Here is a 57089-nt window from a genome sequence, read left to right as displayed (position 1 = left end):
CACCGAGCCCGAGGCCCGATGCCGGTGCAGCCCAGTTAGCGTTTAGATACCTTCGAGCATAGCGTCTGCCGGTGCTTCGGAGCGTTGCTTGGCGGTCAGCTGGAAGTACAGGTAGCCGGCGGCCATGAAACCGAGGAACACACAGCCGATCAGCGTGTTGAACCAGGCCATCGCCACTAGGCACACCACCGCCAGGAACAGCGCGATGGCCGGCACCACCGGGTAGCCCGGTGCGCGGAAGGTGCGCTCCAGGTTCGGCTCGGTTTTGCGCAGTTTGAACAGGCTGAGCATGCTGATGATGTACATCACGATGGCGCCGAACACCGACATGGTGATCATCGCAGCCGTCAGGGTCATGCCTTGCAGATTGACCAGTCCGTCGCTGTAGATCGCCGCGATGCCGATAACGCCGCCGGCCAGGATCGCCCGGTGCGGGGTCTGGAAGCGCGAGAGTTTGGCCAGGCCTTTCGGCAGATAACCGGCCCGGGCCAGGGCGAAGAACTGCCGCGAGTAGCCGAGGATGATCCCGTGGAAGCTCGCCACCAGCCCGAACAGGCCGATCCACACCAGCATGTGCATCCAGGTCGAGTTGTTACCAACCACCGCTTTCATCGCCTGCGGCAGCGGGTCGTTGATGTTCGACAGTTGACGCCAGTCGCCGACGCCGCCGGCCATCACCATTACGCCGATAGCGAGAAACACCAAAGTCAGGATGCCGCTGACGTAGGCCCGTGGAATCGTGCGTTTCGGATCCTTGGCTTCCTCGGCCGCCATGGCCGCGCCTTCGATGGCGAGGAAGAACCAGATTGCGAAGGGAATCGCCGCGAAAATGCCCGGAATCGAGCCCATCGTGAATTCATTGGCACCCGACCAGCCATTGAGCACGAAGTTGCTGAAGCTGAAGCCCGGCGCGACCACGCCCATGAACACCAGCAATTCGGCGACGGCCAGCACGGTGACTACCAGCTCAAAGGTCGCGGCGATGCTGACGCCAAGGATGTTCAGGGTCATGAACACGAAATACGCGCCGACCGCCGCGAGTTTCGGGTCAAGTCCCGGATATTGCACATTCAGATAGGCGCCGATGGCCATGGCAATGGCCGGCGGGGCGAACACGAATTCGATCAGGGTGGCGATGCCGGCGATCAATCCGCCTTTCTCGCCGAACGCCCGACGGCTGTAGGCAAACGGCCCGCCCGCGTGGGGGATCGCGGTGGTCAGTTCGGTGAAACTGAAGATGAAGCAGGTGTACATGGTCGCGACCATCAGGGCCGTGACCAGGAAACCCAAGGTTCCTGCGGTGCCCCAGCCATAACTCCAGCCGAAGTATTCGCCGGAAATCACCAGGCCGACGGCAATGCCCCAGAGGTGCAGGGTGCCGAGTGTGGGTTTGAGCTGTGTGGTGGAAGTCATAAGTCCTCTCTGTCTTTTTTATTGTTCGATCTGTTGGACTTTCGGGTGCAGCGGTTGAGTGGGTGGATGCTGTTCACGCAGCGGCAGTGTTCTCGCAAATCCTGAATGACGGGTACGCAAGGCCCGTGCCAGAGCGGCCAGGCCAGGGATTGTCATCGGGATGAAAAGGGCGACACCGATAGTTCGGTGTCGCCCGGTTTTTTAGAAGAAGCCCAGTGGGTTGATGTCGTAGCTCACCAGCAGGTTTTTGGTCTGTTGGTAGTGGTCGAGCATCATCTTGTGGGTTTCACGACCGACGCCGGATTTCTTGTACCCGCCGAACGCGGCGTGCGCCGGGTACAGGTGGTAGCAGTTGGTCCATACACGGCCGGCCTTGATGGCGCGGCCCATGCGATAGGCGCGGTTGATGTCGCGGGTCCAGAGGCCGGCGCCGAGGCCGAACTCGGTGTCGTTGGCGATGGCCAGGGCTTCGGCTTCGTCCTTGAAGGTGGTGATGCTCACCACCGGGCCGAAGATTTCTTCCTGGAACACACGCATCTTGTTGGTGCCCTTGAGCAGCGTCGGCTGGATGTAATACCCGGTCGCCAGGCTGCCCTCGAGTTTTTCCACCTTGCCGCCGGTCAGCAGCTCAGCGCCTTCGCCCTTGGCGATTTCCAGGTACGACAGGATCTTGTCGAATTGCTGCTCGGACGCCTGGGCGCCGACCATGGTGTCGGTATCGAGTGGGTCGCCACGTTTGATCTGGCTGACTTTCTTCATCACCGCTTCCATGAACTGCGGATAGATCGACTCCTGAACCAGTGCGCGGGACGGGCAGGTGCAGACTTCGCCCTGGTTGAAGAACGCCAGCACCAGGCCTTCGGCGGCCTTTTCAATGAAGCTTGGCTCGGCCTGCATGATGTCTTCGAAGAAGATGTTCGGCGACTTGCCGCCCAGTTCCACGGTGGACGGAATGATGTTTTCGGCAGCGCATTTCATGATGTGCGAGCCGACCGGGGTCGAGCCGGTGAAGGCGATCTTGGCGATGCGTTTGCTGGTGGCCAGGGCTTCGCCGGCTTCTTTGCCGAACCCTTGCACCACGTTGAGCACGCCCGGTGGCAGCAGGTCGCCGATCAGTTCCAGCAGCACGCTGATGCCCAGCGGCGTTTGCTCGGCAGGCTTGAGCACCACGCAGTTGCCAGCGGCCAGGGCCGGGGCGAGTTTCCACGCGGCCATCAGGATCGGGAAGTTCCACGGGATGATCTGGCCGACCACGCCCAGCGGTTCATGGATGTGATAGGCGACGGTGTTGCCGTCGATCTCGGCGGCGCTGCCTTCCTGGGCGCGCAGGCACCCGGCGAAATAACGGAAGTGGTCGGCAGCCAGCGGGATGTCGGCGTTGAGGGTTTCGCGGATGGCTTTGCCGTTGTCCCAGGTTTCGGTGATCGCCAGGGTTTCGAGGTTCTGTTCGATGCGGTCGGCGATTTTCAGCAGGACCAGCGAGCGCGCCTGAGCGGAAGTGGAACCCCAGGCATCGGCAGCAGCGTGGGCGGCGTCCAGGGCCTTTTCGATGTCTTCGGCCGTGGAGCGCGGGAATTCGGCAATCGGTTGGCCATTCACTGGCGAGGTGTTGGTGAAGTACTGACCTTTGACAGGCGCGACGAACTCGCCGCCGATGTAGTTACCGTACTTGCTTTTGAACGAGACTTTGGCGCCTTCAGTACCGGGGTGAGCGTAACGCATGATGTTCTCCTTGGCTGTTGTACTTATCAGAGAGACGCGCATGAGCGCTTGCTATAAGCGTAGAGCAAAGGTCGGGCCACTGCCGTGCAGGTCAGGCAAATCAAGGCCTTGCGTGATTTCCGTCGGACAAGTGGCAAGCGTCTGTGACGGTATCGGTACAGCCCGGGTGACAGTTTGTACCGCTTCTGGCACAACCCGTGACCGGGCGGTCTTGCCAGCATTGCAAAGACCGGTTGGCTGGAGGATGCTGGGCACCACTTCACGCATGGGCCGATGAGCCTCGGGGAGAATAATAAGAAATGCACGACAACCATTTGAGTCGCCATGCCCAACAGGTTCTCACCGTCACCCAGGGCAAGCCGCACCTGCATGGCCCCGGTGCCGATCCGTCGATCGCCCGCTCGTGGCTGCGTTGTCTTGAGGACTATCACCTCGACCCGGCCCTGACCATGGCGCCGACCGTACTCGAACACGGTCGGGTTCTCGAAAGCCGCGAACGGCTGCAACAGGTGTTGCAGATCGCCGGCAATGAAATGAGCAGCCTGCATCAACAACTCTCCGGCGCCGGCCACGCGGTTTTGCTGACCGACGCGCGCGGGGTGATCCTCAACTGCGTCACCGCACCCGCCGAACGCAAGATTTTTGAACGCGCCGGCCTTTGGCTGGGCTCCGACTGGAGCGAGGCCTGCGAAGGCACCAACGGCATCGGCACCTGCCTGGTGGAACGTCAGGCCCTGACGATTCATCAAGACGAACACTTTCGCGGCCGCCACACCGGCCTGACCTGCTCGGCGAGCCCGGTGTTCGACCCGCACGGTGAATTGCTGGCGGTGCTCGATGTTTCCTCGGCGCGGCATGACGTCTCGCGCCAGAGTCAGTTCCACACTATGGCGCTGGTCAATCTGTCGGCGAAGATGATCGAGAGCTGCTATTTCCTGCGCTGTTTCGATAACCAATGGCTGTTGCGATTCCATCTTCAGGCCGAGTCCGTCGGCCTGTTCAGCGAAGGGCTGCTGGCGTTTGACGGGGAAGGGCGGATCAGTGCGGTCAATCAGAGCGCCTTGAATCTGCTCGGGCACATCCGTGGCGGCTTGCTGGGCAAACCGGTTGAGGCGTTTTTCGATTGTTCGCTGGATGAGTTGCTCGGGCGCGCCAGTGCCAATGCCAGCGCCAGTTGGCCGTTGCGCACCCGCGATGGGCGGCACCTGTTTGCGGTGCTGCGCGGCGAAACCCGTCGGCCGCTGCCAGCAGTACCGGCTCCGGCGCCTGTGGAAGCGCCGCGTCTTGCCGGGATTTGCCTGGGGGATGCGGCGTTGCAGGCGGATTTCCGTAAGTCATTGCGAGTGTTCGAGCGTGACGTGCCGCTGCTGATCAACGGCGAAACCGGCTCCGGCAAGGAAGCATTCGCCAAGGCTGTGCACAACGCCAGTCAGCGCGCCGGCAAAGCGTTCGTTGCTCTCAACTGCGCGGCAATTCCCGAAAGCCTGATCGAGAGCGAGCTGTTCGGTTATCGCGGCGGCAGTTTCACCGGTGCGCGCAAGGACGGCATGCGCGGCAAGTTGCAGCAGGCCGATGGCGGCACGCTGTTCCTCGATGAAATCGGCGACATGCCGCTGGCCTTGCAGACCCGCTTGTTGCGGGTGCTGGAAGACCGGCAAGTGGTGCCGATCGGCGGCGAGCCGGAAGCGGTCAACGTGCGGATCATCAGTGCCACCCACCGCAATTTGCTGGAACGGGTTGGCGACGGCAGTTTCCGTGAAGACCTTTATTACAGGCTCAACGGGCTGGAAGTGGCGTTGCCGCCGTTGCGCGAGCGCAGTGACAAGTCGCAGCTGCTGGATTTCCTGCTGGCCGAAGAGGCGGGCGGAGAAGCGATTATGATCGACGAAGCGGCGCGCCAGGCATTACTCGGGTTCAACTGGCCGGGCAACGTGCGGCAGATGCGCAATGTGCTGCGCACGTTGGCGGCGTTGTGCGATGAAGGGCGGATCGGGCTGGAGGATTTGCCGGCGATGTTTCGGCAGGTGCAGCCGCTGTTGGTAAAAACCGATGAAGCGTCATCCGGGCAGCTGCTTGAAGATACCGAGCGGCTGGCGTTGCTCAATGCGCTGGAGCACACGCGCTGGCATATGACCCACACGGCGCAGCAACTGGGTGTCAGTCGCAATACGCTCTATAGAAAGCTGCGCAAGCACGGGATTGCCCGAACCGCCTGAATACTCCTGCCGATCGTTCCCACGCTCTGCGTGGGAACGCCTCCCCGGACGCTCCGCGTCCGCTTTTGGGCGCAGAACGTCCTGTGCTGCATTCCCACGCAGAGCGTGGGAACGATCATGTCGTGTGATCAGCTAAAGAGTGCGATTTCCCCCTCCCTGCGCTAACCTGCGGCCATGTTTTACGAGGTCGACTATGCACATTCATATTCTGGGTATCTGCGGGACTTTCATGGGCTCGATGGCGGTTCTGGCCAAAGAGCTGGGCCATCACGTGACTGGCTCCGATGCCAACGTCTATCCGCCGATGAGCACCCAGCTCGAAGCCCAGGGCATTCAGTTGACCCAGGGTTACGACCCGGCGCAGCTTGATCCGGCACCGGATCTGGTGGTGATCGGCAACGCCATGTCCCGCGGCAATCCGGCAGTGGAATATGTGCTGAACAAAGGCCTGCCGTACGTGTCCGGCCCGCAATGGCTGGCCGACCATGTGCTGCAAGGTCGCTGGGTGCTGGCGGTTGCCGGTACGCACGGCAAGACCACCACCAGCAGCATGCTCGCCTGGGTGCTGGAACATGCCGGCATGAGCCCGGGTTTCCTGATCGGCGGCGTACCGCAGAATTTCTCGGTGTCGGCGCGTCTGGGCGGCACGCCGTTCTTCGTGATTGAGGCCGACGAATACGACAGTGCGTTCTTCGACAAGCGTTCGAAGTTCGTCCACTACCGTCCGCGTACCGCGATCCTCAATAACCTTGAGTTCGATCACGCCGACATCTTCCCCGATCTTCCAGCCATCGAGCGCCAGTTCCACCACTTGGTGCGGACCATTCCGAGCGAAGGCCTGGTGATTCACCCGACCACCGAGCCGGCCTTGCAGCGCGTGATCGAGATGGGCTGCTGGACCCCGGTGCAAACCACCGGTGCCGGCGGTCAGTGGCAGGTCAAGTTGCTGAAAGACGACGGCTCGGCGTTCGAAGTGATGTTCGAAGGCGTGTCCCAAGGCGTGGTCGAGTGGGAACTGACCGGTCAGCACAACGTTGCCAACGCCTTGGCGACTTTGGCCGCCGCGCGTCACGTCGGTGTTGTACCGTCGATGGGCATCGCCGGGTTGAGCGCGTTCAAGAGCGTGAAACGTCGGATGGAGAAAGTCGCTGAAGTGCGCGGCATCACCATTTACGACGATTTCGCCCACCACCCGACCGCGATTGCCACCACCCTCGACGGCCTGCGCAAGCGCATCGGCGATGCGCCGCTGATCGCGATCATCGAGCCGCGCTCCAACTCGATGAAGCTAGGCGCCCACCGTGACGGTCTGCCGGACAGCGTGGTCGATGCCGATCAGGTGATCTGGTACGCCCCGGCCAACCTCGGTTGGGATCTGGCAGGCACCGCCGCGTTGTGCACCGTGCCATCGATCGTCAGCGATTCGCTGGAAGGCATCATCGAACGCGTGAAGAGCCAGGCTCAGCCCGGCACCCACGTGGTGATCATGAGCAACGGCGGCTTCGGCGGCCTGCACGGCAAACTCGCCGAGGCGCTGAAATGAACACGCGTCTGGCGAGCAATGGCCCGGAACGCATCACGCTGGCGATGACTGGCGCGTCCGGCGCCCAGTACGGCTTGCGCCTGCTGGATTGTCTGGTGCGCGAGGATCGCGAGGTGCACTTTCTGATCTCCAAGGCCGCGCAACTGGTGATGGCCACCGAGACGGACGTGTCGCTGCCGGCCAAGCCGCAAATGATGCAGGCGTTCCTCACCGAATACACCGGCGCGTCCGCCGGGCAAATCCGCGTGTACGGCAAGGAAGACTGGATGTCGCCGGTGGCCTCGGGCTCCGGTGCTCCGGCCGCGATGGTGGTGGTGCCGTGCTCGACCGGCACCTTGTCGGCCATTGCCACCGGCGCCTGCAACAACCTGATCGAACGGGCGGCGGACGTAACCTTGAAGGAACGTCGCCAGTTGATTCTGGTGCCGCGCGAAGCGCCGTATTCGAGCATTCACCTGGAGCACATGCTCAAGTTGTCGAACATGGGCGTGACCATCCTGCCGGCCTCGCCAGGCTTTTATCACCAGCCGCAGACCATCGATGACCTGATCGATTTCGTGGTGGCGCGGATTCTCAATCTGTTGGGCATTCCCCAGGACATGCTGCCGCGCTGGGGCGAACACCATCTGAGCAGCGATGAATAAGCTGCTGGCGATCCTGCTGGCGCTGCAACTGACCGGCTGCGCCACGGCGCGCACGCTGGATGCCGCCAAGCCCGGCGCGCCGGTGGTGTATTCCGGCACCCGGCTGGATCTGTATGCGATGAATGGCGGGTGTTGCGCGATGGACCGATTCGGCGCCGAGGCGCCGAGTTACCCCGGTGTGGATCTGCCGGCCAGCGCATTGCTCGATACGCTGCTGTTGCCATTGTCGTTGCTGACGGTGATCGGTGTAGGGTTTCAGGCGACGGGCGGGTTATGAAAATCAATGGCACGACCCCGCAGGGGCGTGCCATTGAAGCTCCCTACAACGTGATCGTTTCGGGCGGAAAGACGATGTCGTCGGAGAATATGTCCTGTCCTGCCGGCAATTCGATAACGCGTTTGCCGGCATTCGCCACTTCATCGATCAACCCGTCATATTCGTCCCGGTTCAATTCTCCTGCCCGTGTGCGGGCTTCGATGACGTCTGCAGGGTTCTGATCTGATCCCGTGGCGTGTGTCAGCGCCTGCAAATGGATATCTTCCACTGTCGCCGCGCGGGTCATGCCTGAGTTGACCAGCCAGACGCGCCTCGACGTGAAACCGATCGACGACATCGACACATGCCCCTCCATTTTCATGCTCGGGAACCACGTTTTGCCGTCCGCGGGGCTTCGTTCGAGCCGCGTCGGGTTGTAGACGCGATTGTCCTGTCCCGCAACGACTTCCACATTGCGGGTATCGAGCAGGTAGCAAAACCGGATGCGTTGAGCGGGGGGCGTCGAAGTGCCGCTGGTTGTCTGGTGCGCCTCTATGCCTGTCACTCCTCTGGTTTCATTCGCAAAGTCCATGGCGGTCTTCAGGCTGAACATTGCACTGACGGGCGTCTCGCTTGTGGCGCCCACGGCCGATACCACGCGTGGGACCATGGCCCCAGGCCGGGCTATTTCGAAAGGTGTCCGGTCATCCACTTTGAACACGGCGGGAATGTCGGTTCTGTACAGATAATTGTGCGTGTTGCGCTTGAAGCCGCTGAGCCGCAACAGCTCCTGAAAGAAGGGTTCGGTCAGACTCGCCTTCAGCAGGCTGGTGCCTTCTCCCTGATTTCTCAGCTGGATGATTTCAGCATCGATTTCCGGCAGAAACGGTTCGAAAAGTTTTTCGTTGGTTACCAGCCGGGTGCGTTCCTGATAGGTCTTGACCCATCCAGGCATTTCATCATTGATCAGGTTCTTGAACTGCCCTGTCGGCGACAGCTCTTTGCACAGTCGTATTAGTTGCTGGACTGAAAGATTGTAGGGCTGGAACCGGGCGAGGATTTGCTCTCGTGTTTTGAGCGGAGAATCAGGGTTGGTCCACAGCCGCAGGTAGTCGATCAGTTGTTCACGCTGGGAAGGGTATTCCCGTTGTTTGACCCAGGCAGGTGGTTTCTGATGGAGCGCAACCTCCCGACGAAAGCGCACGATGTCGGGTCCTTCGATCCTGTAAAGGTTCCAGATGTCGATGTCCCGCCAGAACGGGCGCAGAACATTCTCTTTGTAGATCGGATAATCGGTGGCTTTGACGACAATCAGGCTGGCGCCTTCACGAAACGCCAGTTGGGTGAGAGGTCCATGATTGTCATTCAGGCCAGGCTTGCGCTGCATTTCGACATAACCATGGAAATTCGACTTGTCGAGATCCCAGGTGTAGTGGCGCTGATCACCGTAGGCAAGCGTGGCGTCCGCTGTCCCGGACGTGTCGGGTGTTGATGGGCGTGGAGAGGGCGAGCCGGGTGTTGGCGGGCTTGGCAATGGCGTTTGTGGGCGAGATGGGCTGCGGTGCAAGGTGACGGACTGGAGGTGTTCTGCCCACTGGGCTGGCGTGCGGTTCTGATGGTTCAGCAGGCTGTTGAACAGGTCGCGATCCATGTCCATGCCAGACCAGCGGTATAGCTCGTCAAACAGGTAGGCGTTTTCCATCCGTTGTGTCCGAACGGTAGCCCATAGAGGTTTCTTGCCGGTACTGTGCGCTTCGCTGCGGAAACGGGTGATTTCTGCGCCCTGTATCCCGTAGAGATCCCAGATATCGCGGTCTGTCCAGGCTGTCAACAGTTCGGCTGGCTGATCGATTCGCGAGGCGGAAGGCTCGACACTGACAAACGAGCCGCTTTCGTCCATGAACGCATGATGCAGCGGCGGCCCGACCTCGTCGGTCCGGCGCATTTTTCGGTGCAGGACCACATAGCCATGGTGATTGTTGGCCTTCTCGTTCCATACGTAATGTTGGGTGTCGACGTAAATCGGTGCAGCGTTCGGTTGCGTCCGGGCCGGTCCCTGCAGGTGGGGCTGTGCTGGGTTATCGTCGGTATTGTCTGCCTGCCGGTGTACCGTGGACTCGAGGGGCTGACTGATAATCCGCGGCTCAGCGACCCGCCAGGTATTGCTTTCGGGGTCGAATTGCAGGACGGGGCCCGAGGGCTGCGCTTCCTGTGATCGCATGGCTCGGTAGGTGCCGAGGCCTTCGTCCCAGGCCACCATGACCGTCGTGGTCGTGGTGTATTGCACCTCGGCATAAATGCGCCCCCTGTGAACCCGCAACCCTTCGGTGTTGACGGCAGGCAATAGCGTTCGCAATTGCGTCGGCAACTCGTACTGACTGATCGATCCGCTCGCGTGTGGGTTGCTGGGTGATCCTCCTTCGGTGTCTCCAGCCGGGTGGGTCAGATCCTGAATCTGTATCGCGGGCAATGTGTCACTTGAAGAGTGGGGTGCAGGCGCCTCCGTGGGGCGGCTGACGCTGTCTGTTTCCGGGAATCGAATCGAACCCGGGAAATCATGACGCTGAGTCAACGACGTTTCCGGAGTCCTGTCGAGGGTGGGGGTATTTTTGCTGGTGCCTTTCGACGTTTTTGTTTGCGGGGCCATCAAGGAATCCTTTCATTGATTGCCTGACGTGCTGTGGTGTCATCCCGTGGCGGAATGGCCGTAGACGCAGGTGTGCTGGAGGGCACGTTATCCATGAAAGGGAAGGGGCACGTAGTAGATAGTTACTACACGCGGGTGGATTCGATTCACTTCATTTCGAATGTCGGCCAGTTCACGCAAGATCCTCGGGCTTCATTGGAAATGGTTACCCGGGATCCGCGTTGAACCGCTGTGGCGAGTGAGCTTACTTGCCGAGTTTTCTCAGTTCGTCCGACTCGACAATCCGCACACCATCCTGCTCCTCCAGCGCCAGGCGCCACATGGCGCGGGCCAGTTGGCAGGCTTCGATGCCGCGGTATTTGCCGGGAATCAATTTAGAGAATGGCGCGGCAAGCTGTTCGCCCAGACGGGGCTCGCTGCGTTCGCCGAGCAACAGCGATGGCCGGCAGATGGTCAGTTGCGGCCAGTCCTGCGCGCGCAATGCGTATTCCATTTCGCCTTTGACCCGGTTGTAGAACACCGAGGACCGGCGATCGGCCCCCAGGGCGCTGATCACGATCAGGTGCCGTGCGCCCATTTCCCGTGCGCGCTTGGCGAACGCCACCACCATGTCCAGATCCACGGCGCGAAACGCTTCTTCCGAGCCGGCCTGCTTGATGGTGGTGCCGAGGCAGCAATAGGCGATGTCGACCCGACCGGCCAGTTGCGGCAGGAAGGTCTGTGGATCGCCGACCGGGTTTTCCAGATGCGGATGTTCAGCCAGCGGCCGGCGTGAGGGGGCAAGGACGCGGCTGATCGTCGGCTCGTTGAGCAGGCGGTCGAGCAGGTGTTCACCGGTCAATCCGGTGGCTCCGGCAAGCAAGACATGCTGAGGCGTCAAGTACATAGTGTCTCTCCCTTGATACTGTTCAGCTTAGTTGCTCTTTATCGCTCCGTCGTTCAACGCAGCACTTTGCAATGCTTTTCTCGCTTGCTGTTTACGCAGCAGTTGCCAATGCGCCAGCACGGTTTTCGGCGCCCAGATCTGCGGTTCAGAGGCTTCGAAGCTGTCCGCCAGTTCCCGTTCGGCGACGATGGCCTTGGCCAGTTTGAAGGCTTGTTCCAGGTCGTCGGTCTGGTTCAGCGCCTGGGCAAACAGGGCGTCGCCGAAGTAGGTGAAGTTGGCCTCCTCGGAGCAGCCGAACGACACGCGATCGGCGCGCGAGGCAGTCATGATCAGCGTGCGTTCATCCTTCAACGCCGGAATGAAGCCACCGGAATAGCACGAGGAGATGACGATGATCTTGTCGCGGTTCTTCAGTGGCGCGAGCACGGCGGCGAGTTCGTCGGCGGGCAGGTCGGCCAGTTCCATGCGCGGCTGGTCGAGCACCAGCTCGTGTTCGGCGGTGCCGTGGCTGGTCAGATAGATGAACACCAGATCTTCCGGGCCGCTGCGTTCGGCCAGGGTCAGGGCTGCGCGGCGCAGGTTCTCGCGAGTGGCCATCGGCCGGTCGCCGAGGTGGTCGCGATGGTTGACCAGGCGAATCTGGCCAAACGCGCCGAAACGGCTGGTGAGCATGTTGGCCACGTAATCGGATTCGCGCAGGAACACGCTCTGCTTGCCGTCGCCGCCGAGGGTCAGGGTGTACAGCTCCACCGCCGGGGTCGAGGCCGGCACATTGGCCAGCGCTTCATCGAGCAGGCGACCCTGGGCCAGCAGGCCGAGTTCGAGGGTGTCCGGCAGCAACTTGCCGTCGGCATCGCGTACCCGCTGGCCGTTGATCCAGGTGCCGCTGAGTACAGTGCCGTCAGTCAGCACCAGCGTGCCCCGGCCCGCGTAGCTGTCGCTGTCGAACCCGCCGACGTAGAAACTGCCATCGGACAGGTTCAGGCGACCCTGACCGCTGAAGCGCCAATCATTGAAGTAACCGATGTAGTGGCTGCCGTCGGCGCCGATCAGTTCGCCCTTGCCGGTCAGCGCGCCTTCCTTGAACTGCCCGAGCCAGACATCGCCATCGGCGTTTTCGTAGCGACCCTTGCCGTGCAGTTGATTGTTCTTGAAGCCGCCGACGTAGATGTCGCCGTCGGCACTGTTGAAGGTGCCGTTGCCTTCGAGCTGGCCGTTGACGAAGTGGCCGGTGAACTGATTGCCGCTGGCATCGCCGCGCTGGCCTTCGCCGTTGGGTTTGCCGTGGGCGAACTGGCCCTGATAGGAGCTGCCGTCGTCCAGCTCGAGGCGACCGAGCCCGGAATATTGGTCGGCCTTGAATTCGCCGCGATAAGTCATCGCGTTTTCTTTGAGGGTGCCTTCGCCGTCGCGCCGGCCCAGCTTGAAGCCGCCGGTGTAGCTGCCGGCCGTGGTGGTCAACGTGCCCTGGCCGTCGAACAGCCCTTGCTGGAAGTTGCCGCGATAGACCTCGCCATTGCTGCCGTGCCATTCGCCCTGGCCATGCCATTGCCCCTTGTCGAACGCCCCGGCGTACCAGCTGCCGTTGGGGTAATCGACCCGCCCCTGGCCTTGCAGCAAGCCATCGACCAGTTCACCGCGATAGCGGCCGCCGTCGGGCAGGCGCGCATCCGGCGGCAACAGCGATTCGCCGTCGCCACACGCGGCCAGCAACAGGGTCAAGGCAAGGGGAGCAAGAGGAGCGAATGAGCGCATAGCGGGATCCGGGCAATTAGGCGACCGAGTATGCCGCAGCTATGTGACCTAATACAGCCGGCGGGGAGGAGCGGATGCGAAACAGCGTGAGCCGCTTCGCATCCAGGCGCTTAAACGAAGCAGAGCGACAGCGGTTCGGCGATGTAGGCCGGTTTGTCCGAGCCTTCGATCTCCAGGGTGGCGGTGGCCTTGAGCAGCCACTGGCCAGGTTTTTTCTCGGTCACTTCACCGAGGTCGACCTTGAGCCGGACCTTGGAATTGACCTTGACCGGCTGGATGAAACGCACGCTGTCCAGGCCGTAGTTGACCACCATCTTCACGCCTTGCGGCAGGATCAGGATGTCTTCCATCAGTTTGGGGATCAGCGACAACGACAGGAAACCGTGTGCAATGGTGCTGCCAAATGGCGTTTGCGCGGCTTTGACCGGGTCGACATGGATGAACTGGTAATCCCCGGTGGCTTCGGCGAACAGGTTGATGCGCTCCTGATCGATGGTGAGCCATTCGGAACGTCCGAGTTCCTTGCCGACATAATCTTTGAGCTCTGCAACTGGAACATAGGGCATTGAGACTCTCCTTGGGTTCATCGGTTTTATAGTTTTTCAGGTGGGGGATTTGACCGCCCTGCGAACCACTGTAGATCATCATGGCGATTTGCTCAGGTCAACCGACCATGCTTTTGGCGAATGCCGATCCATAGCGCAGGCGTGCTTATAATGCCCGGCCCGTGCTTGGCGGGATGTCGGACGGAGATGACGGATGTTGCTACGCGGCCTGACCATGCTGGTGCTGTTTCAATTGCTCGGCACGGCCCTCAATCATTTGCTGTTGCCGGTGCTGCCGGGGCCGATCATCGGCCTTTTGCTGTTGCTGGTATTCCTGATCGTACGCGGTGAAGTCGGCGAACCGCTGAACCTTGCAGCCGGTAGCCTGTTGCGTTATCTGCCGCTGCTACTGGTGCCGCCGGCGGTGGGCGTGATGGTCTACGCCACGGCGATAGCCGCGGATTTCTGGGCCATCGTCGGTGCGCTGGTGGTCTCGCTGATTCTATCGATGGCCTTCGCCGGCGTGCTGATGCAACGGCTGGTCAAGCGTCACGCGCCGCATTCGGAGGAATCCTGATGCTGTTCGACTGGCAAGGTGCCTGGGCGTCGGTGATTCACCATCCGCTGTTCGGCATCGGCATCACCCTCGGTGCTTATCAACTGGTGCTGGCGGCGTTCGAGAAAACCCGCTGGATCTTTCTGCAACCGGTGCTGGTCTCGATGCTGTTGGTGATCGGCGTGCTGGTCGGCTGCGGCCTGACCTACGCCGAGTACCGCAAGAGCACCGAGATCCTCAGCATTCTGCTGGGCCCGGCGACCGTTGCGCTGGCGGTGCCGCTGTATCTGAATCTGCGACGCATCCGCCAATTGTTCTGGCCGATTTTTACTACGCTGGTGATAGGCGGCGTGGTCGCCACGGGTATGGGCGTGGCGCTGGGCTGGTGGTTCGGTGCCGATCACATGATCCTGATGACCATGGCGCCCAAATCGGTGACCTCGCCGATCGCCATGCTGGTGGCCGAGCAGATCGGCGGTGTCGCAGCATTGGCGGCGGTGTTTGTGTTGATCACCGGGGTGATCGGCGCGATCTTCGGGCCGGCGCTGCTGACTCGTCTAGGCGTGCACAGCCCGGAGGCGCGCGGCATGGCGCTGGGCATGACGGCGCATGCAGTCGGCACGTCGGTGGCGTTGCAGGAAAGCGATGAGTGCGGCGCCTTCGCGGCGCTGGCGATGAGTCTGATGGGCGTGGCCACGGCGGTGTTCCTGCCGTTGGCGGTGTCGATGGTGGTGTAAGGAAATGTCTATGAGTCTGCCGCTTTTTCCGCTGAACACGGTGCTGTTTCCCGGCTGCAATCTGGATTTGCAGATCTTCGAGGCGCGCTACCTGGACATGATCGGCCGCTGCATGAAACAGGGCGGCGGGTTCGGCGTGGTGTGCATCCTTGAGGGCAGCGAAGTCGGCGTCGCGCCGGAAGGTTTCGCCATGGTCGGGTGCGAAGCGCGGATCACCGATTTCCAGCAGCAGGACAACGGACTGCTGGGTATCCGGGTGCAGGGCGGGCGCCGGTTCATTGTGCAGCGCACCGAAGTGCAACGCGATCAACTGATCATGGCCGAGGTCGAGTGGCTGGACGAAGAACCCGAGCAACCGCTGCAGGATGAAGACGCCGATCTGGTGGCGTTGCTCAAGGCCCTGGCCGAACACCCGATGGTCGAGGCGCTGAACATGGGCATCGAGGCAGAGGGGCAGCAGTCGCTGGCCAATCAGTTGGCGTACCTGTTGCCGTTTGCCGAGGAAGACAAGATCGACCTGCTGCAACTCGACGACCCACAGCAGCGACTGGATGCGATTCAGGCGCTGCTTGATGAATTGCAGGGCGAACTGTTCGCTTAAGGCTCGGCCCGGTTATTCCGGCCAGACGATGTCGTTGGCGAACCAGTCCTTGCCGCTCGGCAATGAAAGGATCGGCTTGCCGGCCTTGGCCACCTTATCGATCAAGTCATCGTATTCACGCTGATTGGCCACGCCACTGTGGGTCCGCGCCTCGATGTCATTGCCGATGTAGCTGCTTTGAGCGAGGGCGGCAACGTCGTCGACCTTCGCGGCGCGGGTGAACGTCGAGTCGAGCAGCCACAGGCGTTCTGATTCGATGCCCCGCTTCGACGTGGAAATCAGCGCTTCGAGTTCGTCTTCGGGAAACCAGGCGTTCTTTTCCAGTGCCGCCAGATTGAGCAAGTGGTTCTCCTCGTTGAGGACCACCTCCATCCTTCGCGTATCGATGACGTAAGAAAAGATGAACTGCTGATCGTGGCGGATCGTCTCGTAATTGCGTTCGGTGTCCAGTTCCACGTCCGATGCATCGGACCAGTCGTTGTCGGAGTGCCCCGACTCGTTGTCCGATTCACCCGGTTTTTTGCCGGGATATTTGTTTCTCTGGCTGTTGTAACGCAGGTACTCCGGATCGGGAGCCTTGGTGCCCCTGGCGCCATACCTCTTGACCAGCTTGTGGCTGACCGTGGCACTGATCGGTTTTTCGGTCGTTGCGCCGCGCGGGTGTTTCAAGCGCGGCAGCATGCGTCCGTCGTTGTAGAGCTCGAAAGGCGTGCGTTCATCGGCCCTGAACAGGCCCGGAATATCCGTGCGGTACAGGCAGTCGCTGCTGTTGCGCAGGTAACCGAGTCGGGTCAGAAAGGTGTCGAGAAATTCCCGGGTGACGCTTTTGTCGAAGTCGATCAGGTCGCTGCGCAGTGTTCCGTTCCTCACAGGCAGTAGCAGCGGTTCGATTTCCTCCTGCAGTTGATCGAAGCGGGTCGGATCGTTCTCGTCCCGGGAGCGTAAGTGATGCTGCTCGGCCCACTCCGGCATCACCCGGGGATTGGCGGTCAGATCACTGTGCAACCGGATGTGTTGCCGTGGCGACAGGTTATAGGCGCGCAAAAATTCGACGCGCTGGCCGAACGTCATCAGCGGATACATCTTGAGCAGTGAGTCGTTCAGCAATCGGGTAGTGGCTTCATGTGCCGACAGCGGCGAAGTCAGCGGTTGTTTGGCTGGTACGTGTGTATCGGTGTCACCGGCCTGTGGGTAGGGGCGTTTCACGGGGTTGTTTGAGGCCGGGCTCCAGGTCGATTCACCGGTATTTCTGTAGAGCGCCGGCCCGGGAGACAACTTTTTGTACAGATCCATTACCCGATAGGTGCCCAGGTTCGCATCGAACTCCACATATACCGTGCCGCTGTCTTTCACATCGACGAACGCGCGTCCGACGATGTAGCGCAGACCCTCCTCGTTGGCCGGTTGCAGGTTGCGCAGCAATCCGGGGTTCAAACGGTAACTGTCCAGGCCGGTCGACGTTTCACGGGAAGCGACCGGCAGGTCAGACACTTCGATTTTCGGCAATCCGGGTGTGTCCGCGAGAGGCGGGGTGTGTCCCGGGTTTCGCTGGTGCGCGGCCGTCAGGTCTGGCAACGAATGTGGTAGCTGCGGGTCTGGAGCTTGCGGTCGCAATCGTGGGAGTTCAGCAAGCGAGTCGGCGGCCGTATTGCCTTTGGAAAAGCCTGGCGGCGAGGGTGGTTTTGGTCGCATGGTGTCATTCCTTGACGATGATCAGGTGCTCGGCAGATATCGAGCGGAACGCAGTGGTTCCACTGCTCCAGACGTTGGTGGCAACGTTGTAGGAGATCTTGCCGGCAGCGGTTTCGCTCAGGCGAATGTGGTGAACCGACACTTCGTCGGCCTCAAGCTCTTCACGCCGTTGATGCTCATGAATGTCCTGGGCGATGGCCTGAACCGATGGGTAGGCTCGGGCATCGATGGCGCACAGACCGATCACCTCGAACAGTGCATTGATCCGATAACGGTTTCCCGAGGAGACCACGACTTCGATGGTTTCCAGTGGCAGCAGCGGATCGTTGCTGTCCGGCAGTTGAATCCGGATGCTGCCGATTCTGAGCAGGTTGTCTTTGATGGCGAGGTCGCGGTGGCTGATCTGCTCCTCCAGATGTTGTGTGTGAATGAGCCAGGTGGAAGAACCCGAGATCTGGGCATCTGCGTCTGCGGTGGACAGCCGGATGGACGTTGCGCTGGCGGGAAACAGTTCATAGCTGGACGATCGTCCCTCCAGCCAATAGGTCGCGTTGTGCTCGGCTGCCTGAAAGTCGACCCGCTGCGGGGTTGCCTTCAACGTGCGTTTCTCGACTGAAGGGCGGACGAACATATACCGGCCCGCTCGCTCGCGCAGCGCGGTGCGGCTTTGCACAACCGTATAACCCGGGTTCCTTGCGTCGTTTAGATACGTGGGACGTGGAAAGTCGAGGTGGTATGAAATCCCGTCTCGCATGACCAGTGTCATCGGGTGAATCATCTGCCAGCCAGAGGCCAGGATTCCGGCTCCCATGTCGCGTTTCTTGCCCGGATTTTCTCTTGCAGCACCGTGCAACGAGAGCAGGCCACCACCCTCGTGGAACGTGAGGGTGTGGTGAATGTCCGTGTAGCTGAGCTGCGTGAATGCATTTGGCCGTGTTTTTGTAACGGTATAAATCGCCCGGACCTCATCGATCTCCGTGCTGTCGCGGTCGACGTACAGAGTGCTTCGGGTCGGATTTTCGTGTGGTTTTGCCATAAGGATTGCGTGACGGATCTGGCGCGAGATGAAGTAATACGAGTGCGGTTTGTTCGAGATCCTGAAGGGACGATCGTTGACCGGCACCGGCGAGGTTTTCGTCGTGCCGACGGTCAGAACGGTAACTTTCACGGTCAGGTCGGCCAGGTCCGGGGTATCGGCAGGCCACGCCGGCTGCAAGTGGTAGCCGTCCTGTGTAATGAATGTCCATTTGTCGTTGCGCAGGGTGCGTTTGCCATCGACCGTCCGGTACACCGCCTCCAGCACCAGTTCCCGCCTTGGCGACCGGATGTCGTCGTCGCGCAGGGATTCAATGACCAGCGCGTCATTGCGTACGTACCAGCGCTGGATGGCTTCGAGTGTCACGCCCAGATAGACCTTGCTCGGTTCTTGGCCATCTTCGTGCAGTGAAACCTTGAGACAGTCAGGGGCGATTTCATAGGTATCGCTACCGCTGCCGCCGTCGACCGTGCCATGAAGGCCGCGCACGGAAATGCGGTCATCCCCGGCCCCGGCTTCGACGCGGTCATCGCCATTGGCGGCAATGGTGTCGGCGTGATCTGAACCGGTCACGCGGTTGAGCGCACCGGCCAGTGTCTCGACCTTTTCGATGGACCTGAAGGTTGAGTGCAGCACCGGCTCACGCGACGGGTCCACAGGGCGCACCGCCAGCCTGCCGCTTTTAAGGTCGACATCAAAACCGATATGGCGCGGCGGGTTGGCAACAGGGTCTTGGTTTTTGTGTTTGCCTTGCAGCCAGAGCAGATCGGTGCCGTCACCGCCGGACAGCTCACTGACGGTGGTCGGGTCGTCAGACAGCGCTTCTGATGCCGACTGAAACAGAAAGGAGTCATCCTTGTTGCCACCGTCCAGGGTTTTGCGGCCGCTGGCATAACTGAAGAAATTCGGCTTGTCCTCGACGCCTTGAACCGTGTCGTGGCCGCCGCCCAGGTTCCAGAACACCCCTTTCGCCGGGGCGCTTTTCGCACTGGCGATGACAGCGTCCGAGTCGGGTAATCCCTTCCTGGCGTCGTAGGTGTCATCCGTATCGCTGATGACAGGGCGGTTTTCGCTGGTATAGGGCGTTTCGCCTTTGCTTTCATCCCATTGGAAACGATAGAGGCGAGTCGGCTGCAACGTAACCTCGAAACGGCCATTGACGATCACATCGACACTTTCCTTGAATTCATTGTCGAGCCAGCCAAGGCTGCGGGTTTTCAAGGCTTTGGCATAATCGCTGGTGGTTTTGGCAACCAGATAGCGATCCATCACGGCCTTGTCCTGGCTTTGTCCGGTGAACGCGAACCAGCCGGCACGCCAGCGTTCGTTCACGGTCAGCTCGATGTAATCGTCGATATCGTCGACCATGCGCGCGGCACCGTAGATTCGGGCACCGACAATCATGATCGCCGCCGCTGCAATCCCCACCGGGCCCGCCGCCTGAAAACCCATCAGGGCTGCGCAGCCAAGGGCAATGGACAATGCGCCGCTGAACACACTCAGCCCACCGGTGACATACAGATCCTGAGCTTCCTTGCCCTGAGCCTTGGCGGCATCGTTGAAGGACTTGATGGCGGTGTAGATGTCGAAGGGCAGCGTCAGCACGCTGGCGATCAGGCCTGCGCCCCGGCTCAGCCATTTGCCCATGGTGGTCTTGCCGAATTGTTCGAGGGCCATGGATCCCTGACGGATCATCTGTTCGCCGGTCTTGTTCAGCGCGTATTCGAGGCCCAGTGAAGTGATCTCGGCGAGAGCGCCCCCTGCGTTGATCAGCACTTCGCCCATCTGACCTTTCTTGAGGCCGTCGATGGCGCCCATGTAGGCGCTGTACAAACCGTAGGCCTGCAGCCCGGCGCCCATACTGGTCATGCCGCGACTTTTAGCCTTGTCTACCCAGCCTGGCAGGTGTTCCGGCAGCGGGCTTCTGTGTATATCCAGCTGTTGAGTGGCGGTCAGCAGTTTGCCGATTTTCTGCAGGGGGTGCTCAGCATCACTGGCGGATATTTCGCGTAGAAGCGGTGCTGCGTCGGGGGAGCGCAGAGTGACGATTTCGTAGAGTAATTCCGGTACCCGTTGGCGCTCCTCACCATCGACTGACTTGATCCGCTGCTCAACCTGGGCGGGATCGAATTGCAGCCCATCGATAAAGGCCTGATCGGGCTCGGGGAAGTACGTGTTGGCCGCTGTAATGGCCTCGCCGTTGACCCGGGCACCCAGCGCCTGAAGTGTCTGGCGGCTCACGGTCAGTTCGCCAAATCGCATGGGCCCGAACAGTTTGTCCAGGTGATTCAGGTCGGGAATTTTGCCGGGTGTTGTATCGGTTTCGGCCGTCGTTGAATTTGATGGAATGTTAATGTCGGAAATTGTTATGGGGGCTGTAAGAATAGTTTCAGAGTTGTTGTTAAAGGGTTTGGCCAAAATCAATGCTCGCTTGTGAAGTGTCGAAAGACTTTGGCATGGCGGGTGGTTGTGTTCAGTTGTTATTGTTTTGCCGATTGTATTGTTGTTTTTTGTATTGCCTTTGAAGTGGTCTGTGGGATGTTTTTGATTTAGCGTTGAACCCGACTCGCAGGAAGCGGGCTTCATGAACAAGGAGAGCGTTATGACAATTTATGAAGATGAGTGGGCGTTCTGGGATGATATTGCCGGAAAGTATATTTTCAAACATGCGGGCGTTGATCTGAATGCCGAGATTGTCCTGAAGGCTGCCGGTTACTACGCAGATTCCATGGTGCTTGAGCGCCGCAAGCGCAAACGTGTGAAGAACGAGTCGGCCCAGGCTGCCGATAAATGAAATCCTGTCTGTTGTTCAGTCCGTTTTTAACAAGAAGAGAACCTTCATATGTCTGATGCCAATAATATTACCTTCACGGGGCAACTGTTCGCGGATGGACTTCCGCTGGTGCTCAATTATCAAGTCATGGAGCAGCGTTTGAAGCAACCGCGAATCACCATGGGGCAGAGGTTGAATGCGGAGATTTCCCTGAATGATGAAATCAGTTCGCCAATCGTGACACTCGCGGATCATGATGATGCCGAGCCGCTGTTATTGGAGTTTGTTCCGGATTATCAGGGACGATATGCCCTTAATGTCAAAACGGCCGGTCGTTACTTTGATTGGCAGCTGCGACTTGATCAAAGTACAAGGCATCTTCTGGCCGCGCAAAGTGGCGGTAGTTACTTTGAGCTGGAAACGTATGCCGGAAAGCTCAAGTCGTTTGGTGACCTGCCGTCCAATCCGGTTTCTGTGGCGCTGTTCAGCGTAGAAAAGAAGATGCGCCTGTTTCAGCATGAGACAAAGGAAGGGCTCACCTACTTCCTGGACAAGAATCCGAACGACACCGGGCACAATGCCTACAACCCTTCGTCGGTGTCGTTCGTCTTGAGGACCAATCCTTCGCTGCTGTCTGCCGTCGCCTAGTACGAATAGCGCAGCATGGTATGCGGCAAGTGTCGCAGCACAAAAAAACCGAACAGGGCGACCAGCGCCGGCAACACCAGCCACCAGACTCTCTGCGGCATGGCGCCGAGCGGTGACTGCCGCTGGCTGAGCCAGAGTCCGGCGGCGCATACGCACGCGGCAAGCATGGCGCCGGCCAGCACATCCGTCGGCCAGTGCGCGCCCAGATACACCCGCGACAAGGCAATCGCCAGTGCCGGAATGCAGCCGATCAGCAACCAGGTCAGTCGCAGTCTCGGCGGTTGCCCGCGTCCGGCGAGTACGGCCAGGGTCAGGAACAGCGCGAACGATCCGGACGCATGGCCGCTGGGCATGCTGTAACTGGTGAGCGGATCGGTCAGCACTTCCGGGCGCACCCGGGCGAAGAACATCTTGGTGCCGGTGTTGGCCAGGGCCGTGACGAGCAGGGTGCCGCCCACGAAGATCGCGTGGCGCCACTGACGGCACAGCAACAGCAGCGCAGTCAGCAGGGCGCTGAACAGCAGCATGTTGCGGAATTCACCGATCAGGGTGAAGACCACTGCCACCTCATCCAGCGCCGGGCGGCGATGTTCCTGCACCAGGGTCATGACGCCCTGATCGAGGGCGGTCAGGTACGGGTAGCCGATGAACAGGCCGATCAGGATCAACAGGCTCATGCTACTGATCCAGATGGTCGCCCGGCGATGACGGCGCAGGCTGCTGTTGGCGCTCAGGCCGACCATCACCGCGATGCTACCGGCGACGATTCCGGCCTGCAGCCAGAAACCTTCCGGCAACGGCAGACGAATCGCCGCCCCGGTGGCCCAGCCCGGCAGCAGGTACGCGAGGCTCCAGCCGGCCGCTGCCAGCAGACTCACGGCGGCGAAGCGCGGGAAGGGCATGTCGCACATCCCGGCGACCATCGGCAGCATCGGCCGCAACGGGCCGATGAAACGTCCGACCAGCAGGCTGGCGATGCCATAACGCTGGAAGTAGGTTTCCGCGCCGGCCATCCATTCCGGGTGATGGCGCAACCCCGGCAGGCGTCGGATATTCTGGTGGAAGTGGCGACCGAGGAAATAGGAAATCACATCGCCGAGAATCCCGCCGAGGAAACCCAGCAACAGGGTTTCGCTCAACGACAGGGCACCGCTACCGGCCAGCACCGCCACGGCAAACAGCAGCACCGTGCCCGGTACGATCAACCCGGCAATCGCCAGGCATTCCACGCAGGCCACGACAAACACTGCAGCGGCCAGCCACTGCGGATTGGCGGCCAGCCACCCGGTCACGCTATCGAGCCATGGGCCCATACAAACCACTCCATTTCATTGATGTCCCTGATCGGCGAGCCGAAGGGTGTGCATTCACAGCAGAAAATAATCGCGACCTTCGACCTGACCCCGGCGCAGCGGGTTCCGCGTGCACCACTGGGCATAGGCGGCATCGACGAAGCGATACATCAAGTGTTCGTCACGGCCATGGGGAATGCCCAGGCGGGTGGTCTGAATCACATGAGTCGGCGCAGGGCCGGTGTCTTCCACCAGCAGAATTTCGTGGTCGAAGCGCTTGGCATCCCACACCGGCACTTTCAGCCCCAGCGCCTTGCACAGCAGCGTCTGCCCGGCACACAGTTTCTGCGACGGGCGCGGTCGGCCTTGGGCGTCGGGGTTGTTCAACAGCATCTGCGCCAGACTGGCCGGGCCGCTGATCTCGTCGACCCATGGATAGGCCGATTTGATAAGCACCGCATTGCCCGGACCCTGCGCGCTGAAGTTCAGTGAATCGCCGCCACGGGCGTAGTACATATAGATGTGGCCGCCGTCCAGAAACAAAGCCTTACGCTTTTCTGTGTAGCCGAGGGACGCGTGGCTGCCTTTTTCTTCACAGTAATACGCTTCGGTTTCGATGATCCGGGCGCTGAGCCACAAATCGCCGACGCGGTGGCGGATGACTTTACCGAGCAGATCGCGGGCCAGCGTCTGGGCGTCACGGTTGAAAAAGGCGTCCGCGAGGCCGACAGGCTGGCGCGCGGAGGTGGCGCGAACGGTCAGGTTGGACATGGCAAACAGTGTTTATCCAGACGAAGGAGGTCGTGATGATAACAATTCACGGCTTAATCCCGGCTGAACGTCGGCAAATCACCGTCCATTTCGACCATCCGCCCGTCACCGCTGTTAGTCCCGGGACGCGACAGCTATAATCTGCCGCTTTCCTCTTTGCCAAGACCCCAGCAGACCATGACTGAGTCCGTTCTTGACTACATGACCCGATTGGGTCGCGCCGCCCGCGAAGCCTCCCGCGTCATCGGTCGTGCCAGTACCGCGCAGAAAAACCGCGCCCTGCTGGCTGCCGCCAATGCCCTGGACGCCGCCCGCGCCGAGCTTGCGGCAGCCAATGAACAGGATCTGGCCGCCGGTCGCGCCAACGGTCTGGAGCCGGCACTGCTGGAGCGTCTGGAACTGACCCCGGCGCGCATCGATGGCATGATCGTCGGCCTGCGCCAGGTCGCAGCGCTGCCGGATCCGGTCGGTGCGATCCGCGACATGAGCTTCCGTCCGTCGGGCATTCAGGTCGGCAAGATGCGCGTACCGCTGGGCGTGATCGGGATCATCTACGAATCCCGTCCCAACGTGACCATCGATGCCGCGAGCCTGTGCCTGAAGTCCGGCAACGCGACCATCCTGCGCGGCGGTTCCGAAGCGATTCATTCCAACCGCGCGATTGCCGCCTGCATCCAGCGCGGTCTGGCCGAAGCCGAACTGCCGGCTGCCGTGGTGCAAGTGGTGGAAACCACCGACCGCGCCGCCGTCGGCGCGCTGATCACCATGCCGGAGTACGTCGACGTGATCGTGCCGCGCGGTGGCCGGGGCCTGATCGAGCGCATCAGCCGTGATGCCCGGGTGCCGGTGATCAAGCATCTGGACGGCATCTGCCACGTTTATGTCAGCGAACACGCCGACCTGCCGAAAGCCCAGCGCATCGCCTTCAATGCCAAGACTTATCGCTATGGCATCTGCGGTGCGATGGAGACCTTGCTGGTCGATCAACGTGTTGCGAAGGATTTCCTGCCGTCGATGGCGAAGCAGTTCCGCGAAAAAGGCGTCGAACTGCGTGGTTGCGAACGCACCCGGGCAATCATTGAAGCCGTAGCCGCGACCGAAGAAGACTGGAGCACCGAGTACCTGGCGCCGATTCTGTCGATCCGCGTGGTGGATGGTCTGGATCAGGCCATCGAGCACATCAACCATTTCGGCTCCCATCACACCGACTCGATCGTCAGCGAAAACCTCGCCGACACCCGCCAGTTCGTGGCTCAGGTCGACTCGGCGTCGGTGATGATCAACACCCCGACCTGCTTCGCCGACGGATTCGAATACGGATTGGGTGCCGAGATCGGCATTTCTACTGATAAGCTGCACGCCCGTGGCCCGGTGGGCCTCGAAGGACTGACCTGCGAGAAGTACATCGTGGTCGGTGATGGCCAGTTGCGCGGCCAGGCGACGGTCTGACTTGTCCGACCTCGACCTGAAAGCGCCGAAACCCGGCAAGAAATCCCGTCCCCGGCGCATTGGCGTACTGGGCGGGACGTTCGACCCGGTGCATGTCGGCCATTTGCGCGGCGCGCTGGAAGTCGCCGAAGCGCTGGGGCTCGATGAGCTGCGCATGATGCCCAGCGCCCGGCCGCCGCACCGCGATACGCCGCAGGTGTCGGCGCAGGACCGGCTGGCAATGGTTGAATGTGCGGTGGCCGGTGTGCCGCCGCTGGTGGTGGACGCCCGCGAATTGCAGCGGAACAAACCGTCCTGGACCATCGATACCCTGGAGTCGCTGCGTGCCGAAATGGCCGCCGAGACCCAGGTTTTTCTGCTTCTGGGCTGGGACGCATTTTGCGGCCTGCCCACTTGGCACCGCTGGGAAGAGTTGCTCCAGCATTGCCACATCCTGGTGCTACAGCGCCCGGACGCCGACAGCGAACCGCCGGATGCCTTGCGCAACCTGCTGGCAGCGCGTTCGGTGAGCGACCCGCTGGCCCTGAAGGGGCCGAGCGGACAGATTGCATTCGTCTGGCAGACACCGCTCGCGGTTTCCGCCACCCAGATCCGTCAACTGCTGGCCAGCGGTAAGTCGGTACGTTTCCTGGTGCCCGACGCGGTCCTGGCCTACATCGATGCGCACGGTCTGTACCGTGCGTCGAACTGAACAAGGCGTGCTTCACTGATACGAATCCACGTGTCGCCAAGCCGCCGAAAATATGAGCAAAACGAGTTTTATATGACTGACAAAGACCAAACCAAAGTAAAGCGCAAAGGCACATTCAAGAGCGCCCCGCTGCCAGAGCCGGTCAACACCAACGAACCGCTGAAGGGCGACGAGCTGGTCAAGGTGGCCGTTGCAGCCCTGGAAGACGTCAAGGCCCAGGACATCCAGATCATTGATGTGCGCGACAAGCAGAGCATCACCGACTACATGATCATCGCCACCGGTACTTCCAACCGCCAGATCAACGCGATGCTGGACAAGGTTCGCGAAGAGGTCAAAAAGAACGGCGCCAAGCCGCTGGGCGAAGAAGGCAAGGGCGACAGCGACTGGGTGCTGCTGGACCTGGACCTGGTGATCGTGCACATGATGACCGCCTCGGCACGTCAGTTCTACGATCTGGAGCGCCTGTGGGCCGGTGCCGAGCAAAGCCGTGCGGCGGACGCCAAGCACCACAGCCCGGAAAACACCCACGAGCATTTCACCAAGCTCAACAAAGACCAGCTGTAAGGGATTGCTGTGCGACTGCGACTGATCGCCGTCGGTTCACGCATGCCCAAGTGGGTGGAAGAAGGCTGGCATGAATACGCCAAGCGTCTTCCGTCCGAGCTGGCGCTGGAACTGGTGGAAATTCCGCTCAATACCCGTGGCAAGAACGCCGACGTGGCCCGCTTCATCCGTCAGGAAGGCGAAGCCATGCTGGCCAAGGTCGGGCCGAACGAGCGGATCGTCACCCTCGAAGTTCATGGCAAGCCGTGGAGCACCGAGCAACTGGCGGTCGAACTCGATCGCTGGCGCCTGGACTCGCGCACGGTCAACTTCATGGTCGGTGGCCCGGAAGGGCTGGCGCCGGAAGTTTGTGCCCGCGCGGATCAGCGCTGGTCGTTGTCGCCGCTGACGCTGCCGCACCCACTGGTGCGCATCCTCATCGGCGAGCAGTTGTATCGTGCCTGGACCGTGCTGTCCGGCCACCCTTACCACAAGTAATCCGCCCTCATGTCTCAGCCGATCCGCATCAAGGACCACGAAAAAGACGCCCGTCTGGTGCGTGGTCGCGTCGTGTTCGGCGCAATTGCGGTGGTGGCGCTGATTTGCGTGCTGATTGCGCGCCTGTACTACCTGCAGGTGATTCAGTACGAATATCACTCGACCCTGTCGGAAAACAACCGGGTGCATGTCCAGCCGATCCCGCCGACCCGTGGCCTGATTTTCGACCGCAACGGCGTGGTGGTGGCGGACAACCGTCCGAGCTTCAGCCTGAGCATGACCCGCGAGCGCTCCGGCGATTGGCAGCAGGTGCTCGACGTGATCGTCGAGGTCTTGCAGCTGACGCCGGAAGACCGGGTGATCTTCGAGAAACGCATGCGTCAGGGCCGCCGGCCGTTCGAGCCGGTGCCGATCCTGTTCGAGCTGAGCGAAGAGCAGATCGCCCGGATCGCGGTGAACCAGTTCCGCCTGCCGGGTGTTGAGGTGGTCGCGCAACTGGTGCGTCATTACCCGCAGGGCGCGCATTTCGCGCACTCGGTGGGTTACATGGGGCGGATCAACGAGAAAGAGCTGAAGACCCTCGATCCGGTCAACTACAGTGGCACCCACCACATCGGCAAGACCGGCATCGAACGCTTCTATGAAGCCGAGCTGCACGGCCAGGTGGGTTACGAAGAAGTCGAGACCAACGCCCGTGGCCGCGTTCTGCGCGTGCTCAAGCGTACCGATCCGGTGCCGGGCAAGGACATTGTCCTGAGCCTCGACATCAAGTTGCAGGAAGCTGCCGAGGCCGCGCTGGGCGGTCGGCGTGGCGCGGTGGTGGCGCTCGATCCGAAAACCGGCGAAGTGCTGGCAATGGTCAGCCAGCCGAGTTTTGACCCGAACCTGTTCGTCACCGGCATCAGCTTCAAGGCTTACGCCGAGCTGCGCGATTCGATCGACCGGCCGCTGTTCAACCGTGTGCTGCGCGGTCTGTACCCGCCGGGTTCGACGATCAAACCGGCGGTGGCGATTGCCGGTCTCGACGCGGGCGTTGTGACGGCGTCGAGCCGGGTGTTTGATCCCGGCTACTACATGCTGCCCAACTACGATCACAAGTACCGCAACTGGAACCGCACCGGCGACGGCTTCGTCGACCTCGACACGGCGATCATGCGGTCCAACGACACCTACTTCTATGACCTGGCACACAAGCTGGGCATCGACCGGTTGTCGGCCTACATGAACAAGTTCGGCATCGGCCAGAAGGTTTCGCTGGACATGTTCGAAGAATCCCCCGGCCTGATGCCGTCCCGCGAGTGGAAACGCGCGACCCGACGTCAGGCGTGGTTCCCCGGCGAAACCCTGATTCTCGGGATCGGCCAGGGCTACATGCAATCGACCCCGCTGCAACTGGCCCAGGCCACGGCGCTGGTGGCCAACAAGGGCGTGTGGAACCGACCGCACCTGGCCAAATCCCTCGAAGGCGTGAAACCGGTGGATGAGAATCCGATGCCGGACATCATCCTGCGCGATCCGTCGGACTGGACCAAGGTCAACCATGGCATGCAACAGGTGATGCACGGTGCACGCGGTACGGCGCGTAAAGCGGCGATCGGCGCGCAATACCGGATCGCCGGCAAGTCGGGTACGGCGCAGGTCGTGGCGATCAAGCAAGGTGAGAAGTACGACCGCTCCAAGGTTCAGGAACGCCACCGCGACCACGCCTTGTTCGTCGGTTTCGCGCCGGCGGATGACCCGAAAATCGTGGTGTCGGTGATGGTCGAGAACGGTGAGTCCGGTTCCGGCGTCGCGGCACCGGTGGTGCGGCAGGTCATGGATGCCTGGCTGCTGGATCAGGACGGACGGTTGAAGGCCGAATACGCCAGCCCTATCAGTGCGGAGGCTACGGCCCGTGATGAATAATTTCGATCGCATGCTCTCCAGCGAGGATGTGATGCGTCGCCGGGCGACGCTGTTGCAACGTTTGCATATCGACGGCCCGTTGCTGGTGCTGCTGTTGATTCTCGCGGCCGGCAGCCTGTTCGTGCTGTATTCCGCCAGCGGCAAGAGCTGGGATCTGCTGGCCAAACAGGCTACGTCGTTCGGCATCGGTCTGGTGTCGATGATCGTCATCGCCCAGTTCGAACCAAGGTTCATGGCCCGCTGGGTGCCGCTCGGCTACGTGATCGGGGTGGTGCTGCTGCTGGTGGTGGACATCATGGGCCACAACGCCATGGGCGCGACCCGCTGGATCAACATTCCCGGGGTGATCCGCTTCCAGCCCTCGGAGTTCATGAAGATCCTGATGCCGGCGACCATCGCCTGGTACCTGTCCAAGCGCACGCTGCCGCCGCAGCTCAAGCATGTCGGCATCAGTCTGCTGCTGATCGGCGTGCCGTTCATTTTGATCGTGCGCCAGCCTGACCTCGGCACTTCGCTGCTGATTCTGGCCGGTGGCGCGTTCGTGCTGTTCATGGGCGGGCTGCGCTGGCGCTGGATTCTCAGCGTGCTGGCGGCGGCTGTGCCGGTGTCGGTGGCGATGTGGTTCTTCGTCATGCATGACTACCAGAAGCAGCGGGTATTGACCTTCCTGGATCCGGAAAGCGATCCACTGGGCACCGGCTGGAACATCATCCAGTCGAAAGCCGCCATCGGTTCCGGCGGGGTATTCGGCAAGGGCTGGCTGCTGGGCACCCAGTCGCACCTGGACTTCCTGCCGGAAAGCCACACCGACTTCATCATCGCGGTACTGGGTGAAGAGTTCGGGCTGGTGGGCATCTGCGCACTGTTGCTGATCTATCTGTTGCTGATCGGTCGTGGCCTGGTGATTACCGCCCAGGCCCAGACGCTGTTCGGCAAATTGCTGGCCGGCGCTCTGACCATGACGTTTTTTGTTTACGTTTTCGTCAACATCGGTATGGTCAGTGGCCTGTTGCCGGTGGTGGGGGTGCCGTTGCCGTTCATTAGCTACGGCGGAACTTCGCTGGTGACGCTGCTGTCAGCGTTTGGGGTTTTGATGTCGATCCATACCCATCGCAAGTGGATCGCACAGGTTTGAATAAGGTGAAGAGTTCAATGCAAGTAATGCGTGACTGGGCGACACGATACGCACCGTGGCTCGGCCTGGTAGGCATCCTTGGCAGCGCGCAGGAAGCGTTGGCCGGCGATTACGAAGGCTCGCCCCAGGTGGCCGAATTCGTCGGTGAAATGACCCGCGACTACGGTTTCGCCGGCGAACAGCTGATGGCCGTGTTCCGCGAGGCCCAGCGCAAACAGGCGATTCTCGACGCCATCTCCAAACCGGCCGAACGGGTCAAGCAGTGGAAAGAATACCGTCCGATGTTCATCACCGACGCGCGCATTGCCCGCGGTGTGGACTTCTGGCGTCAGCACGAGGCCACCCTGGCCCGCGCCGAGCAGGAATACGGCGTTCCAGCCCAGGTGATCGTGTCGATCATCGGCGTTGAGACCTTTTTCGGACGTAATACCGGCAATTACCGGGTGATCGATGCCTTGTCCACGCTGGGTTTCGACTATCCTCCCCGTGCCGAATTTTTCCGCAAGGAGCTGCGTGAGTTCCTGCTGCTGGCGCGCGAAGAGCAGGTCGACCCGCTGACCCTCAAGGGTTCATACGCCGGGGCGATGGGTTTGCCGCAGTTCATGCCGAGCAGTTTCCGCGCCTACGCGGTGGATTTCGACGGCGACGGCCACATCAATATCTGGAACAACCCGGATGATGCGATCGGCAGCGTCGCCAGTTATTTCAAGCGTCACGGCTGGGTCGCCGGCGAACCGGTGGTCAGTCGCGCGGATGTACGGGGAGAGCAGGTGGATGAAGGCCTGACCACCGGTATCGAGCCGACGAAAACCGTCGGGGAGTTGCGAGCGCTGGGCTGGTCGAGTCATGATGCGCTGCGCGATGACATGCCGGTCACCGCATTCCGCCTCGAAGGCGACAATGGCCCTGAATACTGGATGGGCCTGAAGAATTTCTACGCGATCACGCGTTATAACCGCAGCGTGATGTACGCCATGGCCGTACATCAACTGTCTGAACAGCTGGTACAAGCACGGGGCGTCAAGTAATGCGGGCATTGCCTATCAATAAACCCCTGAAGCTGGTGGCTTTCGCTGCGTTGGCGGTGCTGGTCGCCAGTTGTTCGACCAGCCGTTCGCCGAGCCAGAAGCCGACCACCGCCGTGCGTTCGCAGCCGGGTCTGGACATCAACCGGGCCCACAAGGACGGCGCGCCGTGGTGGGATGTCGACGTATCGCGCATCCCGGATGCCACGCCGACCCTGCACACCGGCCCGTACAAGGCCAACCCGTACACCGTGCTGGGCAAGACCTACTTCCCGCTGCAGGAGTCCAAGACGTACGTGGCCTCCGGCACCGCGTCCTGGTACGGCACCAAGTTCCATGGTCAGAACACCGCCAACGGCGAGGTCTACGACCTGTATGGCATGAGTGCCGCCCACAAGACATTACCGCTGCCGAGTTACGTTCGGGTGACCAACCTGGACAACAACCGCACGGTGATCCTGCGAGTCAACGACCGTGGCCCGTTCTACTCGGACCGGATCATCGACTTGTCCTATGCCGCCGCCAAGAAGCTCGGTTATGCCGAAACCGGCACCGCGCGGGTCAAGGTCGAAGGCATCGACCCGCAACAATGGTGGGCCGCCAAGGGCCGTCCGGCGCCTTTGATGCTCAACGAGCCGCAAGTCGCGCAGAATAGCGCCCCGGTGATCACGGCCTCGGCCGGCACCGTCGAGCAATGGACCCCGCCGCCGCAGCAGCACGCCGCGGCCGTCGTGCCAGTTCAGCTCGATGCAAAAAAAAACGCTTCTGCACCAGCGTCTGGCCAGTATCTGCAGGTGGGCGCGTTCGCCAACCCGGACGCTGCAGAGCTCCTGAGGTCGAAGCTCAGCGGGATGGTGAGCGCTCCGGTGTTCATCAGCTCGATCGTGCGCAATCAGCAGACCCTGCACCGGGTTCGCCTGGGACCGATCGGTTCGCCGGGTGAAATTGCCCAGGTACAGAACAGCGTGCGCCTGGCCAACCTGGGTTCGCCAAGTGTGGTCACCGAGTAAACGTAGGACTTGATTGACGGTTCACCAGCGATTGGGGGGTGAACCAGGTTGTTGGCTCGTCGAAGAACAAAAGCCCGGCAAGGGTGACTGGAGTGAGCAACTGAACACGCGATGGCCCGTTAGAAAGCCATCTGATTAATTTTGTCCGCAAGGACAGTTTCCATTAGCGATTTCGAGAGACGGATGAACATCACCACCTTTGCCAAACGCCTGTGTCTGCTAGTCCCGCTGCTCCTCTCGCCAGCCGCCTTCGCGGCCGAGATGATGCCGTCGCCACCACAACTGGCCGCCAAATCCTACGTGCTCATGGATGCCAACAGCGGCAACGTGCTGGTGGAGAACAACGGTGACCAGCGTCTGCCACCGGCCAGCCTGACCAAACTGATGACCGCGTACATTGCCACGCTGGAAATCCGTCGCGGCCAGATCGGTGAAAACGACCCGGTGACCGTCAGCGAAAACGCCTGGCGCACCGGCGGTTCGCGGATGTTCATCAAGGTCGGCTCGCAAGTCACTGTCAGCGACCTGCTGCACGGCATCATCATCCAGTCCGGCAACGACGCCAGCGTCGCGGTGGCTGAACACATCGCCGGCAGCGAAGATGCGTTCGCCGACCTGATGAACAAGACCGTCGCCGATCTGGGCATGACCAATACCCACTTCATGAACCCGACCGGTCTGCCGAACCCTGAGCACTACTCGTCGGCTCACGACATGGCGATCCTGGCTCGCGCGATCATCCACGAAGACCCGGCTCACTACGCGATCTACTCGCAGAAAGAGTTCTTCTGGAACGGCATCAAACAGCCTAACCGCAACCTGCTGCTGTGGCGCGACAAGACCGTCGACGGTCTGAAAACCGGTCACACCGACGAAGCCGGCTACTGCATGGTGTCCTCGGCCGTACGTGACGGCATGCGCCTGATCGCCGTGGTGTTCGGCACCAACAGCGAAGTGGCACGTGCCGCTGAAACCCAGAAGCTGCTGACCTACGGTTTCCGCTTCTTCGAAACCCAGACCTTCTACCAGAAGGGCACCGAACTGGCTCAGGCCCCGGTGTGGAAAGGCACTACCAGTCAAGTCAAGGCCGGCCTGGCACAAGACCTGACCATGACCCTGCCGAAAGGCCAGCTGAAGAAGCTCGCTGCCAGCATGACCATGAACCCGCAACTGACCGCGCCAATCGCCAAGGGCGACGTGATCGGTAAAGTCGAAGTGAAACTGGACGACAAGGTGGTGCACAGCGCCGACCTGATCGCCCTGGACGCTGTCGAGGAGGGTGGTATCTTCCGCCGCATGTGGGATAGCATCCGTCTATTCTTCTACGGCTTGTTCAACTGATTTGAGTTGACCTGCATGGCCCCGTTCCGGTCCGGAGCGGGGCCTTGTTCGTTACCGGGCTTACGCTTACGAGGCCGTTACGCCATGACCGATACCGAAGTAAAGGCGCCAAAGATCGAATTTCCCCAGGTTGATTATCCGGTTAAGGTGATCAGCGATACGGGCGTCGGCAACAAAGACAAGATCATCGACATCGTCAAGAAACACGCCAAGATCAACGATGAGCGTGTCGACGAGCGTCAAAGCAGCAACGGCAAGTACACCACCATCCAGTTGCACATCGTCGCGACCGACCAGGATCAGCTGTACAACATCAACAGCGAACTGCGGGCTACCGGTTTCGTACACATGGTGCTGTGATGCCGGGCACGCTGGGCTTTCGCGAGCTTGGCCAGATGGCTTACGAGCCGGTCTGGCAGGCCATGCAACGTTTTACCAACGAGCGTGGCACCACGGCCCCGGACGAAATCTGGCTGGTCGAACACCCGCCGGTGTTCACCCAGGGCCAGGCCGGCAAGGCCGAGCACCTGTTGCTGCCGGGGGATATTCCGGTGGTGCAGGTCGACCGCGGCGGTCAGGTGACCTACCATGGCCCCGGCCAACTGGTGGCGTACCTGCTGCTGGATGTGCGCCGACTCGGTTTCGGCGTGCGCGATCTCGTCAGCCGCATGGAGCGCTGCCTGATCGAACTGCTGGCCAGCTACGGCGTGACCGCCGTGGCCAAGCCGGATGCTCCCGGCGTCTACGTCGACGGAGCGAAGATCGCTTCTCTGGGTTTGCGGATTCGCCACGGTTGTTCCTTTCATGGCCTGGCCCTGAACGTGGACATGAACCTGGAGCCGTTTCGACGGATTAATCCCTGCGGCTATGCCGGGCTGGCGATGACCCAGCTGAGCGAGCACGCAGGATCGATTGAATTTGCCGAGGTAAGTGCCCGGCTGCGCGCGCAGCTCGTCAAACACCTCGACTATGCTGAGCAGACGACCCTGACGGGCGGAATCGACTGATATGACTACTGATGCAGTGCAAACCATGATCCCGACGCTCGACGTGACCGAGCGCCCGGCCCCGCGTCCCAAGGTTGAAGCCGGCGTCAAGCTGCGCGGCGCCGAGAAGGTTGCACGCATCCCGGTGAAGATCATTCCGACCACCGAACTGCCGAAGAAACCCGACTGGATCCGCGTGCGCATCCCGGTTTCGCCGGAAGTCGACCGCATCAAGAGCCTGCTGCGCAAACACAAGCTGCACAGCGTCTGCGAAGAAGCGTCCTGCCCGAACCTGGGCGAATGCTTCTCCGGCGGCACCGCGACCTTCATGATCATGGGTGACATCTGCACCCGTCGTTGCCCGTTCTGCGACGTTGGTCACGGTCGTCCGAAGCCACTGGACGTCAACGAGCCGGAAAGCCTGGCCATCGCCATCGCCGACCTGAAACTCAAGTACGTGGTGATCACCTCGGTTGACCGCGACGACCTGCGTGACGGCGGTGCCCAGCACTTTGCCGACTGCATCCGCGAAATCCGCAAACTGTCGCCGAACGTGCAGCTCGAAACCCTGGTCCCGGACTACCGTGGCCGCATGGACATCGCCCTGGAAATCACCGCGGCCGAGCCGCCGGATGTGTTCAACCACAACCTGGAAACCGTACCGCGCCTGTACAAGGCTGCCCGTCCGGGTTCGGACTACCAGTGGTCGCTGACCCTGCTGCAACGCTTCAAGCAGATGATGCCGCACATCCCGACCAAATCCGGCCTGATGCTGGGTCTGGGCGAGACCGACGACGAAGTCATCGAAGTCATGAAGCGCATGCGCGAACACGACATCGACATGCTGACCCTGGGCCAGTACCTGCAACCGTCCCGCAGCCACTTGCCGGTGCAGCGTTTTGTGCACCCGGACACCTTCGCCTGGTTCGCCGAGGAGGGTTACAAGATGGGCTTCAAGAACGTCGCGTCCGGCCCGTTGGTGCGTTCTTCGTACCACGCCGATGAACAGGCAAAACTGGTCAAGGCCGAGCTGCTCGGTTCCTGATTCAGCGCTGAATGAAAAAATGCCCGCCGGGGTTTATCGCCCGGCGGGCATTTTTTTGCCTGGCTTACACTCGTTACTGACTTTTCCTGCAATCTGCGGCGCGGCTTAGCCTCTTCTGTTTGTCGCCGTTCCTGACTACTGTGTGAGCATGACTTCACACAGGGAGATCCATGGATGACCGTTCGACCGACCCACACCCTTTTTCCGCACAAGCCTGTGCCTGCACTGCCGTCGGAAGGACTGATAGGCGTGATTGCGCCCGCCGGCCCTGGCACGCTGGATACCGAAAAGGCCGTTCAGTGGATGCGCGCCCGGGGTTATGGTTTGCGAGTGTTCCCTGGCGTTTACGAGAAGGATGGCTATCTGGCCGGCAGCGACGAGGTACGGCTCAACGATCTGCACGCGGCGTTCGCTGACGAAGAGGTGGATGCAATCATTTGCCTGCGCGGTGGCTACGGCACGCCAAGGTTGCTGGACCGGATCGACTACGACCTGCTGAGCCGCCATGCCAAGCCCTTCGTCGGTTACAGCGACATCACCGCGCTGCATCTGGCTATTAGTCGCTACGCCGGGTTCGTGACCTTTCATGGGCCGTTGTTGAATGCCGATCTGCTGGGGGACAAGGAACCGCCGACGGTGACGTCGTTCTTCGCCATGCTGCGCGGTCAGTTGAAGGCCGGCAGTGTGATGAGTCATCCGGCGGCTTATCCATTGACCACCGTGGAGCCGGGTGTTGCCCACGGGCGTTTGCAGGGTGGCAATCTGGCGATGATCGCCGCGACCTTGGGCACGCCTTACGAAATCGACGTCGAAGGGGTGATTCTGCTCATCGAGGACATCAACGAGCCGCTGTACCGGATCGACCGCTTGCTGACCCAGATGCGTCTGGCGGGCAAGTTGGCCAGGTTGCGAGGCGTGTTGGTCGGGGATGTGGCTGGCGTGGATATCGAGGCTTTGAACCGCTTGCTCAAGCAGACCTTTGAACCGCTGCGGATTCCGGTGCTGTCCGGCTGGCGCAGTGGGCACTGCGATCCGAACCTGACGCTGCCGCTGGGGGCGCTGGTTCGACTGGATGCGGGTAAGAAGGAATTGATGCTGGAGCAGGATGTGGTGATTCGCTGATCGAGCCACAAAAAAAGACCGCCGCCTGAAGAGGCGGCGGTCTTTTTGTTTTTACTGGTTACGCAGGCTTTCCAGCAGCTTGTGCGTCGGATAACCGTCCGCCGGCCAGCCGAATGACTGCTGCGCACTTCGGATCGCCTTGCGCGTATTGGCGCCGATGATCCCGTCTGCCGCACCGGCGTCATAGTTGCGCGCGGTGAGCAGGTTTTGCAGTTCGATACGTTCAGTGCGGCTCAACGGCAGGTCGTCTTTCGGCCAGCTGCCATTGATCAGGCCGGCGCCGTTGAAGCGCTCGGACAACAGGCTCACGGCCAGTGCGTAGGATGACGAGTTGTTGTACTTGAGGATCGCCCGGAAGTTATCGAGGATCAGGAACGCCGGGCCACGGTAGCCAGCCGGCAGCAGCAGGGCGGCGGACAGTTGCTCGGAACCGGCCGGCACCTGGCCGCCGTTCGGCAGGATTACGCCCAACTGCCGCCATTCAGCGACGCTCTTGCGAATTGCGCCGTCGGCCAGGGTGTAGTTGAAACCGCTCGGCAGTTGCACTTCGAAGCCCCACGGCTGGCCACGCTGCCAGCCTGAGCTTTGCAGGTAATGCGCGGTGGAGGCCAATGCGTCAGCCGGGCTGCCCCAGATGTCGCGGCGACCGTCACCGTCGAAATCCACGGCGTGGGTGTTGTAGGTGGTCGGGATGAACTGGGTCTGGCCCATGGCACCGGCCCAGGAACCGAGCATTTTCTCCGGCGTGATGTCGCCCTGTTGCAGGATCTGCAGCGCCGCGATCAGCTGCGCATGGGCAAAGCCCGGACGGCGGCCTTCATAGGCCAGGGTCGCCAGCGAGTTGATCACCGACTTGCTGCCCTGGAACTGGCCGAAATTGCTTTCCATCCCCCACACCGACACCAATGCCTGACGATCGACGCCATAACGCTGTTCGATGCTTTGCAGGATGTCGGCGTACTGGCTGATCAGGGCCTGGCCTTTGCGCACGCGCAAGGGCGAAAGGGCACCGTCCAGATACTCCCAGACCGGCCGGGCAAATTCCGGCTGACTGCGGTCGGCGCGAATCACGCTGGCATCGAAACTGACATTGGCGAACGCGCGGTCGAACAGGTCGGCACGAATGCCGGCAGCCAGAGCTTCCTTGCGGAACCCTGCCTGCCATTCGGCAAAGGTCTGGGTCGGTTGCAGGTCGAGGTTGTCACCGGACGGCACTACCGGCGGGATGACCGCTGGGGCTGTGGCAACGGGGACGGTCTGAAGCGGTTGAGCGTCGGCGGCGGTTGGTTTTTCCGCGCAGGCGACGAGCAGTACGAAGCTGGAGGCAGCGATCAGTTGGCGCAAGGGCCAACGACGGGAAAGACTGAGGGGCATGCACAGGTCCAGGGAATACGAATCAGGTGCAGACCTTAACATGAGGAGGGGGTGCTGTGCTTCAAGCGGCCAGAAAGTAAGAAGCCTCCCAGCTGTCAGACTGGAAGGCTTCGCGGCGGTAGCTGCCTTTACCCTTGGTTGGTCGTTCCTGGCGGCTGCGGAACAGGGGTTGGGCGACGATGGATTTGGCCTTGTTGTGGCCATGTTTCGATGGCTTTTTGCTCATGAGGATTCTCTCGATCGAGTGGGGTTTTGCGCGGCAGATAATCTGCCGATCTCGAGCGTCTGTCTATAGGACCGAGGGCGGGATGTTCTGTAGGAAATGGACTCGGTAAAAAAACGCGATCGCAGAGCGCGATCCCGGATTTCATTCGGCAGGCAAGGTCAGACGCTGACCGGCCATCAACAGCGCCAAGCGGCTCAGGCTCATCCACGGCGAGCCGGCCGCCTGACCCTTGATTTGCGCATCGATGCGCTGGGCTTCGAGCAGCAACTGCGCCCAGCGTTGCGCCGAGTAGCGTTGCAAGGCCTTGCTCATCAGCGGTTTGCGCTTGTCCCAGACCGGCGGTTTGGCCTGACTGAAGCACTTGTCCAGCGGCGTGCCCTGGCTGTATTGCAACGAGATGTTGGCCAGCAGGCGCAACTCACGGGCCAGGGCCCAGAGGATCACCGGCGGTTCGACCCCTTCACCGCGCAGCCCTTCGAGCATGCGCAGGGCGTGAGCCGGTTCGCCGTTGAGCACCGCGTCGGTCAGGCCGAACACGTCAAAACGCGCACTGTCGGCCACGGCCGCCTGTACGGTTTCGACAGTGATCTGCCCGCCCTCGGCCATCAGCTTGAGCTTTTCGATCTCTTGCGCAGCGGCCAGCAGGTTGCCTTCGACCCGCGCGGCAATCAGTTCGACCGCGTCCTGGCTGGCTGACAGGCCGGCCTGGGACAGACGCTGACGAATCCAGCTCGGCAACTGGTTGGCGTCCACCGGCCAGATCTGCACGAACTGGGTCTGCTGACCCTCGACCAGCGCCTTGCCCCATTTGGTCTTCTGCGCGCTACCGTCCAGCTTCGGCAGGCTGATCAGCAGCACCGTGTCTTCAGCCGGGCGCGAGCAGTATTCGATGAGTGCGGCAGCGCCCTTGTCACCGGGCTTGCCCGAAGGCAGGCGCAGTTCCAGCAGGCGTTTTTCGGCGAACAGCGACATGCTGGCGCCGGCCTGCAGCAACGTACCCCAATCGAAATTGGCGTCGGCGGCGAAGACCTGGCGTTCGTCGAATCCTTGCTGACGGGCAGCGGAGCGAATGGCGTCGGCAGCTTCCTGACACAGCAGCGGGTCATCGCCGCTGATGATGTAGACCGGCGCAAGGGCGCCTTGCAGGTGTTTGCCGAGTTGGGCGGGAGCGAGCTTCATAAGAGAGGGCGAACGGGGCGCCTGAGCGCCCCGAACGTCTTACTGCTGCGGCAGTTCGAGCGGCGACTGACGCGGGGTTTCCGCTTCAGCCTTCTGCGCCGCTTCGAGGGCGTCGGCTTCTGCCTTGGCCCGTGCGTTGGCGGTTTGCTGCAGAGCGTCCAGCTGAGCCGGCGTCAGCTGTTGCAGACGCAGCATCATGCGTTGTACCAGCTCGCGGCGGGTTTCACGGCGGGCATCGTTGGCTTCCTGGTCGGAACCCACCAGGTTGTTGCCGTCGTGGATGAACACTTTTTGCACTTCAAGCTTGTCGCTTTTGAGCAACAGGCCTTTCTCGCCACGGATGTCATAGCTGAGCACGGTGCTCACCTGATACTCGCCAGTGCGGCCGGCGCCTGCGTAGCTGAGGATGCGCTGGGTTTCCTGTTCATCGGACAGGTAAAGTTTGTATGGCGCACCGGAGACAACCTTGACGCCGCTGGATTCAAGCACCTGACGCAGTTGCGTCACGGTTTCGCCATAAGCGTTGCGAGCGCTCAGATCGAGTTCCTTGATCGTCAATTCGGTGGTGCCGGTACCGCGCAGGTGAAAACCGCAGGCGCTCAACAGGACGGCGAGGCCCATCACCAGCAGATTGCGTTTGATCATTGTGTTGCTCCCCTTGAAACCATGTGGGCCGACTCTGAGGCCCGAAAGGTTTTACTGGGCGTCAGGCTCACCTGACGCCCGATCCAATTAGCTGGCGACGATATTGACCAGTTTCCCGGGCACTACGATCACTTTGCGAATCGTCAGGCCGTCAACGAAACGCAGCACGTTTTCGTTGGCGCGGGCTGCCGCTTCGACTTCTTCACGGGTCGCGGCGGCCGGCATTTCGATCTGGCCACGCAGCTTGCCGTTGACCTGGATCACCAGGGTCAGGCTGTCCTGCACCAGCGCGCTTTCGTCCAGCACCGGCCAGCCGGCGTCGATCACCGGATCGGCGTGGCCCAGGCGGTTCCACAGCTCGTGGCTGATGTGCGGCGTGATCGGAGCCAGCAGCAGGGTCACGGTTTCCAGACCTTCCTGAACCAGTGCGCGATCCTGTTCAGTCGCTTGCGCGGCTTTTTCCAGCACGTTCATCAGCGTCATCACCTGAGCGATGGCGGTGTTGAATTTGTGGTTCTGGCCGACGTCATGGCTGGCCTGCTTGATCGCCTGGTGGATCGCGCGACGAATGACTTTCTGCTCGTCATTCAGGCCGGCGATGTCCAGTTTGCCCGGCAGGCCCTGAGTGATGTGGGCCTGAGCCAGACGCCAGACGCGCTTGAGGAAGCGGTGCGAGCCTTCCACGCCGGAGTCGGACCATTCAGCGCTCATGTCAGGTGGCGAGGCGAACATCATGAACAGACGGCAGGTGTCGGCGCCGAACTGGTCGATCATCGACTGAGGGTCGACGCCGTTGTTCTTCGACTTGGCCATCTTCTCGGTGCCGCCGATTTCCACCGGCAGGCCGTCGGCGATCAGCTTGGCGCTGATGACCTTGGCCTTGCTGTCGCGCTCGAGTTCCACGTCCGCCGGGTTGAACCAGGTGTAGGCACCGTTGGCTTCGCGACGATAGTAAGTCTCGGCGACCACCATGCCCTGGGTCAGCAGGTTCTTGAACGGCTCGTTGGAGCTCACCAGGCCCTCGTCGCGCATCAGCTTGTGGAAGAAGCGCGCGTAGAGCAGGTGAAGAATGGCGTGTTCGATACCGCCGATGTACTGATCCACCGGCAACCAGTGGTCGGCCGCGGATTTTTCCACCAGGCCGCCTTCGAAATGCGGCGAGGCGTAACGGGCGTAGTACCAGGACGACTCGACAAAGGTGTCCATGGTGTCGGTTTCACGCTTGGCAGGCTGGCCGCATTTCGGGCAGCTGCACTCGTAGAACTCGGGCATGCGCGCCAGCGGCGAACCGGCGCCGTCCGGCACCACGTCTTCCGGCAGAACGACAGGCAGTTGGTCTTCCGGCACCGGCACGTCACCGCAGGCATCGCAGTGGATGATCGGGATCGGGCAGCCCCAGTAGCGTTGACGGCTGATGCCCCAGTCGCGCAGGCGGAACTGGGTGCGCGAGGCGCCCAGCTCTTTCTTGATCAGGGCGACTTCCATGGCGTCGAACGCGCCAGCGAAGTCTAGACCGTCGAATTCGCCGGAGTTGATCAGCGTGCCGTGCTCGCCGTAGGCGTCCTGCCATGGCGCCGGATTGGTTTCACCGGAGCTGGTGCGCACCACGGATTTGACCGGCAGGTTGTACTTGTGGGCGAACTCGAAGTCGCGCTCGTCGTGCGCCGGCACAGCCATGACCGCGCCGTCGCCGTAGTGCATCAGCACGTAGTTGGCGACCCACACCGGCAGTTTTTCGCCAGTCAGCGGGTGTTCGACGAACAGGCCGGTCGGCAGGCCTTTCTTCTCTTGAGTGGCGACGTCGGCTTCGGCGACGCTGCCGCCCTTGCATTCGGCGATGAACGCTTGCAGCTCAGGGTTGTTCTTCGCGGCGAGAGCGGCCAGGTGGTGCTCGGCAGCCACGGCGACATAAGTCGCGCCCATCAGGGTGTCCGGACGGGTGGTGAAGACTTTCAGGGTGCCGCTTTCGCCGATCGAATCGACGTTGTACGGGAACTGCACTTCCATCCCGCGCGACTTGCCGATCCAGTTGCGCTGCATGGTCTTGACCTGCTCAGGCCAGCCAGTCAGTTCGTCGAGACTCTCCAGCAGCTCATCCGCGTAGGCGGTGATCTTGAAGTAGTACATCGGGATTTCGCGCTTTTCGATCAGCGCGCCGGAACGCCAGCCGCGACCGTCGATCACCTGTTCGTTGGCCAGAACGGTCTGGTCGATCGGGTCCCAGTTCACGGTGCCGTTCTTGCGGTAGATCACGCCTTTTTCGAACAGGCGAGTGAACAGCCATTGTTCCCAGCGGTAGTAATCCGGTTTGCAGGTGGTGACTTCGCGCGACCAGTCCACCGCCAGGCCCAGGCTGCGCAGCTGGGATTTCATGTAGGCGATGTTTTCGTAGGTCCACTTGGCCGGGGCCACGTTGTTCTTCATCGCGGCGTTTTCCGCCGGCATGCCGAAGGCGTCCCAACCCATCGGTTGCAGAACGTTCTTGCCGAGCATGCGCTGGTAGCGGGAGATCACGTCGCCGATGGTGTAGTTGCGCACGTGCCCCATGTGTAGCTTGCCGCTGGGGTAAGGGAACATCGACAGGCAGTAGTAAGTCTCCTTGCCTGGCTGTTCACTGACTTCAAAGGACTTTTGCTCGTCCCAGAACGACTGGGCGGCGGCTTCGATTTCACGGGGCTGATATTGTTCGTGCATGGCTACTTTTGTACTGGATAGGGGTGGCCTAATCCTCTTCAATGCGACGTTCGGGGCGTGCCGGACGAGCTGGAAGTGGAGTTACAGGAAGCGCCGTAGCATACATGACCGCGCTCGGCCTAGGGAAACCCTGATTGCAGCCGTTTGACCGGCTGAAATCGCGGCGAGGGCCGTTGGTCGCGGCGTGCAGCCGGTTTGTGCAGCGAAGCTAAGCTCTAACTGGGGAGTGAGTCTTATCTTCAATGAGGTGAGGGATGGTGGAGTCACAGCAAAAAAACGTTACCAAACCCGAGTTGTACGAGCGGTTGATCGATCGTCTGGGTATGGCCCTGGACGCGGCAAAAACCGCTGGAAGGCTGCGCGACGAGCGCCCCCTGGAGCTGGAATTGCGTGGCTTGAGTCCCGCCGAGTTCAAACTGGTCAAGGCCTATCTGGATCGCAGTGAGCGTGAAACCCACGGATACCTGTCACAAGCGGTGAAACAACTCGATGCAGCCCATACGGCCAATGTCATCTGGCTCAAGGACAAGGCGCCCGGCAGAGACCCCGTCAAGGTTCGGACTCTGCAGGCCAAGTAAACGCATGGCAGGTCAAAAAGCGGATCTTTTTCAACAGGATCCGACCCTACTGGTTGTCGCGCTGTATCAACCCACTTAGGCTTCGGGCATCTCTGGAGATGCTCGATGCCTTTTCGTTATTTCATTAAACAACTTCTATTGCCGCCCGGCCTTCTTTTGCTGCTGTTGCTGGCGGCCTGGTGGCTGCGTCGCTCGCGGCCACGGCTGGCCGGGCTGTGTTTTGCCCTGGGTTTTGGCGGCTTTTTGCTGATGAGTCTGCCGGTGGTCGTGCAATGGGGCGCCAAGGCCCTGGAGCGCGAGCCGCCGCTGGCCCGGGAAGCATGGACAAGCCTGGCGCAGCGTGCTGATGCGATTGTGGTGCTGGGCTCAGGGCGCGAGCGCGGCGATCTGGCCTGGGGCGAAGATCAGCCGACCGGTGTTGGACTGGAGCGCCAACGTTACGCGGCGCGACTGGCCAAGGCGTCGGGGTTACCGATTCTGACCAGCGGTGGCCTGCATTACGGTACGCCGCCGACCGAAGCCAAACTGATGGCCGACTCGTTGCGTGATGATTTCGGTGTGACGGTGCGCTGGCAGGAAGGGGAGAGTCGCACCACGTGGGAAAACGCCGAATTCAGCGCCAAAATACTCTTGCCGGAAGGCGTCAAACGCATCGTGCTGGTGACCCAGGCGTGGCACATGCAGCGAGCGGTGTGGAGTTATCAACAGGCTGGATTCGAAGTGGTGCCGGCGCCGGTCGGTTTCCTCGGCACGGACAATGCGCGACCGTTTGGCGGCTGGCTGCCGGAGTTCAAGTCGATCTCGCAGAGCGGGCAGTTGATGAACGAGGCGGTGGGGCAAATCGGTTATTCGCTGTTCTATCGAGGGGATGACAGCGCCGATTGATCACTCCCGCGCAGGACGCGGGAGTGAGCAGGTTTTCAGAGCGTCTTGGACATCCGGTTGGTCATCAACGCCCAGCCAAACAGCACCACGCACAGGATGATCAACGGCCACGAGCGCCATTGCAGATACGGCGTCAGGTTGTGCATCGGCACCACTTCGCCGTACAGCACGCCCTGTTCAAACTGCGGAATGCGTTCGGTGATCTGGCCGAACGGGTTGATCAGCCCGGTCACACCGTTGTTGGTCGCGCGAATCATCCAGCGTCCCGCTTCAAGCGCGCGCATCTGCGCCATTTGCAGGTGTTGCAACGGGCCGATGGACGTACCGAACCAGGTGTCGTTGCTGATCGTCAACAGCAGATCGCTGCGTGCCGCCAGGCCCGCGGCGAATTCCGGGTAGACCACTTCATAGCAGATGAACGGCGCGATCTGATAACCCTTGGCCTGCAACAGCGCCTGATCGGCAGGGCCGCGGGCGAAGTCGGACATTGGCAGGTCGAAGAACGCGATCAGCCCGCGCAGGATGTCCTGCAACGGTACGTATTCGCCGAACGGCACCAGCTTCTGTTTCAGATAAGTGCCATCGCCTTCGCCAACCACGGTGATGCCATTGAAGAAGCGTTTTTCGTGGCGGACCATTTCGCGGATCGGCACGCCGGTGATCAGCGCCGATTTACGCTCGGCGGCGAAGTTGCCCATCATGGTCAGGTAGCCCTCGGCGGACTCCTTGAGCACCGGGACAGCGGTTTCAGGCCAGATCAACAGGTCGACAGGTTTGGAGCGGAAACTCAGGTCGCGGTACAGCGCCAGTTGCGCATTGAGCTCGGCCGGGTCCCATTTCATGCTTTGTGCGACGTTGCCCTGAATCGCGGCAACGGTCAGCGGCGCGCCCGCCGGGCTGGTCCAGGCATGGCCCTTGAGCGCAATGCCTGCCGCCCATGGGCCGATCAGCAATACCAGGCCGGCGGCGATGAAGGCTTTGCGGCGGGTTTGCAGCAGGCGCGGCGCGTTGTAGATCAGTGCAGCGGTCAGTGCGAGGACGAACGACACCAGCCACATGCCGCCTACTGGCGCGAGCCCGGCGAGCGGGCCGTCGAGCTGGCTGTAACCGGAATACAGCCATGGGAAACCGGTGAGGAACCAGCCACGGAAAGCTTCCTGACCGACCCACAACGCCGCAAACGCCAGGGCGTCGGCCACCGGTGCTTCGTTACGCCGCAACCAGCGCGCCCAGAGCCACGCAGGCAGAGCGAAGAACCAGGCAATGGCCACCGTGAAGATCAGCATCAGGAACCCGGCCAGTAGCACCGAAGCGCCGCCGAAGTGGTGGATGCTGTAATAGATCCAGCTGGTGCCGGCGCCAAACAGGCCGAAACCGAAGCACCAGCCACGGCCCAGTGCCTGACGCGGACTCAGCTCGCGCAGGCCCGCATAGAACAGGCCGACCGCCAGCAGGGCCAGCGGCCAGAGATCGAACGGTGCCAGAGCGAAGGTGGTGATTGCACCGGCCGCCACGGCCAGCAGGTTACCGGGCCAGCCGGGACGGGTTGTCCAGCGCATTTCAATCCTTAGATTTCTTACCGGGCGATTGGGGTCAGTCGCAGCAAATGAATCCGACGGCTGTCGGCATTCAGGATGCGGAAACGATAGGCGCCGATTTCAGTGATTTCGTTGCGTTTTGGCAAGTGCCCGAACGCACTCATCACCAGCCCGCCGACGGTGTCGAACTCGTCGTCGGAGAATTCGCTGTCGAAGAACTCGTTGAAGTTCTCGATCGGCGTCAGGGCCTTGATCAGGAAATCACCGCTGGGCAGCGGCTTGATGTAGCTGTCTTCTTCGACGTCGTGCTCGTCTTCAATGTCGCCGACGATTTGTTCAAGCACGTCTTCGATGGTCACCAGACCGGCCACACCGCCGTACTCGTCAATAACGATGGCCATGTGGTTGTGGTTGGCGCGGAATTCACGCAGCAACACGTTCAGACGCTTGGACTCCGGCACGAAGGTGGCCGGGCGCAGCAGGTCCTTGATGTTGAAGCTGTCGCCGTTCTCCTTGAGGATCAGCGGCAGCAGATCCTTGGCCAGCAGCACGCCCATCACGTCGTCATGGCTTTCGCCGATGACCGGGTAGCGCGAGTGGGCCGAGTCGACCACAGCGGGGAGGAATTCGCGGGGTGTCTGGGTCGCCTTGATGCTGATCATCTGCGAGCGCGGCACCATGATGTCGCGAACCTGCAGGTCAGCCACCTGGATGGCGCCTTCGACGATGGCCAGCGCTTCGCTGTCCAGCAGTTTGTTCTGATGTGCATCGCGCAGCAGCTCAAGCAGCTCCTGGCGGTTCTTCGGCTCGTGGGCAAAAGCCTGGGTCAGTTTGCCCAGCCATGACTTTTGCCCGTTGCTCGATCGATCTTCGCTCATAGCGATTACTCTGAATCCTTTGTTGTAACAGTAGGGGATGTTTCGGTTTCGTCGTCCGCGTACGGATCGGGATAACCCAATTCGGCAAGCAACTCGCGTTCCAGTGCTTCCATTTCCTCGGCTTCCTCGTCATCTATATGGTCGTAACCAAGCAGATGCAAGCAGCCGTGAATGACCAGATGTGCCCAGTGGGCCTTTAGTTCCTTGCCCTGTTCGGCAGCTTCGCGCTCGACCACCGCCACGCAGATCACCAGATCGCCCAGCAATGGAATGTCGAGAAACTCATCGGGCACTTCGGCGGGGAAGGACAGGACGTTGGTCGCGTAATCCTTGTGGCGCCAGGTGTGATTCAGTTCGCGGCCTTCTTCCTCGTCGACCAGACGAATGGTCATTTCCGAGTCAGCGGTGCGCTGGCGCAGGGCCAGTTCGCACCATTGGCGGAACTCGGCTTCGATCGGCGCAGACGCTTCGGTCGCGATTTGCAGGTCAAGCTCAAGCATCGTGGCGGGTGTCCTTTGGCGCTTCATCAGCGACACGCGTCTCGAAGCGCTCGTAGGCTTCTACGATGCGTTGCACCAACGGATGGCGCACCACGTCTTTAGGCTGGAAGTGCGTGAAGCTGATGCCCGGCACATCTTTCAGGACTTCGATGACGTGATGAAGTCCGGATTTGGTGCCGCGCGGCAGGTCAACCTGGGTGATGTCGCCGGTGATCACGGCCGTGGAGCCGAAACCGATCCGGGTCAGGAACATCTTCATCTGCTCGACGGTGGTGTTCTGGCTTTCGTCGAGAATGATGAAGCTGTTGTTCAGCGTACGGCCGCGCATGTAGGCCAGCGGTGCGACTTCGATCACCTGACGCTCGATCAGCTTGGCCACGTATTCGAAGCCGAGCATTTCGTAGAGCGCGTCGTAGAGCGGGCGCAGGTACGGGTCGATCTTCTGCGACAGGTCGCCAGGCAGGAAGCCGAGTTTTTCACCCGCTTCGACCGCCGGACGCACCAGCAGGATGCGACGGATCTGTTCACGCTCCAGCGCATCGACGGCGCAGGCGACAGCCAGATAGGTCTTGCCGGTACCGGCCGGGCCGATGCCGAAGTTGATGTCGTTGCCGAGAATTTCCTTCACATAGCGCAGCTGATTCAAGCCGCGTGGGCGAATCATGCCTTTCTTGGTGCGCAGGGCGACGGAGGCTTCGGCGGGGGCGTGGTTGTCCAGCTGCTCAACGGCCGATTCCTGAAGGAACAGGTGAACCGTATCCGGCGACAGCTCTGAACCCTTGGTTTCCCGGTACAGGCGGCGAATGAGGTTTTCCGCGGAAGTGGTGTGCTTGGGTTCGCCGATCAGCTCGAACTGATTGCCGCGGTTGCGGATCTCGATCGCCAGGCGCTGTTCGATCAGCCGCAGGTGCTCGTCGAACTGCCCGCACAGATTGGCGAAGCGGCGAGCCTCAAAGGGCTCGAGGATGAAACGATGTGGTTCGATGGGTGCGTTCAAGGTCGTATTTAGCCGCCCTGGGGCAATTAGGATGAAATCAAGGATAACGCCAGCGGCGTGGGTGCGAAAGCTCTTAAAAAGCCTTGCATCGATTCAGCCGTCTGGCGGGCTCTCCTTGCGGTGTTACTGGATCAGCGAGCCGCGCAGCGAGTGCGGTTGCGCCGCGTCGATGTGGACGTCGGCGAACTGGCCGATCAGGGTCGGATTATCGCAGCGGAAGTTGACGATACGGTTATTCTCGGTGCGCCCTTGCAGTTCGCCCGGGTCTTTCTTCGAATAATCGGTCACCAGAATCCGCTGGACCGAACCGACCATTTGTCGGCTGATCTCGAACCCTTGCTGATTCAAGCGGTGCTGCAAGGCGTTCAGGCGTTCTTTCTTCAGTTCTTCCGGGGTGTCGTCGGCCAGATCGGCGGCCGGAGTGCCCGGGCGCTGGCTGTAGACAAACGAGTAGGAAAAGTCGAAACCGACGTCGGCAATCAGCTTCATGGTCTGTTCGAAATCTTTTTCGGTTTCCCCCGGGAAGCCGACGATGAAGTCCGAGCTGATGCAGATGCCCGGTACGGCTGCGCGCAGTTTGCGCAGCTTGGATTTGTACTCCAGCGCCGTGTGGTTGCGCTTCATCGCGGCCAGGATCCGGTCCGAACCCGACTGCACCGGCAAGTGCAGGTGCTTGACCAGTTCCGGCACTTCGGCGTGGGCCTGGATCAGGCTGTCGGAAAACTCCAGCGGGTGCGAGGTGGTGTAGCGGATGCGGTCGATGCCATCGACCGCTGCGACCACACGGATCAGTTCGGCCAGGTCCGCCAGGCGACCGTCGTGGGTCAGCCCGCGATAGCCGTTGACGTTCTGCCCCAGCAGGGTCACTTCGCGCACGCCGTGTTCGGCCAGGTGAATGATCTCGGCGATCACGTCGTCGAACGGCCGGCTGACTTCTTCGCCGCGGGTGTAAGGCACCACGCAAAACGTGCAGTACTTGCTGCAGCCTTCCATCACCGAGACATAGGCGCTCGGGCCGTCGATGCGCGGCTCGGGCAGGTGGTCGAATTTTTCGATCTCCGGGAACGAGACGTCGACTTGCGGCAGCTTGCTGATGCGCGCGGCGTCGATCATTTCCGGCAGGCGGTGCAGGGTCTGCGGGCCGAACACCACGTCGACGTACGGGGCGCGATCACGGATCGCCGCGCCTTCCTGGCTGGCCACGCAACCACCGACAGCGATCACCATGTCCGGATTGGCCAGTTTCAGTTCGCGCCAGCGGCCGAGCTGGGAATACACCCGGTCCTGGGCGCGTTCGCGGATCGAGCAGGTGTTGAGCAGGATCACGTCGGCATCTTCGGCGCGCGCCGTGACTTCCAGGGCCTGGTGTTCGCCCAGCAGATCGACCATGCGCGAGCTGTCGTACTCGTTCATCTGGCAACCGTGGGTTTCGATGTAAAGCTTCTTGGCCATGGAATAGGGTCGTCACGTGGTTCAAAGAACCGCGCATTATAGGGAACATGTCCCCAGGTTCCTACCGCTGCGCGTCCGGTGGCTATGCTATAGTTCGCGCCCTCATTTTTACCCCGATGTCGTCCGCCCGCCATGACCAAACGCGAAGCTCCAATCTACAAGGTGATTTTCCTCAATCAGGGCCAGGTGTTCGAAATGTACGCCAAGCAGATCTATCAAAGTGATCTGTGGGGTTTCCTGGAAGTGGAAGAGTTCGTCTTTGGCGAGCGCACGCAAGTGGTCGTCGATCCGAGCGAAGAAAAGCTCAAGGCGCAGTTCGAAGGCGTGGTGCGCAGCTTTGTGCCGATGCACTCGATCGTGCGCATCGATGAAGTGGAGCGTCTGGGTACGCCAAAGATCAGCGAAGCCCGTGGCGGCGTTGGCAACGTGATGCCGTTTCCGGTGCCGATGCCTGAGAAGTAAAACCGGCTTTTATGGAAGTGATCGTTCCCATGCTCTGCGTGGGAATGCCGCCTTCGACGCTCCGTGTCGGTGACGCAAAGCGCGAGAACTATCGTTAGTCAGGGCAGGGGCGAGAACGGCGTACGCCCGTCGGCGCTCTGCAGTTCCATCAGGTATTTACGGAAAATTTGCCCGAGCACTTGCGTGGCAGTCTCAAGATCTTCGCGGGACATTTTTTCGGAGACTTCGTCGGCCGTATCCAGCGCATCTTCTGCACCGTTGACCGCCGCCATCTTCAGCACGATGTACGCCTGAATGTTGTTGGCCTGCACGCCTTCGCCGTGGAAGAACATGGTGCCGAGCTTGAATTGCGCCTGGGCGTGGCCTTGCAGCGAGGCCTTTTCGAAATAGCTCAGGGCTTGATTGAGGTCGCGCGGCGCATTCTTGCCGTCGTAGTAGAACTCACCCAACTCGTATTGCGCTTGCGCATCCCCCTCATCCGCTGCCTTTTGGCAGGCGGCGAGGGCCTGCGTGACATCTTGCGGCTGAGTATTGAGGGTGCAGCGACCCATCGCCGGGATCAACAACGAGTTGCCGCCTGCTTGTGCATGTGCGAGCAGCGGCTGAAGGAGCAACAGGCAGCCCAAGGCAAGGGTGCGGCCGGTGCGGTTCATGGGAATCGACTTACCTCTGAAGGGCGCGCGGACCCGTCGAGGGATCCAATAAGCGCGCATTATGAAATAAGCAGGGCCATCCTTACAAAGTCTTTACTCGATTTTCTGCTGCGCGGGAAATATATCGCCCACTTTATGGGAGATTTTTGGCAGGAGTGTCGGAAAAGACGTGCGGATGTAGGAGAACGCTGACGCTGGCAATGGCCAACGTCAGCGGCGGGGCGTTTTACTTCAACTTGGCGAAGGCGCGTTCGGCGGCGTCGAGGGTCAGTTTCAGCTCGGCTTCGCCATGGGCGATCGAGGTGAAACCGGCTTCGAAAGCGCTCGGCGCCAGGTACACGCCACCTTCCAGCATCAGGTGGAAGAAGCGGCCGAACAGCGCTGCATCGCTGGCCATCACGTCTTCAAAAGTAACAATGTCGTCGGCACCGCTGAAGTACAGACCGAACATGCCGCCCGCTTGGGTGGTCACGAACGGAATGCCGGCGGCATCGGCGCGCTGTTGCAGGCCGTCGAGCAGACGGGTGGTGTAGTCGGTCAGCTCGGCGTGGAAACCCGGACGGCTGATCAAGCGCAGGGTGGTCAGGCCGGCGGCCATCGCCAGCGGGTTACCCGACAAGGTGCCTGCCTGATAGACCGGGCCCAACGGCGCGATGCGCTCCATGATCGAGCGCTTGCCGCCGAAGCAGCCGACCGGCATGCCGCCACCGATGATCTTGCCGAAGGTGGTCAGGTCCGGGGTCACACCGTAGTAAGCCTGGGCGCCGCCGAGGGCCACGCGGAAACCGGTCATCACTTCGTCGAAAATCAGTACCACGCCGTGCTTGTCGCACAGGCTGCGCAGGCCTTCGAGAAAACCCGGCGCCGGCGGTACGCAGTTCATGTTGCCGGCCACTGGCTCGACGATGATGCAGGCGACGTCCTGGCCGACTTCGGCGAGCATTTTTTCAACGGCGTCGATGTCGTTGAACGGCAGGGTCAGGGTGTGTTTGGCGAATGCCGCCGGTACGCCGGCCGAGCTTGGTACGCCCTGGGTCAGTGCGCCGGAACCGGCCTTGACCAGCAGGCTGTCGGAGTGACCGTGGTAGCAACCTTCGAACTTGATGATGCTGTCACGGCCGGTGAAGCCACGGGCCAGACGGATCGCGCTCATGGTCGCTTCGGTGCCGGAGCTGACCATGCGCACCATCTCCATCGACGGCACCAGCGAGCAGACCAGATCGGCCATCTCGGTTTCCATCGCGGTCGGCGCGCCGTAGGACAGGCCGTGTTGCAACTGGTTGCGCACTGCGTCCAGCACGTCCGGGTGGCTGTGGCCGAGGATCATCGGGCCCCAGGAGCCGACGTAATCCACATAACGCTTGTCGTCTTCGTCAGTGACGTAGGCGCCTTCGGCGTGCTTGAAGAACAGCGGCGTGCCGCCAACGCTCTTGAACGCGCGAACCGGCGAGTTCACGCCACCGGGAATGTGTTTCTGGGCGTTGGCAAACAGGGTTTCGGAACGAGACATGATCGGGCTCTCAGACTTTTAGTAATTCATTGAAGGCGCGGGCGCGGCGGGTCACTTCGGCGGTGCTGTCGGCGCCGAACAGGCCATGAACCACGGCCAGCAGATCGACACCGTGGGCCACCAGCGGCGCGGCGTTGTCGAGGGTGATGCCGCCGATCGCGCAGATCGGCAGGTGCAGGGTGCGTTTGGCTTCGTCGAGCAGATCGAGGCTGCAACTTGGTGCACCGGGTTTGGTATTGGAATTGAAGAAGCGACCGAAGGCGACGTAACTCGCGCCTTCTTTGGCGGCCTGTTCGGCCAGTTCAAGCTGCGCGTGGCAGGTCGAGCCGATGATCGCCTTGGAACCGAGCAGGGCGCGGGTCGGCGACAGCGGGCCGTCGGTCTGGCCAAGGTGTACGCCGACGTTCAGGCGCGCGGCCAGTTCGGCGTCATCGTTGATGATCAGTTGCGTCTTGTAGCGTTCGCACAGATCGCGCAGGGCCTCGGCCTCACGCAGGCGACGGGCCTCGTCGCTGCTCTTGTCGCGGTATTGCAGCAGGGTGACACCGCCTTCCAGCGCCGCCTCCACGTAGGACAGAAACTTGCCGGCCAGCAACTGGCTGTCGGTGATGGCATACAGGCCACGTAGTTTCATTGCGCAGACCTCAGGCTCGAAACATCAGGAACAGAAATCCAGCGGCAGGCGACGCGGCACGAACTGGCCTTTGCCCAGCTGTTCGGCATCGCGCAGGGTGCGCCAGGTGTAATCCAGTGCCGTGCGCACGGCGCTGGCGAGGTTTTCGCCCAGTGCCAGGCGGCCGGCGAGGGTGCTGGCCAGGGTGCAGCCGGAACCGTGATAGCTGCCCGGCAGGCGCTGGCACTTGAAGGTTTCGCGCAGGCCGTCGCGGCTGTACAGGCGATTGTGGATTTCGGTTTCGTCGCCGTGACCGCCGGTGATCAGCAGGTTCTTGATGTACGGCAACAGTTTTTCAGCACACTCGTCCGCGGTGCCTTCTGGCAGTTCGGCGAGGATCCGGGCTTCGGGAAGGTTGGGGGTGGCGATGATCGACAGCGGCAGCAGGCGTTCGCGCATGGCGTAGCCGACTTCGTCCTTGCCCAGGCGTCCACCGCCGCCGGCGCGCAGCACCGGGTCGCAGACCACTGGCAAGTGCGGGTGCGCCTGGAGCAGTTCGACGACGGTGTCGACCATTTCCAGGGAACCGAGCATGCCCAGTTTCACTGCCGCGACTTCGGAATCGTTGAGCACGGCATTGGCCTGGGCCAGTACCCACTCACGGTCGAGGACGCGAAAGTCAGTGACGTTGACGGTGTCTTGCACGGTCAGGGCGGTGACGGCCGGAGCCGCATGGCAACCCTGAGCGAGCAGGGCTTCGATATCTGCCTGCAGGCCGGCGCCACCACTGGGGTCGTGGCCGGAGAGACAGAGGACAACGGGGCGTGAGCTGTAGATATTCATGGTGCGCGAGCTTACCACCAAACCTGTTTTCCGGGTGTTGTGGCGCAGTGCGCGGCCGATAACACGGGTAGCGAGATCCACAGCGCTTGTCACAATCTGACCGAGCAAACAGCTCTAGCCCGGTATTCTGCTCTGGAACGCCCGTTCTAGAGCCTTTGTAGGAAAAATTTCCATGGTGCTCAATGGCCATCAACGGCTATGCTAGAGTGGATCCAAACCAATAACAGGTAATACCGGTTTTACGTCATCTCAAAGGGAATGGGGGGCTTCCTGACACAACCGGCCAAGCCACGCTGGGGCTTCAATGCGCTATTTGTTGATGTTGCTGTTCTGCTTGCCCCTCCTGGCAAGCGCCGTCGAGTTCGACGAGTTCACCCAGAGCCTCCCGCTGGGTCGATCCCTGCAAGTGTTCGAAGACCCGAGCGGTCAGGCGAGCATTGCCGACGTCCGCGCGCAAGCCGCCGCCGGAAACTTCAAACCCCATGATAAAGCCACGCTCAATGCCGGTTATTCGCGCTCGGCGTTCTGGCTGAAGATCGACCTGCATTACCGCCCGACCAATCCGTCGGCGCAGCGCAGCTGGTTGCTGGAACTGGCGTATCCGCCGCTCGATCATCTCGACCTGTATCTGCCCGATGCTGCCGGTGACTATCGTCTGGTGCGGCAGACCGGGGACGCCTTGCCGTTCGCCAGTCGCGAGATCCGCCAGAACAATTACCTGTTCGACCTGGCGTTCAAGCCGGATCAGCAACGAACCGTTTATCTGCGGTTGTCCAGCGAGGGTTCGATCCAGGCGCCGGTGACGTTGTGGTCGAGCACCGCTTATCTCGAAGACCAGCCAGTTCGCCTGTATGTGCTGGGGATCATTTATGGCGTGCTGCTGGGGATGCTGGTCTACAACCTGTTCATCTACCTCAGCGTGCGCGACACCAGTTACCTCTATTACATCTTCTATATCGCTTCGTTCGGCCTTTATCAGCTGTCGGTCAATGGCGCGGCGGTCGAATATTTCTGGCCGGACAACCCGTGGTGGGCCAACGCCGCCACGCCGTTCTTCATCGGTTGTGCGGGGTTGTTCGGCAGCCAGTTCGCTCGCAGTTTCCTGCAGACCAGGAACCACAGCCGCTGGCTCGATCGCCTGCTGATCGCCCTGATCGTTTTTGGCGCCGTGGTGATCGGCCTGTCGTTGATGACCAGTTATGGCCTGGCCCTGCGTCTGGCGACGACCCTTGCGCTGACCTTTACCGTGGTGATTTTCGCCGCCGGGATCCTCGCCTGGTGGCGTGGCTTGCGGGTGGCGCGTTATTTCATCATTGCCTGGTCGGCGTTCCTGATCGGCGGCATCGTCAACACCATGATGGTGCTGGGCCTGCTGCCGAATGTGTTCCTGACCATGTACGCCAGCCAGATCGGTTCAGCCATCGAAGTGGCGTTGCTGTCGCTGGCGCTGGCCGACCGCATCAACGCAATGCGCGAACAACAGGCGCAGACCCTGTTCGACGCCGGCCAGAAACTCGAAGTGCTCAACCAGCAACTGGCCCACAGCAACAAGCTCAAGGATGAGTTCCTCGCGACCCTGACCCACGAACTGCGCACGCCGATGAACGGTGTGATCGGCTCGCTCGAGTTGATGCAGACCGTCGAACTCGATCCGGAGCTGGAGCAATACCAGCAGACCGCCGCCGGTTCGGCGCGGGACATGATGCGCATGGTCAACGGCATCCTGACCCTGACCGAATTGCAGGCCGGCAAGCTCAAGGCGACGCCGGGCAGTTTCAGCCTGCGCGGGGTGGTCGAGGCATTGCGGATTCAGTTCGATGGCAATGCTTCGAGCAAGTCGCTGGACTTCAAGGTCGACGTACTGCCGACCCTGCCGGATCGCCTGCATGGCGACAGCGCCAAACTCGCGCAATGCCTGGAATGCCTGCTGGACAACGCGATCAAGTTCACCCGCGTCGGCGGTCTTGCCTTGCGGGTCACCGGCAAACCGTCGACGGACAATCGCCTGGCGCTGTCCTTTGCGGTGATCGACACCGGCATCGGTTTCACCGATCTGGGCGAGGCGACGATGTATCAACGGTTCTTCCAGCTCGACGGTTCGATGACCCGCGAATACGGCGGGCTGGGTGTCGGTCTGGCGATCTGCCGTCAATTGGTGGAGTTGCTCGGTGGCAAGCTCACACACCGTTCCGAACCGGGCAGTGGCAGCCGCTTTCAACTGGATGTCGAGTTTGAGTTGCCGGAAGTGGAAGCCGTGCCCGCGTTCAGCCGCGACACCGTGCGCGCACCGCAGGATTGCACCGTGCTGCTGGTGGACGACAACAGCGTCAACCAACTGGTGATGCGCGGCATGTTGCTCAAGCTCGGTTTCCGCGTGCGTACCGCCGACCACGGCGCTGCGGCGCTCGACTGTTTGCAGCGCGAACGCTTCGATGCCGTGCTGATCGATTGCCAGCTGCCACCGCTCGACGGGGCATCGCTGTGTTGCCAGATTCGCGACCTGCCGGGATGCGCCCATCTGCCGCTGTTCATGATCGCGCTGGGGGCGGATCGCGAGCATTGCGCGTCGGGTGGCTCGATCGATTACCTGAGCAAACCAGTGAAATTCGAGGATCTGCAGGCTGCGATGCAGCGTCGGGTGTTGAGTTGCTGACAGGGTGAAAGCGCCGGTATTTAGGCCAATATGACACTTTGATCGGTTCGGGGGCGGTGCTTAACTGAAGCTCTGGCCGATCAAGGAGCCCCGTCATGAACCTGCATCAGTTCGCCGAAACTCACGAAGTCACCAACCAGCCACCGTCGCTGGACGGCACCAACCTGTACCGCATCGATCTGCCGTTGCAGGAGTGGTCGCGGCGGTTCGGCGCTGGCTGGGCCGAGTCGCGGATCGACGCCTACGGCGCGCTGGCCGGCGGGCCGCTGATGGAGGCCGGGTTCCTCGCCAACCAGAACAAACCGGTGTTCGCCAGCCATGACCGCTACGGTCATCGCATCGATCTGGTGGAGTTTCATCCGGCGTATCACGAGCTGATGCGCACCGCCATCGAACATGGCCTGACGTCGTTGCCCTGGGCTCATCCACAGGACGGCGCGCATGTTGCCCGCGCTTCCATGAGCTATCTGCACAGCCAGGCCGAGGCCGGCAGTGGTTGCCCGCTGACCATGACCTTCGCCAGTGTGCCCGCGATGCGTTTGCAGCCGAATCTGGCCGAACAGTGGCTGCCGAAAATTCTCGCCACCGAATACGACCCGCGCAATGTCGGCATGGCCCACAAGGCTGGCGTCACCATCGGCATGGCGATGACCGAGAAACAGGGCGGCACCGACGTGCGTGCCAACACCACCAAGGCTTATCCGGTCGGCGCCAGCGGCCCGGGCCAGGCCTATGAACTGGTGGGGCACAAGTGGTTCTGTTCGGCGCCGATGTGCGATGCATTCCTGACGCTGGCGCAAACCGACAAGGGCTTGAGCTGCTTCCTGCTGCCGCGCCATCGCCCGGACGACACGCGCAATCAGTTCTACATCCAGCGCCTGAAAAACAAACTCGGTAACCAGTCCAACGCTTCCAGCGAAGTG

The 57089-nt window shown here is 61.3% G+C and carries 51 protein-coding genes (1 of these 51 only partly in view); 27 read left to right on the top strand and 24 right to left on the bottom strand.

All coding sequences use genetic code 11. The annotated features are described in order from the left end of the window. Positions 1–42: 42 nt before the first annotated feature. Positions 43–1413 carry an ethanolamine permease gene (gene eat, locus AC0R79_RS26925; RefSeq protein ID WP_085608773.1) on the bottom strand — a complete coding sequence of 457 codons (1371 nt, stop codon included), beginning with the start codon at positions 1411–1413 and terminating at the stop codon, positions 43–45. Positions 1414–1614: 201 nt separating this feature from the next. After that, entirely contained in the window at positions 1615–3135 is a 1521-nt protein-coding gene (exaC, locus tag AC0R79_RS26920) for an acetaldehyde dehydrogenase ExaC (protein WP_221535123.1), read from the bottom strand. Between the two features lie 299 nt (positions 3136–3434). Here exaC and AC0R79_RS26915 point away from each other — a divergent pair, with 299 nt between their 5' ends. From AC0R79_RS26915 to AC0R79_RS26900, 4 genes are all read left to right on the top strand, one after another. Then, positions 3435–5351: a sigma-54-dependent Fis family transcriptional regulator gene (locus tag AC0R79_RS26915; protein ID WP_474732458.1), complete on the top strand. Its 1917-nt coding sequence runs from the start codon at positions 3435–3437 to the stop codon at positions 5349–5351. Between the two features lie 193 nt (positions 5352–5544). Beyond that, on the top strand, positions 5545–6894 hold the full coding sequence (gene mpl, locus AC0R79_RS26910; RefSeq protein ID WP_007958628.1) for a UDP-N-acetylmuramate:L-alanyl-gamma-D-glutamyl-meso-diaminopimelate ligase: 1350 nt from the start codon (positions 5545–5547) through the stop codon (positions 6892–6894). Beyond that, complete coding sequence (ubiX, locus tag AC0R79_RS26905; protein ID WP_007958630.1) at positions 6891–7538, top strand: flavin prenyltransferase UbiX; 648 nt, start codon at positions 6891–6893, stop codon at positions 7536–7538. Before mpl ends, ubiX begins: the two co-directional genes overlap by 4 nt. After that, positions 7531–7815 carry a YceK/YidQ family lipoprotein gene (locus AC0R79_RS26900; RefSeq protein WP_064382190.1) on the top strand — a complete coding sequence of 95 codons (285 nt, stop codon included), beginning with the start codon at positions 7531–7533 and terminating at the stop codon, positions 7813–7815. Before ubiX ends, AC0R79_RS26900 begins: the two co-directional genes overlap by 8 nt. 43 nt (positions 7816–7858) lie before the next feature. Here the strand turns inward: AC0R79_RS26900 and AC0R79_RS26895 are convergent, their stop codons facing one another. The 4 genes from AC0R79_RS26895 to AC0R79_RS26880 form a co-directional block, all read right to left on the bottom strand. Continuing rightward, positions 7859–10441, bottom strand: a complete 2583-nt coding sequence (locus AC0R79_RS26895) for a hypothetical protein (RefSeq protein WP_474732453.1) — start codon at positions 10439–10441, stop codon at positions 7859–7861. 244 nt (positions 10442–10685) lie between these two features. After that, complete coding sequence (locus AC0R79_RS26890) at positions 10686–11327, bottom strand: oxidoreductase (protein WP_007958634.1); 642 nt, start codon at positions 11325–11327, stop codon at positions 10686–10688. 27 nt (positions 11328–11354) lie between these two features. After that, positions 11355–13082, bottom strand: a complete 1728-nt coding sequence (locus tag AC0R79_RS26885) for a C13 family peptidase (RefSeq protein ID WP_474732448.1) — start codon at positions 13080–13082, stop codon at positions 11355–11357. Positions 13083–13192: 110 nt separating this feature from the next. Further along, on the bottom strand, positions 13193–13648 hold the full coding sequence (locus tag AC0R79_RS26880; protein ID WP_007909575.1) for a MaoC family dehydratase: 456 nt from the start codon (positions 13646–13648) through the stop codon (positions 13193–13195). Positions 13649–13841: 193 nt separating this feature from the next. On the opposite strand from AC0R79_RS26880, the gene AC0R79_RS26875 reads away from it, so the two are divergent. Genes AC0R79_RS26875 through AC0R79_RS26865 form a run of 3 tightly spaced genes read left to right on the top strand, consistent with a single transcriptional unit; the run spans position 13842 to position 15521 of the window. Then, entirely contained in the window at positions 13842–14204 is a 363-nt protein-coding gene (locus tag AC0R79_RS26875) for a CidA/LrgA family protein (protein ID WP_007958636.1), read from the top strand. Next, complete coding sequence (locus AC0R79_RS26870; protein WP_007958637.1) at positions 14204–14920, top strand: LrgB family protein; 717 nt, start codon at positions 14204–14206, stop codon at positions 14918–14920. The genes AC0R79_RS26875 and AC0R79_RS26870 overlap by 1 nt, the downstream gene beginning before the upstream one ends. A gap of 10 nt (positions 14921–14930) precedes the next feature. Beyond that, a complete protein-coding gene (locus AC0R79_RS26865) occupies positions 14931–15521 on the top strand; it encodes an LON peptidase substrate-binding domain-containing protein (protein WP_474732444.1) in 591 nt (196 codons plus the stop codon). 12 nt (positions 15522–15533) lie between these two features. Here AC0R79_RS26865 and AC0R79_RS26860 read toward each other — a convergent pair whose 3' ends face one another. After that, positions 15534–17012, bottom strand: coding sequence for a hypothetical protein (locus AC0R79_RS26860; protein ID WP_474732442.1), 1479 nt, complete (start codon positions 17010–17012; stop codon positions 15534–15536). A 205-nt stretch (positions 17013–17217) separates the two neighbouring features. Beyond that, positions 17218–20667 carry a calcium-binding protein gene (locus tag AC0R79_RS26855; RefSeq protein ID WP_474732440.1) on the bottom strand — a complete coding sequence of 1150 codons (3450 nt, stop codon included), beginning with the start codon at positions 20665–20667 and terminating at the stop codon, positions 17218–17220. A 166-nt stretch (positions 20668–20833) separates the two neighbouring features. Here AC0R79_RS26855 and AC0R79_RS26850 point away from each other — a divergent pair, with 166 nt between their 5' ends. Next, positions 20834–21043, top strand: coding sequence for a hypothetical protein (locus tag AC0R79_RS26850; RefSeq protein WP_007958643.1), 210 nt, complete (start codon positions 20834–20836; stop codon positions 21041–21043). A 48-nt stretch (positions 21044–21091) separates the two neighbouring features. Beyond that, positions 21092–21670 (top strand): hypothetical protein, encoded by a 579-nt coding sequence (locus AC0R79_RS26845; protein ID WP_085608765.1) that lies wholly within the window; start codon positions 21092–21094, stop codon positions 21668–21670. Here AC0R79_RS26845 and AC0R79_RS26840 read toward each other — a convergent pair. Together AC0R79_RS26840 and AC0R79_RS26835 are read right to left on the bottom strand one after the other, a co-directional pair. Then, entirely contained in the window at positions 21667–22983 is a 1317-nt protein-coding gene (locus AC0R79_RS26840; protein ID WP_085608764.1) for a bifunctional DedA family/phosphatase PAP2 family protein, read from the bottom strand. The genes AC0R79_RS26845 and AC0R79_RS26840 overlap by 4 nt on opposite strands. A gap of 54 nt (positions 22984–23037) precedes the next feature. Beyond that, positions 23038–23733: a DNA-3-methyladenine glycosylase gene (locus AC0R79_RS26835; protein ID WP_375747948.1), complete on the bottom strand. Its 696-nt coding sequence runs from the start codon at positions 23731–23733 to the stop codon at positions 23038–23040. A gap of 177 nt (positions 23734–23910) precedes the next feature. Between AC0R79_RS26835 and AC0R79_RS26830 the strand changes: the two genes are divergently transcribed. The 13 genes from AC0R79_RS26830 (at position 23911) to AC0R79_RS26770 (ending at position 36486) form a co-directional block, all read left to right on the top strand. After that, a complete protein-coding gene (locus AC0R79_RS26830; RefSeq protein ID WP_039771866.1) occupies positions 23911–25182 on the top strand; it encodes a glutamate-5-semialdehyde dehydrogenase in 1272 nt (423 codons plus the stop codon). Then, the gene (gene nadD / locus AC0R79_RS26825) at positions 25151–25873 is read left to right on the top strand and encodes a nicotinate-nucleotide adenylyltransferase (RefSeq protein WP_127800100.1); all 723 of its coding nucleotides are present in this window, start codon (positions 25151–25153) and stop codon (positions 25871–25873) included. Before AC0R79_RS26830 ends, nadD begins: the two co-directional genes overlap by 32 nt. A 72-nt stretch (positions 25874–25945) precedes the next feature. After that, positions 25946–26440 carry a ribosome silencing factor gene (rsfS, locus tag AC0R79_RS26820; protein ID WP_007958654.1) on the top strand — a complete coding sequence of 165 codons (495 nt, stop codon included), beginning with the start codon at positions 25946–25948 and terminating at the stop codon, positions 26438–26440. Between the two features lie 9 nt (positions 26441–26449). Further along, the gene (gene rlmH / locus AC0R79_RS26815) at positions 26450–26917 is read left to right on the top strand and encodes a 23S rRNA (pseudouridine(1915)-N(3))-methyltransferase RlmH (RefSeq protein ID WP_003185785.1); all 468 of its coding nucleotides are present in this window, start codon (positions 26450–26452) and stop codon (positions 26915–26917) included. Positions 26918–26926: 9 nt separating this feature from the next. Next, positions 26927–28822 (top strand): penicillin-binding protein 2, encoded by a 1896-nt coding sequence (gene mrdA, locus AC0R79_RS26810; protein ID WP_007958656.1) that lies wholly within the window; start codon positions 26927–26929, stop codon positions 28820–28822. Between the two features lie 31 nt (positions 28823–28853). Next, positions 28854–29957: a rod shape-determining protein RodA gene (gene rodA, locus AC0R79_RS26805; protein WP_375748054.1), complete on the top strand. Its 1104-nt coding sequence runs from the start codon at positions 28854–28856 to the stop codon at positions 29955–29957. Positions 29958–29974: 17 nt separating this feature from the next. After that, positions 29975–30985, top strand: coding sequence for a lytic murein transglycosylase B (mltB, locus tag AC0R79_RS26800; protein ID WP_007958658.1), 1011 nt, complete (start codon positions 29975–29977; stop codon positions 30983–30985). After that, entirely contained in the window at positions 30985–31992 is a 1008-nt protein-coding gene (locus tag AC0R79_RS26795) for a septal ring lytic transglycosylase RlpA family protein (RefSeq protein ID WP_127800096.1), read from the top strand. Before mltB ends, AC0R79_RS26795 begins: the two co-directional genes overlap by 1 nt. A gap of 183 nt (positions 31993–32175) precedes the next feature. Further along, positions 32176–33333: a D-alanyl-D-alanine carboxypeptidase family protein gene (locus tag AC0R79_RS26790; RefSeq protein WP_011336095.1), complete on the top strand. Its 1158-nt coding sequence runs from the start codon at positions 32176–32178 to the stop codon at positions 33331–33333. An 84-nt stretch (positions 33334–33417) separates the two neighbouring features. Beyond that, positions 33418–33693, top strand: coding sequence for a DUF493 domain-containing protein (locus tag AC0R79_RS26785; RefSeq protein ID WP_007958664.1), 276 nt, complete (start codon positions 33418–33420; stop codon positions 33691–33693). Further along, the gene (lipB, locus tag AC0R79_RS26780; RefSeq protein ID WP_039771855.1) at positions 33693–34340 is read left to right on the top strand and encodes a lipoyl(octanoyl) transferase LipB; all 648 of its coding nucleotides are present in this window, start codon (positions 33693–33695) and stop codon (positions 34338–34340) included. Before AC0R79_RS26785 ends, lipB begins: the two co-directional genes overlap by 1 nt. Before the next feature lie 25 nt (positions 34341–34365). Then, positions 34366–35364, top strand: coding sequence for a lipoyl synthase (lipA, locus tag AC0R79_RS26775; RefSeq protein ID WP_162130488.1), 999 nt, complete (start codon positions 34366–34368; stop codon positions 35362–35364). Positions 35365–35538: 174 nt separating this feature from the next. Then, entirely contained in the window at positions 35539–36486 is a 948-nt protein-coding gene (locus AC0R79_RS26770) for a S66 peptidase family protein (RefSeq protein ID WP_127800094.1), read from the top strand. Between the two features lie 51 nt (positions 36487–36537). On the opposite strand, the gene AC0R79_RS26765 is transcribed toward AC0R79_RS26770, so the two are convergent. The 5 genes from AC0R79_RS26765 to leuS form a co-directional block, all read right to left on the bottom strand. Then, entirely contained in the window at positions 36538–37860 is a 1323-nt protein-coding gene (locus AC0R79_RS26765) for a lytic murein transglycosylase (RefSeq protein WP_375747945.1), read from the bottom strand. A gap of 61 nt (positions 37861–37921) precedes the next feature. Further along, positions 37922–38086 carry an alternative ribosome rescue factor ArfA gene (gene arfA, locus AC0R79_RS26760; protein ID WP_007958672.1) on the bottom strand — a complete coding sequence of 55 codons (165 nt, stop codon included), beginning with the start codon at positions 38084–38086 and terminating at the stop codon, positions 37922–37924. A 141-nt stretch (positions 38087–38227) separates the two neighbouring features. Continuing rightward, on the bottom strand, positions 38228–39265 hold the full coding sequence (holA, locus tag AC0R79_RS26755) for a DNA polymerase III subunit delta (protein ID WP_007958673.1): 1038 nt from the start codon (positions 39263–39265) through the stop codon (positions 38228–38230). Between the two features lie 39 nt (positions 39266–39304). Then, positions 39305–39910: an LPS-assembly lipoprotein LptE gene (locus tag AC0R79_RS26750; protein WP_127800090.1), complete on the bottom strand. Its 606-nt coding sequence runs from the start codon at positions 39908–39910 to the stop codon at positions 39305–39307. Positions 39911–39997: 87 nt separating this feature from the next. Further along, positions 39998–42604 (bottom strand): leucine--tRNA ligase, encoded by a 2607-nt coding sequence (leuS, locus tag AC0R79_RS26745; protein WP_127800088.1) that lies wholly within the window; start codon positions 42602–42604, stop codon positions 39998–40000. 254 nt (positions 42605–42858) lie between these two features. Here leuS and AC0R79_RS26740 point away from each other — a divergent pair, with 254 nt between their 5' ends. Then, positions 42859–43182: a hypothetical protein gene (locus AC0R79_RS26740; protein WP_007958676.1), complete on the top strand. Its 324-nt coding sequence runs from the start codon at positions 42859–42861 to the stop codon at positions 43180–43182. Positions 43183–43287: 105 nt separating this feature from the next. Further along, the gene (locus tag AC0R79_RS26735; RefSeq protein ID WP_474732427.1) at positions 43288–44067 is read left to right on the top strand and encodes a YdcF family protein; all 780 of its coding nucleotides are present in this window, start codon (positions 43288–43290) and stop codon (positions 44065–44067) included. A 35-nt stretch (positions 44068–44102) separates the two neighbouring features. Here the strand turns inward: AC0R79_RS26735 and lnt are convergent, their stop codons facing one another. The 5 genes from lnt to miaB form a co-directional block, all read right to left on the bottom strand. Further along, entirely contained in the window at positions 44103–45626 is a 1524-nt protein-coding gene (gene lnt, locus AC0R79_RS26730) for an apolipoprotein N-acyltransferase (protein ID WP_127800084.1), read from the bottom strand. Between the two features lie 17 nt (positions 45627–45643). Then, positions 45644–46483, bottom strand: a complete 840-nt coding sequence (locus tag AC0R79_RS26725) for an HlyC/CorC family transporter (RefSeq protein ID WP_007909641.1) — start codon at positions 46481–46483, stop codon at positions 45644–45646. Positions 46484–46488: 5 nt separating this feature from the next. Then, positions 46489–46983, bottom strand: coding sequence for an rRNA maturation RNase YbeY (gene ybeY / locus AC0R79_RS26720; protein ID WP_375747942.1), 495 nt, complete (start codon positions 46981–46983; stop codon positions 46489–46491). Beyond that, the gene (locus AC0R79_RS26715; protein ID WP_085608754.1) at positions 46976–47980 is read right to left on the bottom strand and encodes a PhoH family protein; all 1005 of its coding nucleotides are present in this window, start codon (positions 47978–47980) and stop codon (positions 46976–46978) included. Before AC0R79_RS26715 ends, ybeY begins: the two co-directional genes overlap by 8 nt. Positions 47981–48103: 123 nt before the next feature. Next, entirely contained in the window at positions 48104–49432 is a 1329-nt protein-coding gene (miaB, locus tag AC0R79_RS26710; protein ID WP_074691567.1) for a tRNA (N6-isopentenyl adenosine(37)-C2)-methylthiotransferase MiaB, read from the bottom strand. A gap of 132 nt (positions 49433–49564) precedes the next feature. Here miaB and AC0R79_RS26705 point away from each other — a divergent pair, with 132 nt between their 5' ends. Next, entirely contained in the window at positions 49565–49894 is a 330-nt protein-coding gene (locus AC0R79_RS26705; protein WP_007958692.1) for a DUF1820 family protein, read from the top strand. A gap of 98 nt (positions 49895–49992) precedes the next feature. On the opposite strand, the gene AC0R79_RS26700 is transcribed toward AC0R79_RS26705, so the two are convergent. From AC0R79_RS26700 to AC0R79_RS26685, 4 genes are all read right to left on the bottom strand, one after another. Further along, the gene (locus AC0R79_RS26700) at positions 49993–50547 is read right to left on the bottom strand and encodes a tetratricopeptide repeat protein (protein WP_003228518.1); all 555 of its coding nucleotides are present in this window, start codon (positions 50545–50547) and stop codon (positions 49993–49995) included. Positions 50548–50773: 226 nt separating this feature from the next. Further along, complete coding sequence (hemL, locus tag AC0R79_RS26695) at positions 50774–52057, bottom strand: glutamate-1-semialdehyde 2,1-aminomutase (protein WP_064599654.1); 1284 nt, start codon at positions 52055–52057, stop codon at positions 50774–50776. A gap of 10 nt (positions 52058–52067) precedes the next feature. Further along, complete coding sequence (thiE, locus tag AC0R79_RS26690; protein WP_085608753.1) at positions 52068–52691, bottom strand: thiamine phosphate synthase; 624 nt, start codon at positions 52689–52691, stop codon at positions 52068–52070. A 24-nt stretch (positions 52692–52715) separates the two neighbouring features. After that, positions 52716–53513: a hydroxymethylpyrimidine/phosphomethylpyrimidine kinase gene (locus AC0R79_RS26685; RefSeq protein ID WP_007958699.1), complete on the bottom strand. Its 798-nt coding sequence runs from the start codon at positions 53511–53513 to the stop codon at positions 52716–52718. Positions 53514–53817: 304 nt separating this feature from the next. Here AC0R79_RS26685 and AC0R79_RS26680 point away from each other — a divergent pair, with 304 nt between their 5' ends. Continuing rightward, a complete protein-coding gene (locus tag AC0R79_RS26680) occupies positions 53818–56166 on the top strand; it encodes a 7TM diverse intracellular signaling domain-containing protein (protein WP_474732420.1) in 2349 nt (782 codons plus the stop codon). A gap of 95 nt (positions 56167–56261) precedes the next feature. Further along, on the top strand, positions 56262–57089 hold the 5' portion of the coding sequence (locus tag AC0R79_RS26675; protein ID WP_474732417.1) for an acyl-CoA dehydrogenase family protein. The gene runs 822 nt beyond the window's last position; 828 of the gene's 1650 nt are visible here — the first part of the coding sequence; its start codon is at positions 56262–56264; its stop codon lies beyond the right edge, outside the window.

The organism is Pseudomonas sp. HD57-3, assembly GCF_056113135.1.
Note: the sequence above shows the minus strand (reverse complement) of the source record. Positions and strands in the feature narration are given on the sequence as shown.

Excerpts from the sequence above, each read along its gene's own strand:
- AC0R79_RS26740 (WP_007958676.1), top strand. The coding sequence starts at position 42,859 with ATGGTGGAGTCACAGCAAAAAAACGTTACCAAACCCGAGTTGTACGAG.
- hemL (WP_064599654.1), bottom strand. The coding sequence starts at position 52,057 with ATGTCTCGTTCCGAAACCCTGTTTGCCAACGCCCAGAAACACATTCCC.
- mrdA (WP_007958656.1), top strand. The coding sequence starts at position 26,927 with ATGTCTCAGCCGATCCGCATCAAGGACCACGAAAAAGACGCCCGTCTG.
- AC0R79_RS26845 (WP_085608765.1), top strand. The coding sequence starts at position 21,092 with ATGTCTGATGCCAATAATATTACCTTCACGGGGCAACTGTTCGCGGAT.
- AC0R79_RS26750 (WP_127800090.1), bottom strand. The coding sequence starts at position 39,910 with ATGATCAAACGCAATCTGCTGGTGATGGGCCTCGCCGTCCTGTTGAGC.
- lipA (WP_162130488.1), top strand. The coding sequence starts at position 34,366 with ATGATCCCGACGCTCGACGTGACCGAGCGCCCGGCCCCGCGTCCCAAG.
- AC0R79_RS26790 (WP_011336095.1), top strand. The coding sequence starts at position 32,176 with ATGAACATCACCACCTTTGCCAAACGCCTGTGTCTGCTAGTCCCGCTG.
- ubiX (WP_007958630.1), top strand. The coding sequence starts at position 6,891 with ATGAACACGCGTCTGGCGAGCAATGGCCCGGAACGCATCACGCTGGCG.
- lipB (WP_039771855.1), top strand. The coding sequence starts at position 33,693 with ATGCCGGGCACGCTGGGCTTTCGCGAGCTTGGCCAGATGGCTTACGAG.
- leuS (WP_127800088.1), bottom strand. The coding sequence starts at position 42,604 with ATGCACGAACAATATCAGCCCCGTGAAATCGAAGCCGCCGCCCAGTCG.
- mpl (WP_007958628.1), top strand. The coding sequence starts at position 5,545 with ATGCACATTCATATTCTGGGTATCTGCGGGACTTTCATGGGCTCGATG.
- AC0R79_RS26735 (WP_474732427.1), top strand. The coding sequence starts at position 43,288 with ATGCCTTTTCGTTATTTCATTAAACAACTTCTATTGCCGCCCGGCCTT.
- eat (WP_085608773.1), bottom strand. The coding sequence starts at position 1,413 with ATGACTTCCACCACACAGCTCAAACCCACACTCGGCACCCTGCACCTC.
- AC0R79_RS26850 (WP_007958643.1), top strand. The coding sequence starts at position 20,834 with ATGAACAAGGAGAGCGTTATGACAATTTATGAAGATGAGTGGGCGTTC.
- arfA (WP_007958672.1), bottom strand. The coding sequence starts at position 38,086 with ATGAGCAAAAAGCCATCGAAACATGGCCACAACAAGGCCAAATCCATC.
- holA (WP_007958673.1), bottom strand. The coding sequence starts at position 39,265 with ATGAAGCTCGCTCCCGCCCAACTCGGCAAACACCTGCAAGGCGCCCTT.
- mltB (WP_007958658.1), top strand. The coding sequence starts at position 29,975 with ATGCAAGTAATGCGTGACTGGGCGACACGATACGCACCGTGGCTCGGC.
- AC0R79_RS26700 (WP_003228518.1), bottom strand. The coding sequence starts at position 50,547 with ATGAACCGCACCGGCCGCACCCTTGCCTTGGGCTGCCTGTTGCTCCTT.
- AC0R79_RS26770 (WP_127800094.1), top strand. The coding sequence starts at position 35,539 with ATGACCGTTCGACCGACCCACACCCTTTTTCCGCACAAGCCTGTGCCT.
- lnt (WP_127800084.1), bottom strand. The coding sequence starts at position 45,626 with ATGCGCTGGACAACCCGTCCCGGCTGGCCCGGTAACCTGCTGGCCGTG.
- AC0R79_RS26885 (WP_474732448.1), bottom strand. The coding sequence starts at position 13,082 with ATGCGCTCATTCGCTCCTCTTGCTCCCCTTGCCTTGACCCTGTTGCTG.
- AC0R79_RS26795 (WP_127800096.1), top strand. The coding sequence starts at position 30,985 with ATGCGGGCATTGCCTATCAATAAACCCCTGAAGCTGGTGGCTTTCGCT.
- ybeY (WP_375747942.1), bottom strand. The coding sequence starts at position 46,983 with ATGCTTGAGCTTGACCTGCAAATCGCGACCGAAGCGTCTGCGCCGATC.
- AC0R79_RS26705 (WP_007958692.1), top strand. The coding sequence starts at position 49,565 with ATGACCAAACGCGAAGCTCCAATCTACAAGGTGATTTTCCTCAATCAG.
- nadD (WP_127800100.1), top strand. The coding sequence starts at position 25,151 with ATGGCCAGTTGCGCGGCCAGGCGACGGTCTGACTTGTCCGACCTCGAC.
- AC0R79_RS26725 (WP_007909641.1), bottom strand. The coding sequence starts at position 46,483 with ATGAGCGAAGATCGATCGAGCAACGGGCAAAAGTCATGGCTGGGCAAA.
- thiE (WP_085608753.1), bottom strand. The coding sequence starts at position 52,691 with ATGAAACTACGTGGCCTGTATGCCATCACCGACAGCCAGTTGCTGGCC.
- AC0R79_RS26895 (WP_474732453.1), bottom strand. The coding sequence starts at position 10,441 with ATGGCCCCGCAAACAAAAACGTCGAAAGGCACCAGCAAAAATACCCCC.
- miaB (WP_074691567.1), bottom strand. The coding sequence starts at position 49,432 with ATGGCCAAGAAGCTTTACATCGAAACCCACGGTTGCCAGATGAACGAG.
- AC0R79_RS26865 (WP_474732444.1), top strand. The coding sequence starts at position 14,931 with ATGAGTCTGCCGCTTTTTCCGCTGAACACGGTGCTGTTTCCCGGCTGC.
- AC0R79_RS26840 (WP_085608764.1), bottom strand. The coding sequence starts at position 22,983 with ATGGGCCCATGGCTCGATAGCGTGACCGGGTGGCTGGCCGCCAATCCG.
- AC0R79_RS26875 (WP_007958636.1), top strand. The coding sequence starts at position 13,842 with ATGTTGCTACGCGGCCTGACCATGCTGGTGCTGTTTCAATTGCTCGGC.
- AC0R79_RS26835 (WP_375747948.1), bottom strand. The coding sequence starts at position 23,733 with ATGTCCAACCTGACCGTTCGCGCCACCTCCGCGCGCCAGCCTGTCGGC.
- AC0R79_RS26685 (WP_007958699.1), bottom strand. The coding sequence starts at position 53,513 with ATGAATATCTACAGCTCACGCCCCGTTGTCCTCTGTCTCTCCGGCCAC.
- AC0R79_RS26830 (WP_039771866.1), top strand. The coding sequence starts at position 23,911 with ATGACTGAGTCCGTTCTTGACTACATGACCCGATTGGGTCGCGCCGCC.
- AC0R79_RS26915 (WP_474732458.1), top strand. The coding sequence starts at position 3,435 with ATGCACGACAACCATTTGAGTCGCCATGCCCAACAGGTTCTCACCGTC.
- AC0R79_RS26870 (WP_007958637.1), top strand. The coding sequence starts at position 14,204 with ATGCTGTTCGACTGGCAAGGTGCCTGGGCGTCGGTGATTCACCATCCG.
- rsfS (WP_007958654.1), top strand. The coding sequence starts at position 25,946 with ATGACTGACAAAGACCAAACCAAAGTAAAGCGCAAAGGCACATTCAAG.
- AC0R79_RS26890 (WP_007958634.1), bottom strand. The coding sequence starts at position 11,327 with ATGTACTTGACGCCTCAGCATGTCTTGCTTGCCGGAGCCACCGGATTG.
- exaC (WP_221535123.1), bottom strand. The coding sequence starts at position 3,135 with ATGCGTTACGCTCACCCCGGTACTGAAGGCGCCAAAGTCTCGTTCAAA.
- AC0R79_RS26680 (WP_474732420.1), top strand. The coding sequence starts at position 53,818 with ATGCGCTATTTGTTGATGTTGCTGTTCTGCTTGCCCCTCCTGGCAAGC.
- AC0R79_RS26765 (WP_375747945.1), bottom strand. The coding sequence starts at position 37,860 with ATGCCCCTCAGTCTTTCCCGTCGTTGGCCCTTGCGCCAACTGATCGCT.
- AC0R79_RS26880 (WP_007909575.1), bottom strand. The coding sequence starts at position 13,648 with ATGCCCTATGTTCCAGTTGCAGAGCTCAAAGATTATGTCGGCAAGGAA.
- AC0R79_RS26900 (WP_064382190.1), top strand. The coding sequence starts at position 7,531 with ATGAATAAGCTGCTGGCGATCCTGCTGGCGCTGCAACTGACCGGCTGC.
- rodA (WP_375748054.1), top strand. The coding sequence starts at position 28,854 with ATGCGTCGCCGGGCGACGCTGTTGCAACGTTTGCATATCGACGGCCCG.
- AC0R79_RS26785 (WP_007958664.1), top strand. The coding sequence starts at position 33,418 with ATGACCGATACCGAAGTAAAGGCGCCAAAGATCGAATTTCCCCAGGTT.